A 56,180-nucleotide genomic window follows, 5' to 3' on the forward strand; every position below is an offset into this window, starting at 1 on the left:
CCCTTGTAACTCGTTGAATCTTAAGGCTTTTTCGTTTCCGTCTGCGCCGGAAGTGGGGCGAATTATAGACACCTCAACGAGCGCGTCAACCGTTATTTTGAACTTTCTTCAGAAACCAGGGTTACACGCCCGAAAGCCTTCTTGCCGGCCTGGCAGACATGAGTCGCACCCAGCTTAAAGACAAACCCGCGATCCACGACCTCTCCATCTATACGCACACCACCGGAAGCGAGCAGATCACGAGCCACCGCAGCGTTCTTTACCAGGCCCGCCTTATTAAGGACGGCCGAGATAGGCATGTCTTCAGCAGCGCCAACCGAGATTTCTGGAAGATCGTCTGGCAGCTCGCCTTCCTTCATACGGTTACCCGCTGAACGGTGCGCATTGGCGGCAGCCTCTTCGCCATGAAAGCGGGCAACCAACTCTTCTGCCAGTTTGATCTTGATGTCCCGCGGATTGGCACCCGCTTCGCAATCAGCCTTGAAGCCTTCGATCTCCTCCATGCTGCGGAAGCTCAGCAGCTCGAAGTAGCGCCACATCAGGGAATCAGGCATCGAGACAAGCTTGCTGTACATGATGCCCGGCGCTTCCTGGATACCTACATAGTTACCCAGCGACTTGGACATCTTCTTGACGCCATCCAGCCCTTCCAGCAGCGGCATGGTCAGAATGCATTGCGGCTCCTGCCCATAGGCACGCTGAAGCTCACGCCCCATCAACAGGTTGAATTTCTGATCCGTGCCACCCAGCTCGACATCGGCGCGCAATGCAACCGAGTCATAGCCCTGGACCAGCGGGTAAAGAAACTCGTGGATGGCGATCGGCTGACTGCCTTTATAGCGCTTGTCGAAATCGTCACGCTCCAGCATACGCGCTACGGTGTACTGCGAGGACAGCCGAATGAAGTCGGCCGGGCTGAGCTTGTCCATCCAGGTAGAGTTGAAGGCCACTTCTGTCTTGGCAGGATCCAGAATCTTGAACACCTGAGCCTTATAGGTTTCGGCGTACTCGAGAACCTGCTCACGGGTCAGTGGCGGACGCGTGGCGCTCTTGCCGCTGGGATCACCGATCATGCCGGTGAAGTCACCTATAAGGAAGATGACCTGGTGGCCCAGGTCCTGGAACTGGCGCAGCTTGTTAATAAGGACGGTATGACCAAGGTGCAGATCGGGTGCCGTCGGGTCGAACCCTGCCTTGATACGCAGCGGCTGACCGCGCTTGATTTTCGCGACCAGTTCGGCCTCGACCAAAAGTTCATCCGCGCCGCGCTTGATCAGCGCCAGCTGCTCTTCAACCGACTTCATATCAGCCCCCATTTTAAAGGGAACCAACCATACAAGATCAGAGCCCAATTACAAGTTTTTGCCCAGCACAGACCGACGAATCAGAAAGCGATTCGCGGGAAGGGTTGCTTCGAGCAGGTTTTGGTTATATTTTATACAGTTATTTCATCTTCATCATGTCATTCATCTTTTCCATTTCACCTTTTTCAAAGTCAAAATTACCTATGATAGACACACCGCCTAAAGCGCCCCCGCTTTATCCGAAGAGTCACCTGCTCGCTGCAAGCGGCATTGCCGCCCTGCTGAGCCTGGCTCTTCTGGTTTTCCCTTCAAGCGAAGTTGAAGCTAAACGAACCAACCTGGCACTCGATCTGGAAATGCCTGCAGATCAGAACGCACAAGACCAAGACGCTCCGGAACCCGCTCAAGCCACACCTGAAAGCGCTGAATCGCCATTTGCGCAGATCGACAATGGCCAAGACCAGCCTGCCGAAACAGCCAGCACCCAGCCAGAACCAAAGAAACAGCCGCCTGAAGCCGCCAAAAACCCAAATCATCGGGAAGTCGTGGTCGCCAAAGGCGATACGCTATCTACCCTCTTCGAAAAGGTGGGGCTTCCCGCAGCCACCGTTCATGAGGTTCTGGCCAGCGACAAGCAAGCCAAACAATTCAGCAAACTGCAGAACGGTCAGGTACTGCAGTTTGAGCTCACGCCCGATGGCCAGCTCAAGCAACTGCATACCAAGCTCAGCGAGCTCGAAACCATTAGCTTGTCCAAGACGGATGCAGGCTTTACGTTCAATCGTGAAGTCAGCAAACCCAACGTGCGCAATGCTTACGTACATGGCGTGATCAACAGCTCGCTCTCGCAATCTGCGCAGCGTGCAGGCCTCAGCCATAGCATGACGATGGACATGGCCAATATCTTCGGCTACGACGTCGACTTCGCCCAAGACATCCGCAAGGGAGACGAATTCGACGTGGTGTACGAGCAGAAGGTGGTCAACGGCAAGCCCGTCGGCACCGGCAACATCCTGTCAGCGCGATTCACCAACCGCGGCAAAACCTACACAGCGGTTCGTTACACCAACAAGCAGGGCAACACCAATTACTACACCGCCGATGGCAACAGCATGCGCAAGGCGTTCATCCGTACGCCGGTGGACTTCGCACGCATAAGCTCGCTGTTCTCCTCAGGCCGCAAGCATCCTATCCTCAACAAGATCCGAGCCCACAATGGCGTGGACTACGCGGCGCCGCGTGGAACGCCTATCAAAGCGACGGGCGACGGCAAAGTCCTATTGGCGGGTCGTCGCGGTGGCTACGGCAATACCGTGATCATCCAGCACGGCGACACTTACCGCACGCTGTACGGCCATATGCAGGGTTTCGCAAAAGGCGTGCAAACCGGTACATCGGTCAAACAAGGCCAGGTGATCGGCTATATTGGAACAACCGGTCTGTCGACGGGCCCCCACTTGCATTATGAATTCCAGGTCAACGGCGTTCACGTCGATCCGCTGGGCCAGAAACTTCCGATGGCGGATCCGATCGCCAAGTCCGAAAAACAGCGATTCATGCAGCAAAGCAAGCCATTGATGGCGCGCATGGATCAGGAAAAGGCCACCACGCTGGCCTCGAATAAAAGGTAAATCATGGCCTTCTTCTACATAGGTGTGATGTCCGGCAGCAGCCTCGATGGGATTGATATCGCCCTATTGGAGCAAGATGACCGTCCAAGACTTCTGGCAACCCACTACATTCCGATGCCGGAAGATTTGCATGGGGAATTGCTCGGGCTGTGCTCAAGCGGTCCGGATGAACTCACGCGTGCGGCGATTGCCGAGCAGAAGTGGTGCCATCTGGTAGCCAAAGGCGTTCTGAAGCTGCTGGAAGAGCAAAATATGGTCGCCGGCCAGATCCGCGCCATCGGCAGCCACGGTCAGACGATCCGTCACGAACCGGCCCGTGGGTTCAGTATTCAGATTGGTAACCCTGCCCTCCTGGCAGAGTTGACCGAAATCACGGTAGTGAGCGACTTCCGCCGTCGCGACATCGCAGCAGGTGGACAGGGCGCACCCTTGGTGCCCGCCTTCCACGAAGCGCTGTTCGACGACAACAAAGAGCACCGCGCGGTGCTCAATATCGGTGGGTTCAGCAACCTGAGCCTGATCGAATCGGACCGTCCAGTGACAGGCTTTGACTGCGGCCCCGGCAACGTATTGCTGGATGCCTGGATCCAGTCGCAGCGCAATCAGAGCTATGACAAGGATGGCGCTTGGGCCGCAAGCGGTCAGGTTGATCAAGCGCTGCTGAAGACACTGCTGAGCGATCAATTCTTCCTGACCAAGGGCCCTAAAAGTACCGGCCGGGAAGTGTTCAACCTCGGATGGCTGCATCACCACCTCTTCCAGCTGCCAACGCTGGCACCGGAAAATGTGCAAGCCACGCTTCTTGAGCTGACTGCCCAGACTATCGTCGAATCGTTGCAGTCCGCTCAGGCAAGCACGATGGAGTTGCTGGTATGTGGCGGCGGAGCTCACAACATCGCGCTGATGAATCGGCTGGCCGAGCTTCTCCCGGCAACCCGCGTTAGCAGTACCGCAAAATTTGGTGTGGACCCTGACTGGGTAGAAGCGATGGCCTTTGCCTGGCTGGCCCATTGCTGCCTGGAAAGCGTTCCGGCCAACCGACCTACGGTCACGGGTGCCAAAGGCCTGAGAGTGCTGGGTGCGATCTACCCTGCCTGATGCCAGACGCTCCAACGAAAAACGCCGCTCAATGAGCGGCGTTTTTGTCACTGTAACAACGTACGATCAGATCGAGAACGACGAGCCGCAACCGCAGGTCGTGGAGGCATTCGGGTTCTTGATGACGAAGCGCGAGCCCTCAAGACCTTCCTGATAGTCCACTTCGGCACCCGCCAGATACTGGAAGCTCATGGGATCAACAACCAGACTCACGCCTTCGCGCTCGACGATGGTGTCATCATCTGCAACGTCTTCATCGAACGTGAAGCCGTACTGGAAGCCGGAGCAACCGCCGCCGGTCACGAAGACTCGTAGTTTAAGGCGATCATTGCCCTCTTCATCGACCAGGGATTTCACCTTGTGCGCTGCACCAGGGGTGAATTCCAAAGCCGTCGGAGTGAAGGATTCGACACTCATGTCAGATATCTCCCGGCGATAAGCCGTCGTAATGCGTAATGACGGGCATTATCCGCTTCTCCTAGAAAATCGGTCAACTATTTGCGGAGCAGCGGCAATGCAAGGATATCTCCCGCTTGCCGCTCGATCCCGAACTTAAGGCATCAGTCCGGCATGGGACAGGCCCAGACGCTCGTCAAGCCCGAACAGGATATTCATGTTCTGAACCGCCTGACCCGAAGCGCCCTTCACCAGGTTGTCGATAACCGACAACACCACGACCAGATCGCCACCCTGTGGACGATGCACGGCAATCCGGCAAACGTTGGCACCGCGAACGCTGCGGGTTTCCGGATGGCTACCGGCAGGCATCACGTCCACGAACGGCTCGTCTGCATAACGCTTCTCGAACAGCGCCTGAAGGTCGATGGACCGATCGGTGACCGTCGCATAGAGCGTGGAGTGAATGCCGCGAATCATTGGCGTCAGGTGAGGAACGAACGTCAGCCCCACATCGCCACCGGCTGCGCGACGCAGCCCTTGGGTGATCTCAGGAAGGTGACGGTGACCGGCCACGCCGTAAGCCTTGAAACTTTCATTGGCTTCCGAGAACAGGGAACCAATGCTCAGGCCGCGCCCGGCACCGCTCACACCGGACTTGCAGTCGGCAATCAGGCGCGTGTTGTCGGCAATGCCAGCTTCAAGCAATGGGAGGAAACCCAACTGAGTGGCGGTTGGATAGCAACCTGGGACAGCAATCAGACGTGCAGTCCTGATCTGCTCCCGATTGACTTCCGGCAGACCGTACACGGCGTCTTTAAGCAACTCTGGCGCGCCATGAGGCTGCTTGTACCACTTGGCCCACTCGACCGGGTCCTGCAGACGGAAGTCCGCGGACAGGTCGATCACCTTGGTGCCCGCTGCCAGCAGTTCACCCGCCAATGCATGAGCGACGCCATGTGGGGTGGCAAAGAACACGACATCACAGGCGCCCAGCGTCTGGACGTCAGGCACGCTGAACGCCAGACCATCGTAGTGCCCTCGCAGGTTAGGGTACATGTCAGCGACAGGAAGACCCGCCTCCGAGCGAGAAGTAATCACCACCACTTCAGCTTGCGGATGCTGTGCCAACAGACGCAGCAACTCGACTCCGGTGTAACCCGTGCCGCCGACGATACCGACCTTGACCATAACGTGCCCTCAACGAAACAACTGGAAAGCGGTCGATAATATGGGCCTACGGCCTCTGCGACAACCGACAACGTGACGTAAGGACACTCAAGCCTCTACTATTCGGCCACCGTGAACCTGGGAATAACTCAAAATGCTCTATCTATGGATCAAAGCGCTGCACATCATTTCGATGGTCTGCTGGTTTGCAGGGCTGTTCTACCTGCCTAGGCTGTTCGTTTACCACTCGATGAGCGAGGACGCCGTCAGCCGTGATCGCTTCGGTGTCATGGAGCGCAAGCTTTACCGAGGGATCATGGGTCCTGCGATGATCGCGACGCTGATCTTCGGTGGCTGGCTCATCAGCTTCAACCCGGCCGGCTACTTCAGCCAGGGCTGGATGCACGTGAAGCTGACCCTGGTCGTCCTGTTGATCGGCTATCACCACATCTGTGGCGCTCAGATCAAACGCTTCGCGCGCGGCGAAAATGGCCGTAGCCATGTGTTCTACCGCTGGTTCAACGAAATCCCGGTCCTGATTCTGATTGCCGTCGTCATTCTGGTGATCGTCAAACCGTTCTGATCCACGGCACACTATATAATCTTCGGCCTCATTCAATGACAGGTGCCCAGCCCGTGCTGGTGCGCCTGACTCGCTCTCACTTCAAGACAAGGAAGCCCTGTATGGCCGATACCCACTTCAAGATCGTGTTTGAAGGACAGGTGCGTGATGGCGTTGACACCGAGGAGGCGAAAGCCAATCTTGCCCGGCTTTTCAAGAGCGAAACCGCTGCCGTACAGAAACTGTTCAATGGACAACCCGTTTCGCTGAAGCGCGGCTTGCCCTACGAGGAGGCCGAACATTACATAAAGGCACTCCATGAGGCCGGGGTCGAGGCGCGAATTGAACCGGACCCAGCCATCAGCCTGAGCATGGACGAAGTGAACGCACAGCAGCGCACTTCAGATCCGGCGCCTCTTCAAGCCGCATCGCCTTACGCGCCCCCCCGATCCGATGTTGCAACAGAAGTCTTCGGCCATTCGACGCTCAAGGTATTCAGTATTCAAGGTCGTATTGGCCGTCTGCGCTATCTGGCGTGGAGCCTGGTCCTGAGTGCCGCTGCACTGGCTGCGCTGTCCGTTGGGATCATAGTCATGAGCCAGTCGCTGGTCGGCGGAGGGTTGCTGATCGCAATCATCGTGTTGGCCTTCGCCGTGATTGGCACACAAATGGGTGTTCAGCGATTGCACGACATTGGCTGGTCAGGCTGGCTCCTGCTGCTGAATCTCGTCCCCTTTGTCGGCAGTATCTTCCCGTTCCTGATGACGGTCATTCCAGGAAACCAGGGACCTAATCAGTACGGCGCGCCACAGCCACCGAATTCACGTGCGGTCAAGGTACTGGCCAGCCTCTGGCTTTTAATGATGCCGATCATTTTCATTGCAGCCATCTCTGGCGGCATGGACACCCTCAAGGAGGAGCTGGAAGTCCAGACCGACGAGTACGAACAGTCCTTGCCTTATGACGATGATTCGCAGCGCAACGGCGTCCAGACCGAATCGGCGGATACCGAAAAAGCGCTCGACGAAGACAACGACTCGCAATAAGGCGTCGATGGCCGGGTAGACTGCCGACCGCAATACGCTCAATGGAGAACTGCATGACCCGTTATGCCCTGATCACCGGCGCATCCAGCGGCATAGGCCTGGCAATGGCCGAAGCACTGGCGCGCCGAGGTCGAAGCCTTATTCTGGTCGCTCGTCAGCGTGATCAGTTGGAAACCATCGCGCTGGAGCTGACCCAACGCTTTGGCGTGGAAGTGCTGTTTCGTGCCTGCGATCTGGGCGAGCCGCTGCGACTTTCCGGGTTTCTGCTTGAGCTTGAAGACGGCGCCCATCACATCGACCTGCTGGTTAACGCTGCCGGGATTGGTACATGCGGCCCTTTTCTCGCGCAAGACTGGGGCGTCGAACAGGACCTGATCGATCTGAACATTCTGGCGCTCACCCGCCTTTGCCACACCGTCGGCAATCTGATGGCGATACAAGGTGGCGGGCAGATTCTGAATGTCGCATCGGTGGCGGCCTTCCAGCCAGGCCCGTGGATGAGCACCTACTACGCGAGCAAGGCTTACGTGCTGCACTTTTCCGAAGGTTTGCGCGAGGAGGTCAAGAAAACCGGAGTCAAGGTTTCGGTGCTGTGCCCGGGCCCGACCCGCACCGCGTTTTTTCGCACCGCCCAGCTCAAGGTCAACACCGAAACGATGATGACGCCTGAGGAAGTCGCGCTTTACACCGTGCGGGCCTTGGCAACGAACCGCGCCGTGATCATTCCAGGCTGGCGCAACAGACTCTGGACATTTAGCCCGCGCCTTGTTTCACGCTGGCTGGCAAGGCAGATCAGTGGGTATATCAACAAGTCCTGCTGCCCACGCTGAATGACAAAGGGCTGGGCGGGACTTGCCTCGCTCAGTACACTCGGTCGCGCTGATAACCGCACACCCATCAACCGAAAAAGGAGCATACGGCTGTGGACACTTTGTTTACCAAGATCATCAATCGGGAAATTCCGGCGAAGATCATCTATGAAGACGAACAGGTGCTGGCGTTTCACGATATCGCCCCTCAGGCCCCGGTGCATTTTCTGGTCATCCCGAAGAAGCCGATTCGCACGCTGAACGACCTGACCGAAGAAGACAAAGGTCTGGCCGGGCATATCCTGTTCACCGCGCAGCGCCTGGCGAAAGAGTTGGGGTGTGAAGAAGGATTTCGCGTGGTCATGAACTGTAACGAGCTAGGTGGTCAGACCGTTTATCACATTCATATGCACGTGCTGGGTCAGCGTCAGATGAACTGGCCGCCGGGCTGAGTCAAGCTTTCGGCGACCTTCGCCCTTGCCAGCTTCAGCCCGTGAGCCTGGCAAGGCGAGACAACCTCAGGCCATGTGCCGCCGATTCGGGTAAACTGGCCTCATGGACTTAACCGGAGGTGCTCATGGCTACCGAACGTCACTATTCCCCTATTGACCGTCTATTACTGCAAGCCGATAGCGCGATGCGCACGCTGTTGCCATCGAGCGGTCATTCGCAGCGACCGTCACCTGCCATCACGCAACCCGATCACAAGATGAACGATGTCGACGCCCGTCACGTCGCAGGCTTGATGCGCATCAACCACACCGGCGAAGTGTGTGCACAGGCGCTGTATCAAGGTCAGGCGCTGACCGCCAAATTGCCCAAGGTCCGCAAGGCGATGGAACACGCTGCCGAAGAAGAGATTGACCATCTTGTGTGGTGCGAACAGCGTATTCGTCAGCTCGGCAGCCACACCAGTGTGCTCAATCCACTGTTCTACAGTCTGTCCTTCGGAATGGGGGCGGCGGCAGGTCTGATCAGTGACAAAGTCAGCCTGGGGTTTGTCGCGGCAACGGAAGATCAGGTGTGCAAACACTTGAGCGAACATCTGGAACAATTGCCGGTTGAGGACGATAAGTCCCGTGCCATTCTTGAGCAGATGCTGAGCGATGAAGAGCACCATGCCGAATCCGCACGGGAAGCGGGAGGATTCCGCTTTCCGATGCCCGTCAAATTCGGCATGGGCCTGCTGGCCAAGGTGATGACTAAAAGTACCTACCGCATCTGACCAAATGGCACGCACAAAAAAGGCGCCCTTTTACGGGCGCCTTTTTCATGGCTGGAATGCCGGTCAACGCAATCGCCGTCAGACCGCTACGTTACGACCGTAGAAGATTTCCAGCATTTCGTGTTTGACCTTGGCCGTGACCTGCTCACGCTGTTCAACGGACAAGTTGCTGGTCGCGTCGCCGAACAGGTAGTTGTCCAGTTCGAACTCCTTGAGCAGCATTTTGGTGTGGAACAGGTTTTCCTGATACACGTTCACGTCGGTCATCTGGTAACCGTTGCGGGTGTCTTCGGACAGGTAATTCTGGATCGAGTTGATCTCGTGGTCGATGAAGTGCTTCTTGCCTTCCACGTCACGGGTGAAACCGCGTACGCGATAATCGACAGTCACGATGTCCGACTCGAACTTGTGAATGAGGTAGTTCAACGCCTTGAGCGGTGAAATGACGCCACAGGTCGATACGTCGATGTCCACGCGGAACGTGGCAATGCCGTCTACCGGGTGGATCTCCGGGTAGGTGTGAACTGTGATGTGGCTCTTGTCCAAGTGGGCCAGAATGGTTTCCGGCAATGGACCTGGGGACTCTTCGATCTGGCTTTCGGTAGGCGTCACCGGCTGCTCAGAAATCAGAATGGTCACACTGGCGCCCTGAGGATCGTAATCCTGACGGGCAATGTTCAGGATGTTGGCACCAATGATATCGACAACATCGGTCAGAATCCGCGTCAGGCGCTCTGCGTCATACACACTGTTGATGTACTCGACGTAAGCCTGCTGGTCTTGCGGAGTTTCCGCATAGCAGATGTCATAAATGTTGAAGCTCAAGGTCTTGGTCAGGTTATTGAACCCGTGGAGCTTGAGTTTGCTTTTCACCGTTAAAAACTCTCTATATGTGTGCGGCGCCGGCCGCGTGATCAAGCATGCCCGTCAGATGAGCCCGGCTCAGCTGCGTAGGACGGTTAACACCTCTTCGCGTTGGCGATTTTGGTTGTCTGTTCGGGCGCGGCAGCAGAAAACCAATACATGCAGCGCCCTGAAAAAGTGGCGCATTATGCAGACGTCCGAAGCCGTCTGCCAGAGTGTGCGCCGTTTTTATGATCGTTGGATGTCTGGACGTCAGCCCAGTTCGACGATTTCATAATCGTGGGTGATCTTCACACCCGCATTGCCAAGCATGATCGAGGCCGAGCAATACTTTTCTGCGGACAGCTCGATGGCACGTTTGACCTGGGCTTCTTTCAGCCCGCGTCCCTTGACCACAAAGTGCAGGTGGATTTTGGTAAAGACCTTGGGGTCTTCGTCTGCACGTTCGGCGTCAAGAAACGCTTCACAGCTCTCGACCGGCTGACGGGACTTCTTGAGGATGCTGACCACGTCATAGTTGCTGCAGCCACCCAGGCCGATCAGCACCATCTCCATCGGGCGAACACCCAGATTGCGGCCTCCGCTTTCAGGCGGGCCGTCCATGACCACTACATGACCGCTGCCGGATTCGCCGAGGAACATGGCTTCGCCAGCCCATTGGATGCGTGCCTTCATCACCAAGACTCCACTCTTTAAAAAGGGTCGCCAGCTTAGCATAGGCCCACTCTATCGCCCGGATGCATTATGAAATATGCCCCTGGCAGCCAACGTGTAGGAAGATTCGCAAATTGGGCCCGCCGTTCGTCGAAAAGCTGGCGAGAACGCAGGTGCAGCCGATACCTACAGGTATGCCATTTGGCGAAGGTCCTTTTTCGGAAAATCACGCATGGTCGCGATCACACTGACATCAAAAACAAAAAGCCTGGACAGGCTTCTTCCTCACGCACAACGTCGTCGCTGCGCCGCTAAAAGCAACATCATCAACGCCGGCGACCGCTCTGACTCGTTGTTTCTCATCATCAAAGGCTCTGTCACGATTTTGATCGAGGACGATGAAGGGCGTGAGATGATCATCGCCTACCTCAACAGCGGCGATTTCTTTGGCGAGCTCGGTCTTTTCGAGCAGCCGGGGCACGAGTCGGTGCGCAGCGCATGGGTGCGCGCCAAGACCGAGTGCGAAGTCGCTGAGATTCCCTATGACAAGTTTCGCGAACTGGCGCATCAGGAGCCGGAGATCCTCTACGCGCTGGGCAGCCAGATGGCAGATCGTCTGCGCAATACCACGCGCAAGGTTGGAGACCTGGCTTTTCTGGATGTCACGGGCCGCGTGGCACGCACGCTGCTGGACCTGTGCAAGCAGCCCGACGCCATGACGCACCCGGATGGGATGCAGATCAAGATTACCCGTCAGGAAATCGGGCGAATCGTGGGGTGTTCCAGGGAAATGGTGGGGCGTGTGCTCAAGGCGCTGGAGGAGCAAAGCCTGATTGATGTCAAAGGCAAAACGATGGTGGTGTACGGCACGCGTTGAACATCAGGCCAATCACAAGTCAGCGAGCAACTGCCGATACGACTGCATAAGGCGTTCGACTACATTCGCGTTCGGGAAGGCTTCGTGCAGAGCGATATGGCTCTGCGCCTGAACGCGCGCATCAAGCTCGCACAGCGTGTTGAAGCGATTGACTGCCGCTACCATCGGTACCCGCTCGTCTTCCAGCAATAAGGCCGCATGGGCCAGCACGACGGGACGCTTACCGCCCTGGCTTTGACGCCATCGCTGGGCGGTGCCAACCATTTTGCGACCGTCGAGATTGACGTTGAAACGACCGTCGCAGAAAGCACCGTCGACTTCACCCAGCGAAGCCTGACCGCCCAGCGCAATCAGCGTATCCAGAATGGGCTGACACAGACGGCGGTATGCGGTCTCGATACGATCACGATCGAGATCGGTGGACGGCTGTGCGTAGACCAGCGCGATGTTCACCGTGGCAGAGGATTGTGGCACCGGCTCACCACCGGTTTCCCGCAACAGGATGGGCCATCCATTGTCGGCCAGCGTTTCGCTGGCTTCGACAAAGCCGGGCAGCCGGCTCATGCGCCGTGGCATGACCAACGCCTGATCATTGGGTCGCCAGAACAGCAACCCATGATCAGCGTCGCCCGCGGCCACGCGAGCCAGAAGATCCTGCTCGGCCTGCAGGCCTTTTTCGACGCAGATATCGATAATCGAGTCGGGCATGCAAAAATCTCTGGCTCGTACGGGTGAGAAAAGCGATCAGTCGAGCGTCGAGCCGCCCACCGCCACGCCAAGTTCGGGGAAGAACAGACGTTGCAGTTCGGTTCCTGGATGTTCGGCACGCATGAATGCCTCGCCCACCAGGAACGCATACACCTCGCTGATTTCCATCAGCTCAACATCGGCACGGTTGAGGATGCCACTCTCGGTGACCACCAGACGGTCCCGAGGAATGCGCGGCAACAGGTCAAGCGTGGTTTCCAGGCTGACGTTGAATGTGTGCAGGTTGCGGTTATTGACGCCTACCAGCGGGGTGTCGAGGGTTTTGAGCGCACGGTCCAGCTCATCGCCGTCGTGTACTTCAACCAGCACATCCAGACCTACGCCCTTGGCGACTGACGCCAGCTCGGCCATTTGCACATCATCCAGCGCCGAGACAATGAGCAGGACACAGTCGGCACCCAAGGCGCGAGCTTCAACGATCTGGTAAGGATCGATCATGAAGTCTTTGCGGATCACGGGCAGATTGCACGCCGCTCGAGCCTCTCGCAGATACGCATCCGAACCCTGAAAAAAGTCGACGTCGGTCAGGACCGACAGGCAGGTCGCACCGCCCGCCTGATAGCTTCTGGCGATTTCGGCAGGCAGGAAGTTCTCCCGGATAACGCCCTTACTGGGCGAAGCCTTCTTGATCTCGGCAATAACCGCTGGCTGCTTTTTCCTCGCCTGTTCGATCAGTGCGTTGGCGAAACCACGCGTTGCATCGGCGGCCGCGGCTTGTTGCTCAAGCTCGGCCAGGCTGACCACAGCACGGCGGGCTGCGATTTCCTCAACCTTACGTTTGAGGATCTTTTCCAATACCGTTGGTACGCTCATTCTTCGTTCTCCTGCTTGAACACTGCCGTAAAGGCGCCCAATTCTTCCAGTTTTTCCCGCGCAAGGCCGGTATGAAGCGCGTCATGCGCCAATGCAACACCTTCCTTGAGACTGGTGGCGTGGTCTGCGGCATAAAGCGCAGCGCCCGCATTGAGTACGATCATTTCAGCTGCTTTCTGACCGTTTTCGGTCTTGCGACGCCCCAGCGCGTCACGAATCAGTTCAAGCGAAGCCGCCGGGCTTTCCACCGCCAGGCCATACAAGCTCTGGCTCTTTATACCCAAATCTTCAGGTTGCACCCAGTACTCATTCACTTCACCGTTCTTGAGTTCCGCAACGAACGTCGGCGCGGCGAGGCTGAATTCGTCCAGCCCGTCCTGCGAATGCACGACCAGCACATGTTTACTGCCCAGGCGCAGCAACACCTCGGCCAGCGGGCGGCACAGCGCCTGGTTGAACACGCCCACGACCTGATGACGTACGCCGGCCGGATTCGTAAGCGGGCCGAGCATATTAAACAGGGTACGCAGGCCCAGCTCGCGGCGAGGTCCTGCGGCGTGCTTCATGGCGCTGTGGTGAGACTGGGCGAACATGAAGCCGATGCCGACGCTGTCAATGCAGCGCGCAACCTGAACCGGCGTCAGGTTCAGATAAACACCTGCCGCTTCCAGCAGGTCGGCACTGCCGCTCTTGCCCGACACCGCACGGTTGCCGTGCTTGGCCACGGTGCAACCCGCCGCCGCAATCACGAAAGCGGAAGCCGTCGATACGTTGAAGATATTGGCCCCGTCGCCGCCGGTACCGACGATGTCGACGACACCTTCCAGAGTTTGCAGCTTGACGTGATCGGCCAGCTCGCGCATGACCGAAACCGCTCCGACGATCTCGTCGATGGTTTCGCTCTTCATGCGCATGCCCATCAGAAACGCGCCAACCTGCGCCTCGGTACACTGCCCGGTCATGATCTCGCGCATGACATCGCGCATCTCGTCAGTGGTCAGGTCCAGTTGATTGACCACACGGTTCAGCGCGCTTTTGATATTCATAGGGGTATTCATAACAAGTCCTTAACCCTGACGACTGCCGCCGCTCTGCTTGAGGAAATTGGCGAACAGCTCATGGCCCTGCTCGGTCAGGATCGACTCAGGGTGAAACTGCACCCCTTCGACATTCAGTGTCTTGTGACGCAGGCCCATGATTTCATCGACCGAGCCATCGTCATGGGATGTCCAGGCAGTCACTTCCAGGCAGTCGGGAAGCGTGTCCAGCCTAACCACCAGCGAGTGATAACGCGTGACCACCAGCGGGTGGTTCAGCCCCTGGAATACACCCTGATCGTCGTGAACGACCGGGCTGGTCTTGCCATGCATCACCTGACGCGCACGCACCACGTCACCGCCGAACGCCTGCCCGATGGACTGATGCCCGAGGCATACACCCAGAATCGGCAATTTGCCCGCGAAGTGAGTGATCACCTCAAGCGAGACACCGGCTTCATTGGGGGTGCAGGGACCGGGCGAAACGACGATGCGCTCGGGGTTCAGGGCTTCGATCTGCGCGATGGTCAGCTCGTCATTGCGGATGACCTTGACGTCGGCACCCAGCTCACCCAGGTACTGCACGACGTTATAGGTAAAGGAATCATAGTTATCGATCATCAGCAGCATTTTGCTATCAACCTTTTGAATTTACTGACTTCGTTTACGCCTTCAGATCGCGATTCGCTCAAGCATCCACCTCTTCAGCCACATCGAATGACGTGACAGTGGCGGGAGAACATGACGAATTGAAGACATACAGGTGCGGGTCCGGCAGGGCCGGCAAGGAAATAGTCAGGCGCGCCAACGCCAGCGGGCGTGGGCCTTGATAACGCGCATCAAGAGTTTGCTGACAATCGTCACGGAAGGGGTCTCATCGGTACGTTTCGGGACATTAGCGTACCGATGAGAGCGGTGCAATATGAATGTATCGAGCGAGACGATCGTTAACGTCGATGGGCAACCTGTAAAGGCTGCAAAAAGGCCGCGCCTCCTTAGGGAGGCGGGAAAGAGGCAGGGTGTTCAGAAAGTAAGCTCGCGCACGTAGGCCTGGCAAGCCTTGAGCGCGATCAGTCCGCGGTCGCCGTCGTCGGTGATGGCGACAATTCGTTGAGCAGCCGTTGGGTCAAGTTCGGCTCGCGTGCTTCCATGAACCACGCCGCCGGAGCCGGGGGCGGCTGGCAATCCATCACCTGTGCCCTTGACGGCGAGGAGGACTGACAGCCGCAAATCAGCGGTAGCCAGGCGATCACGCAGGCGGACCTGAGAAGTCTGTGCATCACTCAATTCCTTGTGAAGGGTTGTGTCGCTGTGTTGCAGGCGGACTTCCAGCGCACGTCGCCTGGACTGCTCGGCGGCTTGCCAGTCGATGGCAGCCCTGGACGCCAACTCGCGCTCCTGCAAACAAGCCATTGCCTGCTCGGAAAGTTGCTGCTCGTAACGCGTGGCCTGCCATTCCCAGGCAAGCCACGCGCCGAGACCCGAGCCGAACACGACCGCCAGAATCACCACGCGAACATCCAGAACACTCATGGCAGCACCTCCAGAGCGCGCCGATAGAGCGCCTGTCGATCGGCCAAGCCATTGGTGCCGCCGTTGATGCGCCGGGTGATCATCAGGAAATCTCCCTTGTCAGCCAACGCGTTCAAGTGGGCACGGTCCCAGAACCATGCCGCCGACATTGCGGCACAGTCAGGTCTTTCGAGCAGCTCGGGCTGGCGCAAAAGATCCAGCCCCAGCGCCTCCCCGCACGCTTCATAATTGGCCCGCCCCGTTACCTGAATCAGCCCACGACCCCGGTAAAGCTGGCCGTCGCCGTCTGCGTCTGGCGTATTGCCCAGACGCAGCGCCAACTGCCCCGTGTCGTACTTCGCCAGGTAACTTTCGCTGCCCAGTTCACGCACGTACCGCAACTGGCCGGACTCATGGCCGATTTGCGCGATGAACGCGGCCATACGCAGACGCGTATCGATGTTGTAGCGGGCCATTGCGATGTTTAGGGCAGGAACGAAAACGCCGGCTTTAGGGCCGGCGTTGGGGAGGATTTGTAGCAGTTGTTGCTGGTTGATAGGCATAGGCCCTCTCCTGCTGAGGTTGAGGCACTCGTACGTCTTCCGAATCGACAGCAACCTCCTTTTTTGAAGAGCAACGTGCATCGCGGCCTCTCTTCATTGCTGAGGTCCACGGCTTGGGCCGTTTGTGTTTACTCAGCCGATGGAGGACGTCTTCGATTCGGACAAACAGGCTTAAGCAAAGGGCGTTGCAGGCGCGACTGGCCACTCGAACGACAGCGGAAAGCCTGGGAGCGCATCGAGTTGAGCAAGCTGCACCCGGTAGAGCCAGTACGCATCACGCTCGGCTTGTAGCGCAGGCAAGGATTTCAATTGAGCCTCGATAGCACTTTGCAAGGTGTTCAGCGTGTTGTTCAACGCGTCGATTTTTGCAGTAGCCGCGGCTGCATAGCGGTCCCGCTGGACACGTCCATCTACGGGGACAGCCGACTCAAGCGGCTCAAGAACCGGGCCAAACTCGCTGAACGCTGCACGATCAAACAGTTTTCTGGCCTGTGGCCTCGGATCGTTGAAAGAAACGGTTATGGCCTCTTCACCACGCGTGTCTTTGGTTTTCTCAAAGACCACCAAAAGCACAATGGCGTTGTGAGTCTGATCGGCCCAGCGAGGGTTACGAATGCTTGTCATCACCCAGGGGAGCTCATCCTCACTGACGCCCGTTGGCGGCGTCGGCACTTCAGGCTGCTTTACGTACACGAACGGCGACGCAGGCGGAACCGGCCATACGAACGACATCGGGAAACCCGGGATGTCTTCGAGGTGGGCGAGGTCTGCCCGGTAAGCCATGTAGGCATCAAGCTCAGCCTGCAGCGCGGGCATGGCGTCAATTTGAGCTTGCGTGGCCGTCCCCGACGCTACAGCGTTTTGCACGATGGACAACTCATTGGCCAACAGGTCAATTTTTTTGGACGCGTTGGCCGAGTAGCCACCGCGCTGGATCATGACGGTCATCCGGACCATCTGCTCGGTCGGCTCGGCAATCTCTCCAAACTCCCCGGAGATTGCCCGATTAAGCAGCGCGACGACTTGCGGATCCGGGTCATTGGCAGAGATGGATATCCCTTGCTCACGTCCAGAATCCTTGTTTTCTTCAAAAATCACCCACAGGTTGAGGGTGGTGTGGGCCTGATCGGCCCAGCCAGGGTTGCGAGCGCTGAAAACTGTGTTCATGTGAATACCTTTAATATGTATTGAGTGGGACGGATTTAACAGGGGACGCTTATTAGTATCAGCGGCCCAAGGAGTGCTACTGAATTGCTCTAATGCTCAGGAACGCTCCCGCATTACGTTTTAAGTAGGGTGGGGCGCTCAGGTGAGTGCGGTGTGAGTGTTAGCCGAGTCAACAGGTCGTTGCGATAAAGAGAGTAGAAACAATAACGCCGGCTTTAGAGCCAGCGTCGGGTGCCATTCGTTTTCGCTTACGCCCTGCCAAATTGATAGCTACTCAGCGGCCGGCACATACACAAACGGCTGTGCTGGCGCTGCTGGCCAGTCAAACTTTCTGGGGTAACCTTCCAATGTATCGATTTGGGAAAGCCGTACGCGGTAGAGACGGAAAGCGTATAGCTCGGCTTTTATTGCGGGCACCGATTTCACTTGCTTTTCGGTCGCCAGGTTCATTGCAATGGCGTCTTGAAGCATATCAAGCTCGGTCACCAATGCATTGATTCGAGCAGTGGCTGAACCCGACAAGGCATCCCGCTGGCTCATCACCTGCCCCACAATCGTTTCCTCGGTAGGCTCAAGAACCGGGCCAAACTCACCCGCAACGGCACGGTTATACAGGTCTACTCCGTGAGGCTCAGGGTCTTTTGGAGAAGCTCCAAAAGGCACCTCACCGTAGGTATCTTTGAACTCTTCAAACAACACCCACATGCTGATGGCAGTGTGTGCCAGATCGGCCCAACGTGGATCGCGAACGCTTATAACTGTGTACATATGAATACCTTTAGTTTTTTATTGAGTGAAATGCATCCATGCGTGAATGACGCTTGCCGGCGCAATGGACCTCTCGTGTAACGTAAGTTGCAGGGAGCGCTCGGCAGCGGTTATTGCAGCAATAACCACCTGCAAGAATACAGTGGTGCTAATGGAATTATTGAAGGGTTACGGGGGTTATAAGAGCAGAAATAAAAACGCCTCTTCGTAGAGGGGCGTTTAAACAATTTCCTTTAGAAGCCAATCAGCTGATTGAGGCCGATGCACTATCGACGGAAAATATTCTGACTCCGGCCATTTGCGAAGCTCACGGCGGTAAGCTTGAAGCTCGATATACTGAGTGGACGTCAAGGTTGTCATCAACTCACCCTCCAATTCGTCACGATGACGACTGACCAAGCCATCGGTAGCGGCGAGGCAACCATCTCGCCAGAAACGTTCATTACCGATCAGTACGTTTTCTGGTAATGACAGCGGATCGGCCAGAATAGGAAGCCCGTTCTCACCAGCAATAATTCGCCGTCCTGACGTAGGCCCATCCAGTAATGCGGCATGCCGCTCGCTTGATATTTCCAGCGCATCCGCAGGTACATAAGTATTTTCAGACGAGTCGTAAAAACCGCCTGTTGTGGCCGAATAAAAAATCATGTGTATAGCGCCTCAGTAACCGATACCAATGATTGTGGTTCCTGCAACTGAACCAATTTTCAAAGATTGCCCAATGTTGGCAAGCTTCGCCCCCTGTTTATTTCTGTCGATAACCGACAGCGTCATGTAGCCGTATTCGGAAACTGTAAAATCGGGAGCAAAGGCAATGGCAAGGGCCGCGTTATCGAATGAGATAGGCCAATTGAAAGGTACCAGTGCCCCTTGCCCAAGCGGTATGGATACGTTTATCCATTGCAAAAGCAGTCCGCTCGGCAGTCTTTGACGTCCAGCCCCACCCATTACGACTGCAAAGGTATTGGAGTATTTGGAGGCGACACTGCCCCCCAACAAACGCCACTCACCGGCCACCCGAGACAGGAGCGCCGAATCACCCGCCCCTAGTACGATTGGGATGATTGCACCAGTCTGATTCGTCAGGTTGTCAGTACCCGAGGCCATCAGTGTGACCGCTCCAGCCCCGGCACTCACAATCATGATAGTTGCACCGGTAGGTACCTTCGCTGCCACGGGCATCGTTACAGTGATCGCTGTTGAAGACGCAGCGCTTATTACCCCACCGGTACTATCGGCCCCGAGTACGGTGCTTAACGCTATAGAGTTGAAATTTGACCATTCAAAGCCTGGGTTACTCCCCTCCTCAACCTGCCCATACCGATTGACCTTCACCCGGCTGTAGTTGCCCGCCGCCACACCGCTACGCCCCAGCGCACGCTCGAACACCAGCCCTGTCGTGCCCAGAACCGGAGCAGTCGTGTTGGTTAACTGCCAGACCGTACCGCCGTTTTTCGTACCCGCCTGCACCGGTACAAGGTGGCCCGGCGCGCATTCGTTGCTCTCGTTCGCATCCTGCGCACGGGTCCAGGCATCTGCCGCTGCGAGATAAATCCAGTTCTGCGCCGGGTTGTCCTGGTTCTTGACCAGTACCCGGTCGCCTGCCGTCAGCGTGACGTCATCAATGGTCTGCAGACCGCTCAGGCCGATGGCCATAGTCGTGGCGCAGCGTACGTTTTTTTTGTAGTCCGACGCGGCGAGGCCGAGGATGGCCCTGTGCAGTTGCGTGACGTCCGCTTCGCTGGGCACCAGACCTGCGCCCAGTATCACGTTCAGGATCTCCTGCGTCACCGAGTTGCCCCACTGCGCGGGAATCAGCGAGCCGGGGGTGCCGGTTGCCGGGTTTTCATCTACAAACTTGCCGCTGACCAGGCCTATGCCTGGCACACTCTTGGGATAGTCCATCTGTTGTTCCTCAGTTGAAATTAACGAATTCGATGCCGTGCGCCGGTGCTGCTCGACGAATCAGGCATTCGATTGCCGTTCCGGGGTTGACCCCGAAACGCTCTCCCCAATAACTGGCACCAAAGCGCCGTCCCAGCCGCTGGCGGCCACCGGTGTTCAGGGTCCACATGAATTGCGCGTTCCAGGTGCCGAAATGCGCCCGCCCAAAACGAGAACGCCCCATGCGGGGCGTTCGGAGTTCGGTGACAGAGGCGTCGGGGTAGCCCTGGCTGACGGCAATGCCGATATAGAACGCTGCGTTCTGCCCTCCTACGGCCACCAGCCGTTGACGTACCGACAGGCGCCGATCCTCGAACAGCGGCTTGAGCCCGAGACAGGGATCGGGCAGGTTCATCACCCGCTCCCAGTCCGGAACCAGTTCACTGACGGTGGCCGGGTCCATTTCGTTGAGCAGGTCGAAGGCGCGGCCGTCGATACGGGCGAACTCATGGGACAGACCGGCGATCAGTTGCTGCACCTCCGGCACCCGCTCCGGATCCCAGGCGGGACCTAGCGGCAGCAGCGCGTGCAGTTGCTCGGCGTAGTGCTCGGCGGTTCTTATGACGACCATAAAATCCCCCCAAACGTGAGCAACTGATTGGCAGCTGCCGTGACATTGGCCTTGGGCGCAATCAGCACATGGTCGGTTTCCCCGGTTGCCCGGCTGATGGCTTCAGCGATATGCGTCAGCAACAGGGTTTCGCCCAGACCGGCTTCACGATTGTGCAGATCGGCCAGTTGAGCCTGTACGGCGGCGCGCACCGCCGAGGTGTCCGGCGTCAGGCTGATGGTGTAGGTCACCGGTTTCTGAACCGGCGCCAGCACGTACAGCTCGGCGGTGACCGGGCGCAACGGTTCGATGTACGCAGCCACCTGAGCCAGTTGCTCCGCATCCGGCGTCGGGGTCGCATCATCGTCACGCATGAAAAACACCGCGACAGTGCCCGGCCCCATATAGCGACGCACGCACCAGGCACGTGTCACGCCCGGCACGTCCAGCGCCCAGGTGACGTAATCGTCCTGATTCCCGCCATGAGGAATAACCCGATAAGAACGTACGACACGAGCGCGCAGCGACTCGGTACTCTCTCGGGCGATGCCGCCTGTCAGGCCGTCCGCGATCACGGTAAAGCTGCTGTCGATGCCTTCAACAGGTTGCACGACGGTCATGACCTGCCCGGCGTCGGCATTGCCCAACGCACCTGCATCCACCGCCTCGACCGTGGTCGTGTTGTTGCCCGCCACAGTGGTCAAACCCTGAGTCACTCGATAGAAACGTCCATCGCTGAACTGCAGGATCGTATCGGCATCCAGCACTGCACCCGCTGCGGCCACAAAACGCACCGAGCCGGTGGCCGCCTGCGCAGGTTTGCGCGGCTGCCGGAGACGCAGAATGGCCTGCCGCTCAAGGGTGTCCTCATCGGCGGTGTCCGGCAGAATCTGGTCGGCGATCCAGTCCTGATAGCCGTACAACCCATAGGCCGCGCCACTGTGGGCGCGAGACAGCACGCGGGCATCGGACTGACGAAGCGCGTCGCCCGCCAGGTCAACCTGTGTGCGGTTGACGAGTGCGGGTAACGTGGGGGTTTCAAACGGCATAGATCACCTGCCACTGTTCTGAAGGGTTGAAGCGCACGACCTGGCCGTCCGGGACGACCAGCTCGACGCCCAGGTTCAAGCGGTTGCTCTGAACCTGTTCGGTGAAGATGTTGATGCGCTGGACGTGACCGTCGTCGATCAGCCAGCTCAACGCTTCGCGGGCATAGAACTCGGCGTCGCGCTGCGTCTGAGCGGTGAGCTTGACCCTGCGCAGCAGCCAGAGCCTGGAGCCGATCCGGTCATTGGTCACAGCCGGGTACGTATCGCCCCACCAGCCAAAGCGCTCGGCATCGTCGAACGGATCGTCCGCCTCGGCGCGACGCCAGGTGAACAGGCTGATGATCACCGAGCGCAGCAATGAAGCCTGCAAGGAACCTTCGTTCATCATCAGCCACCTCCCACGGGAGGCCCGCTCTGGTCGGGGCCGGAGCGCACGCTGGCGTGCAGGTGAGTGATCTGGCTGATGCCACCGGCAATCTGGTCACCCTGGGAAACGATCTTTCCTGTCTGGGTGATCTGCGGCGTATCGAAATTCACGGCAGTAGCCGCCTTGATGTTCAAGGTGTTGGTTTGAATGTCGATGACCTTGCCGCGTTTGAAGTGAACCTTGTCACCTTCATCGGTGTAGATCGCCACCTCGCCCGACTCCAGTCCCTGGAGACGATAACGGCGGTCGGCGACCACCAGCAGCAGACCGTGAGAACGATCCCCCCCGATGAAGGCCGCGATGCCTTCGGCACCGGCCAGGGGATTGCTGGTAAAGCCGTAGGGTTCGAAGTGTTCCATGTCGTCCTTGACCTCCCCTGCGGTCAGGCGCATTTGCAACGCTTGCATCTTGCTGCTGGCCCTTGCGAGCACGACCGTGCCGCGCACCAGCATGCGATTGAGCAGGTTCATGTGGCTTTTTCCTTATCGACAGGCAGCAAATAGGCGTAAGCGTCATTGTTGACCTGCGCCTTGCTGCGCTTGTTGGGGTCACCGGGCTCGGCCTCGAAACCCTCTTGCGGGCCAACGACCAGCGTGGCGGTGGTCCCCTGTTCACTGAGCGAATACGTCACGGATGAAATCAGCATGTGCCGATCAAAGCCGATGATGGGATCGATGACGCGCACCACGGTGTTATGCCGCCAAAGCGCGCCGTTGGACTGTCGCCAGCCTTGCACTTTGTAGGTGGTGAGCAGCGCCTTGCCCACCCGATGACCGCGCTCCCAGTTGGCGCGACTTAGCGCAAGTTCGGGCGTAATCGGCGCGCTCTCCTGAATCAGCAGCACGCGATGACGCTCGGTCCTTGCGTCAGTCACTGAAGCATTAACTTCCGACGCAGCCTTGCCGGACGTCTTGTCGTCGCCCGTCTGCTGACCGATGACCCGGTACTCGGAAAAAAGCCCGGAAAAGTCCAGCGTCGCGCTGGCAGTCAGCAGGTTCTTGCCCAATTCCAGCGCGTCCACCGCATCTCCCCCGCTGCCAGGCTTGGCCAATACGACGTTGCCATGCTCGTCATCGGTGGAGAAAATCCGAAACAGGGTCAACAGTCGGTCGATGGACTTGAACACGCTTTCAGCCGGTTCAATGGTGTGTCTGGACAGCTTCGAGGTTTCCGGTATTTCGCTGATGACCTTCAACCCATAAGGTGCAGCCAGTGCCGTGACGATGGCCAGCACGCTGACGCCTTTCCACTCGTTCGGTCTGTTGATCGCCGCGCAGTCGATCAGGTCAGCCGTCAGGGAGCGGCCAGATACTTTCAACGTGATCTGCTTGCCGTCGTAGCTGACCGGCGTGGCAAACACCCAACCGGTCAATATCAGCTCGCCACCGATGCGCACCTCACAGCGCTCACCCGCCCTGATCGGCCGTACCACATCATTTCCGGGCCACTTCCAGGTAATGCCGACGTCAAAGCTGCGCGCCTGACGATCGAATCCGGCAGAGATTTCCACGGTTTTCCAGCCGCCATAGTCCTGATTGCCAACCGTCAGGGTGACAACATTAGGGTCGATCATGGGTTACTCCTGAGCGATCTTGAGCGTGCCGGGCGGCACGAAGCCTGGGTGCGGAATACGGTTGCGCTGAACCACTTCGCCCGAGCGACTGGCGTCACCGAATCGGCGGTAGGCCAGCACCAAAGCCGGCAAAGGCTCGGCAACCTTCATGTCCAAAAGACGCACACCGGAAGCCGCCACTGCGTTGAGATGACTGATCAGCGCATGCCGCAGCGTGTTGAGCGCCAGGTAATGCTCGGGATCGGCTTTCAGAGAGGCTTCCCAGATGGCCGAGCTAAGTGTGTCGCGCAGTTCGATGACATCGTCGGCCACCGGCACATCGGCGCGTTGCAGCGGTTGAACCCGTTGCTGATCCAGAGACGGCACTACGAGAATCGGCTGCGTGTTGACCGCCACCGGCATGCTGGCCACGACCCTCGCCACCTTGACGAGCAACGCGTCCTGCACCAGATCCGCCGTGGCCTGAGCCGTCACCCCTGTATCGAGACCACCGCCCTGGTTAACCTGATTGATGCTGGAAACGGCCTGCGCCTGTTGAGTGGCTTCTGAAATGATCGCGCGATACGGCACAGCCTCGGCACCAGAGGCGTTTCTTACGCCTGAAGCGCTCGATGCGACGCCGCCAGAGGTGCCAGACGTGCCTGCGCTACCGGAACCTGAACCTGAACCTGAACCACCATTACTACCGCCCATGCTCCCGTTGCCAGCACTGCCGCTTCCACTGCCCGCACTGCCGCCGCCGGAACCAGCAGATCCGCTACCGGAATTGCCCGAGCCACTTCCAGCAAAACCTGCGCTGCCACTTCCCCTTCCGACCCGGCGACTGTCACCGTCAAAACTGGTAAAGAACGTGGAAACCATCGTGCTCAGTGTGTAAGGCGCATTGACCAGCGAATGCACCAGCGCGGTGACATCCGAATAGATCGCCATGAACGATGAGAACTGTCGTTGCACGGTGGCGAATACCCCCGACAACGTGCTGCGCAGCGCCTGAATGTTGATACGGACTGCATCCACCGTTGCCATGACCGCCCTATAGCGCCTGAGCGCCGACTCCAGCAGTCCCTCGGACGCCTGCATCAGCTGGCGTCGAGTGTTGAGCGTGGACGTCGGAAACTTGAGCGGTTGGTCCGGGTAAAACTTGAGATCCAGCCGGACGATCCCGCCTTCGGCCAGGGCGTGCGTCATACTGCATTCGCCGACCTGTACCTGCATGCGGCCCAGCCAGGGATGCACCAACTCCCCCGCCCCCTGCGCTTCCAGCGCTTGAAGCAGCTTGTCCCTTTGCTTGAAACAGTCGGGTCCGACGATGAACGCCGTGACCGTATGGATCTGCGATTGCTTGCCCAAGGTTTCGAAGTAAGGCTCGTCGCGCTGCGGAAACTCATGCAACTGCCCCTTGCGCCCGATCGGGACACTGGCCTTTTCAATGAAAAAGCCGATGCCCCTGAAAGACGCCGGCAACAGGCTGTCACGCCATGTACTCATGCTGCGGCTCCTGCGCCGAGGGTTCGATAGCCCACGCTTGGCGATATCGTCAAGCCAGGTTGATTGGTCTGAATCTGCTGGGTACGCATGCCCGCTGGCGCGTTCTCAAAACGAATGTTGAGCTCGCCTTCAAGCCGTGAACCTGTGCCCGCACCTTGTTGCAATAACAGACTGCCGGGTGCTGGCATGTTCGGCGCACCCAGCAGTTGGCTGGTCGCCGGTATTCCCATCGCCTGATTGATCTGCTGCTGCTTGAGCTGACTGGCCTGAACTGTATCAGCCGTCAGGAAAGCCCCTTTCCCGCCACCGGGACCTGCGTTATCCGCACGCTGTCCTTCCGCGAACTCACTGAGTTTCTGGGTGGCTTTTTGCAGCAGAGACTGATCCCCGGAGCCACCACCAAACCAGCTCATGATCGGTTCGAGGAATGGCTTGATGTCTGAGAAAAGCCCCGAAAAGAAGGTTTTGATCGGCTCCCATTTCTCGCTGATCATCCCCAACGGGGACCAGTCGAACATCAGCATGAGCATGTCTGTGAAGGGTGCTGCTTCGGCCTTGATGGTTTCCCAAAGGCCGGAGAAGAAGCCGCTCAACGGTTGCCACACCGCCGAGAGCACTTCCATTGGCGACACGCTGAACAGAGCGGCCAGTGCATCTGTCACAGGTGCCGCCTCAGCCTTGATGGTTTCCCAGAGACCTGTGAAGAAGCCGCTCACCGGTTGCCACACCGCCGAAATCAGGTCCATTGGCGACCAGTCGAACAGCGTCTGAAAGTAACCCAGTACCGGCGAAGCCAGCGCTCTGATAACGTCCCAGAGCGCGCTGAAAAATTCGGACAATGGCTGCCAGTTCGAAATGATCATGCCGATCGGTGTCCAGCCGAACAGCGTTTTCATCGCGTCGAAAACAGGCGCTGCCAACGCCTTGATGCCGTCCCACAGTCCGACAAAAAACGCAGACAGTGGCTGCCAGTTCGACACAATCATGCCCACCGGCGACCAGGCGAACAGCGCTTTTATGAAATCGAACACCGGCGCTGCTAGCGCCTTGATGCCGTCCCACAGTCCGACAAAAAACGCAGACAGTGGCTGCCAGTTCGACACAATCATGCCCACCGGCGACCAGGCGAACAGTGTCTTGAGTACGCCCCACACTGCCATGACAGGCTCACGAATCGCAGCCCACAGAGCCTGGAAGTACGGGGCGACGGTCGACCAGTTGGCAATCAGAAAACCTGCGGCAAGCGCCAGAGCACGAACGATCATGCCCACTGGCGACAGACCGATGACCATGCTCAACACTTTGCTGGCATTGGCCGCCGCCAGCACCGCCATTTGCAGTACACCAAAAGCAATCGCAGCGCCCACCACACCCTTGATCACGCCTGGGTGTTCGGCGGCCAGCGCGGCGACCTGAGAAATCATCGGCCCGATCACGGCCATTACTTCGTTCATCGCCGGCAGAAACATACTGCCGATATTGATGCTCAGGCGATCAACCCGATTGTTCATTTGCTCCAACGCGTTAGCCGTCAGCTCCGAGTTGGCCTGGAACTCTTGCTCGACGGTTCCTGCCGACTGCACCCCCTCCCCGACTTTCGCCAGGTTGGAGCGCAGCACATCCAGGTTCTTGAGCAGTGGCGTAATGGCACCCAGCGATTCCTCGCCAAACAGTTGCGTAATGACCGCCGACTGTGTGCCCGGATCGACCGTCGAGATGGCATTGAGCACCTTCTCGATGGTCCCGGACGGGTTTTGCTGCATACCTTGGGTCAGCTGGTTGATGTCCAGCTGCAAGGCCTGAAACGCCCCGGCCTTGGCTGCACCGCCCTCGGTAATCGACTGCATGAAGTTCTTGATGCCCTTGGCGGCGACGTCGGTCGGGACATCCACCCCGGCCAGCGTAGCGCCCATAGCAGCAATCTCGCCCGACGCACGACCTGCCACAGGCCCGAGCGGGCCCATCGCAGTCACCATCGTTGCAATCTGCTTTTCCAGGTTGTTGTTGCCGAGCACGTTAATCTTCTCGGACAGCGCTGCAACTTGAGGCTGAGTCAGCTCGAATGAGGAACGCCACTTGCCCATCATTTCGCCGGACTCAGCCGCCGTCTGATCGAATGCGATGCCCATTTTCACGGCATCGGTGGCAAACCCGGTCAGCTCCTCACGCGGCACATTGGCCTTGGCCCCTTCGCTGACAATCGCGGCAATGCCACTGGCGCTAGCCGGAAGCCGCTCACTCAAGTCAAGAATGTCGCGGCTCATCGCCTGGAATTGCTGCGGGGTATCGAACTTCACCGACCGTTTCACACCGGCCATGCTTGTCTCAAAGCCCATCGCTGCCTTTACGGCTTTGATCAACGGTTCCGTCAAGGCGTTGTCTGCGCTTCCAAGGTCAGCGTTTTCAAGTCCTTCCCGGAATCCATTGACGTTTTTGCGGACAGTCGCCAGCGTTGGAGACAGTTGGTCGACACCGGTAATCATCGTCCTGATAGCGTTTGCCATCACTCCCCCTGCAAAATCTGGTTGATGCGTTGTGCCTGCAAGATCGACTCGGTGATGACGTCCAGCTCCCTGGACATCATCAGTGCGGGGTCGGTCTTCCAGAAGTACGCGAGGTCGTAAACGACGGCTATCAGGCCTTCAAGGTCGCTGATGCCGCTGCCATGAAAAAACTCGCGACCTTCCAGCTCAACGTGTTGATGTCACACAGATCCATCTGATTGACAGACGACGGCGGAATGCCGGCGCAGACAGCGATGTACTTCGCCGCCACGTCCAGATCCAGGGACACGTCCTCGTTTTTGTCGATCCGGTAAGGCAGAGCCTTGATGGCGCGTGCTTCCTGTGCGGTGGGACGACGAAACGTCAGTTGCGAAACGGTTTCGCCATGAGCCTCGATAGGGCTTGCCAGCTCGATGACTTCACTCATTGCCAAATCCCCTGGTTGCCGTCGAATTTCAGTTCGAAGGTGCCGTCATCGGCCTTGCTGCTTGGCTCGTCAACCAGATACGCGCCAGACAGCACGTAGGTCTTGCCGTTGTTGAACTCGCAGGTGATGGTCATATCCACACCCGTGGTGAGCAACTTGAGCGGCAGATCCGGTGTATGCACAGCTGTGAATTTCAGCCAGGCCGCCTTGTCCGTTTCCTTGTAATAGCCCGGGACCACTGTCTCGCGCTTCACGTTCATCAACGGGGCTTCGCCGCCACCGGTAATGGTCAATTGGGTGCCATCCACTTTGATGTAGCAGGTACCCGCAACTTTCTGACCCATGTTGTTTATCTCCAGAATGAAAAAACCCGCACGAGGCGGGTTTGAAAATGATGTTGGTGGAGCGACTTACGCCGCTTCGTCGTACTGCAGGCGGAACTGGTTGAGCAGCGCAAACACGCGCAGGCCGTTGATGTAATCCGGCGGGAACATCACGTTCACGCGGCTTGGATCGTTGCCGTCACGCTCGACGATCAGGTGCTGGGCGAACACTTCAGCGTTCTCCACATGACCTTCTTCTTCAAGACGGGCGTACTGCGCAATCAACTCGCCGCGAATGGTACTCGGTGTGATGATTGGCTGGCCTGCGCCGAAACGCGTGCCGTCGCTGGCCAGCTTGTGGCGGCCGTACTTGCTGGTGATCACACCTTGCAGGCGGCGAATGATGAACGCCGACTGGTGCATGGTTTCACTGTCCAGGTACGAGTTATCGGCCTGGCCGTATGCGTTCTTCTGGTAGGTGGTGATCGAGCGCTGAATGCGCACGTAACCGCCCTCGTAATACGCCGTGGCAATGCCATAACGCAGCAGCGACTCACGCTCGGTCAGGGTGAAGCGCTGACTGGCAGGGGCCGGATCCAGGCCCGGCATGGTGCCGCTCTGGGTCGGACGGCTGGCATCGGCGGAAATGAACACCGCGGTGCGCGCAGCCAGTGCAGCCGCTTGCAGCCAGACCGGTTGCGGCGCAGCCATTTCGACGGCCTGAATGGTGATGTGCTGATCGTTGCGCAGTTGACCTGCGGCGACCAGCGTACCCACCGTGCCACGCTTGGCGCTGTAGACATGGCCGTACAGTTGACGCGCCCAGCTCCAGCGACCGGTGCTGTCGTCCATCGCCGACTTCCACGCATCCAGCGTGGTGGTGTCGGTCCACGGCAGGCACAGGAACTCGAAGGGCTCGTCGCCCAATGCTGCAAGCGCCTGAACCTGATCGGGTGTACCGACGCCGCCCGTCATGGCAATGACGTCTGCGGTCAGACCCGCCGGGATCGCCTCGCCATTGGTTTTACCCAGGCGATTGAATTCCAGGCGAATGTCGTTACCGCTCACACCGCTCCACTTGCAGGAAAGGGTCAGCACACCGGCCTCGACAACCGACCTGACCGGCAGGTCCGGCGTGGCGTTGATTTTCACCGACAGCGCGCTGGCAGCCTGGGCCGCTGTCGCCCCGTTGACGATAGTGGCCTGGACACGCACGCCACCGACGTACAGGTTCAGTAGACCGGATTCGGTCGCGGCCCCCGCCACAGTGATGGTCGCGCCAGCCTTGGCGCCTTCGGTGTTGAGCAACGGCAGGCACCAGACTTCGCCGGTCGGGTCAGCCTTGCGCCAGGTTTCGTACATGGCAGCGAGCATGGAGCCCTGACCGCCAAGGTTCTTGGCCAGTGCCACGCTCGGCACCAGCACCAGCGAGCCGATTTCCGGGCCGGTGACATCGTCGTTGACCTGAGCCACGATCAGACGGCGCATGCCGGCCGACGCGCTGTTGGCGGCCGAGTTGTCCATTTCCGCATAAAACAGCGGAACGCGAACGTCGGATGGAATGTTGTTAAAGCTGATAGCCATTGTTTGGCTTCCTCTTGGTTAAGCCGTTTCGGCGGATTGAGTGGGGGATTGCTCGGTGTGAACGGTGATATCGCCGTCGTTATAGCGGCGCTGCCACCAGGCGTTGAACGTCACTGCCCGCCCTTCGGCAGGCAGCAGATCGCCTGCTTCCGGGTCGGGCACGGTGCGGCCTTCGGCCGGTAGAACGGTGATGCGAGGGGTCATGGTTTTACATCTCCTGAGAATTTCACTTCGATGCGTCCGTCGGGGCCGGGGTATTTCAGGTTGGGGTCTGCCGGGTCGATGCTGTCCATCTCGAACGTGGCACCGCTGAAGCCTGGCAAGCCGTCCAGATACGCTTCATGCCAGGTTTCCGCAGGCTGGCTTTCAAGGGTGCGACCCAGCTGAAACTGCGCGGCAAAGCCGAAGCGATACGTCACACGGTCACCACTGATCTGCACCAGCGCACCGCCCTGGTATTGCACCGGCTCGTAATCGCGCTCCGGGCTCCAGCCCACCAATGCACGCCACAGCTCGGCGCGAATGGTGTGCAACTGATCGCAGGCTTCCTGTCCGCGCTTGTCGCCGCCATCAAGCACCACCACGATGTCCAGCCGGTCAGTGATGTTCTGGCGAACGACGTTTTGCAGGTCGTTGGCCGTGGCCTGATCGCCCGTGGCAATCACGTAGGCGGAGGGATGCGCAAGCTGATCGCCAAGGGCAACCGCCGCCCAGTCGATGCCGGCACTGATTCGCCGGGCAAAGGTCGGGCAGGTCGCCTGCAGATGGGCAACAATCGGGGTTATCTTCATGAGTAAATCCGCGTGTAAGAGGTGTCTGTGCGGCACGGCAACGGTGGCTGCCAGCCTGAACGGTGTGTGCGGGTAAACGCTTGGCGCTACTGCGTCGCTTTATCCAGAACCCGGTTGGCCTTGTCAGCGGCGCGACTGGCCGTATGCGCCGCCTCACTGGCGACCGTGGCGGCGCTTTCCACCCTGCCGGCGGCTTCGGTCGTGCTCTCGGCCAGGCGATCCAGACGAAGATCGCGCCGCCCCAACGCGGCGTCATATGCTTTGCGCACTTCGGCCAGTTGTTGAGTGTGCTCGGCGTTGGCCGACCATTGCCCCGCCTGGAAACCCAGCATCAGGCAGCCGACGATCAACAACGTGGCGATCACCCAGACTTCGATCTGACGCCAGGCGCGGCGAGCAATGAAATCAATTACGCATCTGTGCATCGTTGACTCCTCCGAGTTGAGAACGCAGCCGGGCTATCTCGGCGCTTTGCGTAGTCACCTTGTCGGTGAGTTGCACAATGTGGCTGGTCAGCGCTTCGATCTTGCCTTCCATGCGCCCGACCGCAGCAGCCAGTTCGTTGCGCTCCCTGGCAAACTGATCCGCCCGCGCTTCAGCCTCCTTGCGGGCTTCGCGTTCAGAGTCGAGCAGTTCGTTGAGCCGTCGGACCGTGCCGATGTCGGCGTTGTCCATCGCCCGGTCGGCGGCATCTCTTGAAATAAACTTGCGCAGCCATAAAAAGCCGCCAAGTAGAATAGTGCCCGTACCGCTCAGCCAGGTGGCTGTGCCTGGGCCGAGGTCAGTTGGGTCCATCTTTGCTCCGCGCATAAAAAAGGCCACACAGTGGCGGCCGGGGAAATCTATAAAGGTGGTCCGCCTGAGCGGGCTTCGAAGCGAGTCATCAGCGACCCGTTCAAGCTGTTGCGCGGTCCGCCCTGTTGGGCAGTTCCGAGGCGCAAATCGCATATCGTGGGACCTTTTTACCCCCCTCCGGAAAGGCTGGAAAGGGGCAATTTGGGGGTGGGTCGAGTTTGGCCGCAGTTCAACATGAGTTCGACCACAGCTGGGCCAGCGGCCCGGATGAGCGGTGCAAAACACCGCGTGTGCCTGAGCGAATTCAAGCGCTGCGAGCAGCCTTTTTGTTGTGGCTTCGTGATGCGCTGCGTGCGGCTAACGCAGCCAGTACGTTCTGGTGGAGCTTGTCGACCCAGTTGCGGTAGGTCCGATCGGCGCCTTCATTAATGCCCAGCAACCGCATCTGCTCGCGCACCGGCAATAGCTCCACGTAACGCAGGTTGGCGAGCTGTGCCAGCTCCGGCCCTCGGCCCTTGACCGGACCACGCGCCATCTCGGCAACAGCCGCTTCGACTTCGCTGCTTATATAGTCCATGCCGCTGCCGTTGCCGACCAGGGATCGCGAACCCGGCGTGCTGCGGGGGATGTAAGCGCCCCATTCCATGATGCCGGCCATCGGGCTGCTCAAACCGCCACTCAACCCGATGCGCATCCGTTGTTCGCCCCAATGCACCATCACCGCTTCGACTTCTTCAATCATTGTGCTTCTCCTGCCTGGCTTGTTTCAGGGGCACGATGTTGCGCCTCTGGAAAAGCCAGACAATACAATCTGTATTTTTTATGCACAACAAGACATTACAGTGTGTATATTGAAGATCACCCTACAGCCTGTATGATTCGACGCATGAATAAATGGTATGAAGTCGCAAGGCAGGTCATGGACACCCAGCAGATCAGCCAGGAAGAGATGGCCGAACGCATGGGGGTTACGCCCGGCGCGGTCGGGCATTGGCTCAATGGCAAGCGCGAGCCCAAGATCGAAGTCATCAACCGATTGCTGGCCGAACTGGGCCTGCCGATCCTTACCACCTCGATTCCGGGGAAAGAGCCCGGGCAGCAAAACGTGGCGCCCACGGAGCAGCCTTCGCGCTTCTACCGTTACCCGGTGATCAGTTGGGTGGAGGCTGGCGGCTGGAACGAGGCGGTCGAGCCTTATCCGGTCGGCTATTGCGACACCTTCGAGCTGAGCGATTACAAAGCCAAGGGCCGCGCCTTCTGGCTGGTGGTGCGCGGCGACTCAATGACGGCACCCACAGGCCAGAGCATCCCGGAAGGTATGTTGATCCTGGTGGACACCGGCCTTGAGCCCACTCCAGGAAAACTGGTCATCGCCAAGCTCCCCGAAAGCAACGAAGCGACGTTCAAGAAGCTGGTCGAGGACGCAGGGCGCTACTTCCTGAAGCCGTTGAACCCTGCCTACCCGACGATTGCGGTCAGCGAAGAGTGCAAACTGATCGGTGTTATCCGGCAGATGACCATGCGCCTCTGATCACCGCGGTGATCCCCAAGCCTCGCCCAGCGAGGCTTTTTTATGTCCGGCGTTCAGGGTCATGACTTCGGGATAGGAAAGGTTTGCCGCTTGCGTGGGAAATATTACTCAACTACTGTATGCGCATACAGTAAAAAGGAGTTCACGCATGCCTAGCCCACTATCTGAAACCTCTCCACACGATGCCTACCTGGCCCTCGCCCAGCGTATTCAGGACCTCATCACCAGCCCCAAGGCTCAGATCGAACACCAGGTGCTGCTGATCCGAGAGCCCGGAGAATCGCCTGTTCACTGGGAACGAATTGTGGAGCAGATCAGCGAGGCCGAAGGCATCAACGTGAAGCGCAATGTCGAAAATGGCTCGGTGCATGTGTCGTGGTACGTCGAGTCGGCGGACGCCTACTAATACAAAATGTATTTTTAACTACAAACTGTATTGCACCATTTCACTACATATCGTATTGTTTGTTCGCACCTCGTCATGGAGTACGAACATGCAAACCACACGACAAAGAGCGCGCTGCCCGGTGTACCTGCACCCCGCAGCGTGCCAAAGACATCTCATCGAGATGATCCAGCGTCAGACCGGGCAGCTCCTGGTACTGACACCCCAACGTATTAAGGCCACACCCGTCTCCGATTCGCACTCGGCCCCTTGGGGCGGAGATGCGGCGTGACGCTGCGCTTTTTACCCGTACAGACCAAAGGGAGTCATGGAATGAACGACATACTCGACCAGCTTCGCAAGGAATTCGCCACGCCGTGCCCATCGTTGAGCGCGGTGCGGGAACGCTACTTCTCACACCTGTCCAACGACCGCAATCTGTTGCGCAAAATCAACGCCGGCCGTATCGCCCTGAAGGTCAGTCGCACCGGTGGTACACGTCAGGGCCACCCCTTCGTCTACCTGCATGACCTGGCCAATTACCTTAACGATATCGTCACAGACAGGGCTGCATGATTTATGTCAATGATATGCCAACCACTGGGCGGTAACTTTCGATAGCGCTGGCGGTCATGAAGAGGCTTGCTACGTTTCCTAAACACAATAAAAACACAGGAAAGGATCTTTACTCATGATCATGACATCAAGGCGATGGCCATTTGCGGCCTGTCTACTTTCGCTGGCCTGTAGCTCGGCCGTGGCCGCGCCTTACTCGACGATGGTGGTCTTTGGCGACAGCCTCGCAGACGCTGGCCAATTCCCGGATACCGACGGGCCTGCTGGTGCCACACTGCGCTTTACCAATCGCGTCGGTCCCACTTATCAGGACGGCAGCGGCGAGGTCTACAACCTGAACTCGTCCACGCTCATCGGCCGGATGCTCCATGTGCCTGCCGGTGATCTTGCAGCTTCGACGTCGCCCGTTAACGCAGCCCTCGGGCTGCCGGATGGTAATAACTGGGCAGTGGGTGGCTACCGAACCGACCAGGTCCTGGACTCGATCACCACGCAGTCTGATGCCATAACCCCCATCACCAGCGGTTCGCAAACCGTCTTGCGCAGCCGACCGGGGTATTTGCCAGCCAATGGGTTTCGTGCCGACCCGAATGCGCTCTACTACCTGACCGGAGGCGGTAACGACTTCCTTCAGGGGCGCGTGCTGAGCGCGGGTAATGCCGAAGACGCCGCCAACCGCCTCGCCGACAGCGCGCAGGTGCTGCAACAAGCCGGCGCGCGCCACATCATGGTCTGGCTGCTGCCGGATATCGGCAAGACACCGGCCTTGAGCGGGACGATTCTTGAGTCCGCGACTTCCAGACTCAGCGCCCGCTTCAACGAGCAACTGGTGAGCCGCCTGGCGCAGATCGATGCGCAAATCATCCCGCTCAACGTACCGCTACTGATCAGCGAAACCCTGGCGGAGCCTGCGCGGTTCGGCTTTGACCCCACCGAGAACCTGGTGCGTACCTGCTTCAGTGGTGACAGCTGCAACGAAAGCGCCACCTTCGGACGCTCGGGCACAGCGCCTGATCCGACCAAACTGTTCTTCAACGACCGCGTCCACCCGACCGAAGCGGGTCAGCGCTTACTGGCCGACTACGCCTATTCATTGCTGTCAGCACCGTGGGAAATAACACTGCTGCCGGAAATGGCCAACACCACTCTGCGCGCTCACCAGGACGAACTGCACGCCCAATGGCTCAGCGATTTCGGCAACTGGCAGGCCGTCGGGCAGTGGCAAGGCATCCTCTCGGCGGGCGGTCAGAAACTGGACATCGACGCTCAAGACGCTTCGGCCGACGCTGACGGCAATGGCTATAACCTGACGATCGGCACCAGCTACCGCTTCGCCGATCACTGGCGCACGGGTGTGGTAGCTGGCGCTTACCGGCAGAACCTTGAGGCAGGCCCCAAGGATTCGGATTACAAGCTCAATAGCTACATCGCGACCGCCTTTCTGCAATATCAGGCCAACCACTGGTGGGGCGACCTGGCCGCGTCAGGCGGCAAGCTGGATTACGAGAACGCCGAGCGCAAGTTCGCTCTGGGCGTGAGCGAGGGTCAGGAAAAAGGCGATACCGATGGCCAAATGTGGGCAGTGAGTGCGCGGGTCGGTTTCGACATCGCGGGCACGGCCAGCCGCTGGCACCTGTCACCTTTCATCAGCGCTGACTATGCGCACATCGACGTGGACGGCTACTCCGAGGAGGGCGCCCGCTCGACAGCACTGACCTTCGATGACCAGACGCGCAAGTCCAAGCGAGCAGGCGTTGGTTTGCAGGGCAAGTTTCAGGTCACGTCATCGACGCAGGTCTGGGGAGAAGTGGCACGTGAGCGGGAGTTTGAAACCGATCAGCAAAACGTGACCATGTCGCTCAACAGCGTGCCCTCCATCGACTTCACGCTGGACGGCTACACCCCACAACGCAACCTGAACCGCGCCACGCTGGGCGTGAGCCAGAAACTCACTCAGGACCTCACGCTGCGCGCCAACTACAACTGGCGCAAGAATGATGACGTAACGCAGCAAGGGGCCAATGTCGCGCTAAGCCTGAATTTCTGACTCAGAAAATGGGGCACGGGAAGATGATCATGCCCACCCGGAGCGGTGGGCATGATCAGCGTGAGGCTGTTTAAGCAACCTCCTCACTCCGCCGCGGTCTGCTCCGCCAATGCCACGGCACGGAACATCGCACGACGTTTGTTCAAGGTTTCTTCCCACTCCAGCGCAGGCACCGAGTCCGCCACAATCCCGCCGCCCGCCTGTACATGCAGCTCGCCGTTCTTGATCACCGCAGTACGAATCGCGATGGCGGTGTCCATGTTGCCGTTCCAGGCAAAGTACCCCACTGCCCCGCCATACACGCCGCGCTTGACCGGCTCCAGCTCGTCGATGATTTCCATCGCACGAATTTTCGGCGCGCCGGACAAGGTGCCCGCCGGCAGAATTGCCCGCAGCGCGTCCATCGCCGTCAGGCCATCTTTCAACTGCCCGGTGACGTTGGAAACAATGTGCATCACGTTGGAATAACGCTCGATGACCATCTTCTCGGTCAGCTTCACGGAGCCGATTTCTGATACGCGGCCCGTGTCGTTGCGGCCCAGATCGATCAGCATCAGGTGCTCGGCGATTTCCTTGTCATCGGACAGCAGGTCCTTTTCCAGCGCCAGGTCGGCCTCTTCGGTGGCACCGCGAGGACGGGTGCCCGCAATGGGACGGACGGTGATCAGGTTGTCCTCGACGCGTACCAGCACTTCCGGCGAACTGCCAACGACGTGAAAATCGCCGAAGTTGAAAAAGTACATGTAAGGCGTCGGATTGAAGCAGCGCAACGCCCGGTACAAATCGATGGGCGCGGCCTTGAAGTCGATGGACATGCGTTGCGACGGCACCACCTGCATCACATCGCCCGCCAGGATGTACTGCTTGATGGTATCGACTGCGGCTTCGTAATCGCCCTGCGTAAAGCTTGAACGAAACACCGGATCGGGCGCAGGCGGGCGATCCAGGTCCAAACCACGGCGCGGCGTGATCGGCTGACGCAGCTTGTCCATCAACTCATCGAGCTGCTTGCGCCCCTGCTCGTAGGCGTCCTGCTGCGCCGGATCGACCAGCACGATGGCGTGCATCTTGCCCGCCAGGTTATCGAACACCACGACCGCGTCGGACACCATCAGCAAGATGTCAGGCACGCCCAGCGGATCCGGGTTCGGGCAGTTCGCCAGGCGCTTCTCGACATAGCGCACACAGTCATAACCGAAATAACCGACCAGACCGCCGTTGAAGCGCGGCAGGCCGGCGATGGTCGGCACGTTGTAGCGCGCCTTGAAGGCCTCGACGAACGCCAGCGGGTCTTCGGACTCGTGGCTTTCGATCTCGACGCCATCATGGGTAATGCTGATGCGATGGCCATGCACACGCATGACGGTGCGGCACGGCAGGCCGATGATCGAATACCGGCCCCACTTCTCCCCGCCCTGAACCGACTCCAGCAAATAGGAATTGGGCTGGTCGGCCAGCTTCAGGTAGATCGACAGCGGTGTGTCGAAGTCGGCCAGGGTTTCACGGGCAAGCGGGATGCGGTTGTAGCCGTCAGCGGCCAAACGCAGGAATTCTTCACGGTTCATGAGCAACCTCGTGGTTTGAGGATAAAACGGTCAGTAAGGCAAACGTACCGGCAGGCCGGCCAGGATCAAGTCAGGCGCGCCAACGCCAGCGGGCCAGAGCCTTCATGACTTTCATCCAGAGTTTGCGAGTGACCACCACGATGGAATCTCTACAGGAGGGACGTTCGATGTCGGGCAACAGTATCTCAGCGTCCTGATCCAGGCAACCGGGAATCAGCTTGCGCAGATCATCGATCACCATCGCCGGAGATTCCTCGGCAATCGGGCGACCGTGGTTATAGCCATAACTCAACGCGACACAGGCCACTCCTGCCGCTTTGGCCGCTTGCACGTCGGTACGCGAATCGCCAACGAACAGGGATTGCGAAGCAGGAACACCGGCCATTTTCATGACGAAAAACAGCGCGGCGGGGTCTGGTTTCTTTTGCGGCATGGTGTCGCCACCCACGATCCAGCGAAAGAACCGGCCCAGCTTCATTTCATCGAGCAACGGCGCAACGAAACGCTCCGGCTTGTTGGTGATGAGCGCCATCTGCACGCCCATTTTCTGAAGCCATTTCAGGGTTTCGCGAACGCCTGGGTAGACCACGGTGAACTCGTGCTTTTCCGCATAGGCTTCCATGAAGATCTCAAGCCCCTGCTCGGCGAGCGCGTCGTCGACACCGCTGTGATCGATGTCGTTGGCCAATGCCCGGCGCACCAGCACTGGCGCACCGTTGCCAACCCAGGCGCGTACCGACTCAAGCCCGGCCGCAGGGCGGCCCAGCTCAAGCAGCATTTTGTCCACGGCGACGGCCAGATCCGGAACGGAGTCCACCAGGGTTCCGTCCAGATCGAACATGATCAGCTTGGGCAGTTGACCTGCAAACAGCTGCTCGAAGCCGCTCATGCGCGGGCAGACGCCAGTTCGGCACGCATTTTCTCGATCACTTCGCGGTAATCGGGCGCGTTGAAAATGGCAGAGCCTGCCACGAAAGTATCGGCGCCAGCGGCCGCGATCTCACGGATGTTGTTGACGTTGACGCCGCCGTCGATCTCGAGGCGAATGTCACGACCCGATGCGTCGATCAGCGCCCGCGCTTCACGCAATTTGTTGAGCGTACCGGGGATGAACTTCTGGCCACCGAAACCTGGATTGACGCTCATGAGCAGGATCATGTCGACCTTGTCCATGACGTACTCCAGCAGGTTCAACGGCGTGGCCGGGTTGAACACCAGACCCGACTTGCAACCGCTTTCACGGATCAGTTGCAGCGAGCGGTCGATGTGCTGGGTGGCTTCGGGGTGGAAGGTGATGTAGGTGGCGCCGGCTTCAACGAAGTCGCCAATGATGCGGTCCACCGGGCTGACCATGAGGTGGACATCGATAGGCGCTGTAACGCCGTATTTACGCAGCGCGCTGCACACCATCGGACCAATGGTCAGGTTCGGGACGTAGTGGTTGTCCATGACATCGAAATGCACGAAGTCCGCACCTGCGGCCAGCACATTGTCGACTTCCTCACCCAGGCGGGCGAAGTCAGCGGAAAGAATCGAGGGGGCAATAACGAAGGGCTGCATGGCGCACCTGTTTGAGCAGAATCACGATGGCGCGCATTGTACTCCAACGTTTCTGGATATGTCGCAGGTGCACTCTTGATGTTTTGTAAGCCATTCAGCGGCTAAATGCAGGAAATCGCTTCATGCCTGACACAACGCAGCAGACAGGGAAATCTCTGCCGCGCCTCCGACACTGCGCTCCCACAAAAAACCACATCGGCGGCAAACTGCCCCCGGCATTGAATAGCCCAACAGCATCACGCCGCCTGCGTCCTCAACTTCTCGCTACGCCCACGCAGCCATTCCAGCACCAGCAGCAACAGGACCGAAAAACCGATCAGCAAGGTGGCGGCAGCGGCAATGGTCGGGCTGAGGTTTTCGCGAATGCCGCTAAACATCTGGCGCGGCAACGTCGCCTGCTCAGGTCCGGCCAGAAACAGGGTGACCACTACTTCATCAAATGAGGTGGCGAACGCGAACAGCGCGCCGCTGATAACGCCCGGTGCAATCAACGGCAAGGTCACCCGGCGAAACGCGGTCAGTGGCGAGGCACCCAGGCTTGCCGCCGCACGCACCAGGTTGTGGTTGAAGCCCTGCAACGTCGCCGACACGGTGATGATCACGAACGGCACACCCAATACCGCATGCACCAGGATCAGCGAGGTGTAGCTGTTGCCCAGGCCCAGCGGGGCGAAGAACAGGTAACTGGCCACACCGACGATGACCACGGGCACCACCATCGGCGAAATCACCAGCGCCATGACCAGCGCCTTGCCGGGAAAATTGCCACGCGTCAGGCCAATCGCCGCCAGCGTGCCGAATATCATGGCCAGCAAGGTCGCAGCCGGGGCGACGATCATGCTGTTCTTCAGCGCGCGCATCCACTCGGCGGAGTTGAAGAAGTCCTGATACCACTGCAAAGAAAAGCCCTGCAGCGGATAGACCAGAAAGCTGCCGGAGTTGAACGACAGCGGCACGATGACCAGCACCGGCAGCACGAGGAACAGCAGCACCAGCGCACAGATGATGCGCAGCGCGTAATACCAGATGCGCTCGATCGGCGATGTGTAGGGATTCAGCATGGTGACGCTCCTCAGCTCAGACGCAGGCGGCTGGCGCCGACCAGCCAGCTATAAATCAGGTACAGCACGATGGTTGCCAACAGCAGCAGACCGCCCAGCGCGGTGGCCATGCCCCAGTTAATGCTGGTGTTGGTGTAGAACGCGACGAAATAGCTAACCATCTGGTCGTTCGGGCTGCCCAGCAAGGCCGGGGTGATGTAGTAGCCAATCGACAGAATGAACACCAGCAGGCAGCCAGCACCGATCCCCGCGTAGGTCTGCGGAAAGTACACACGCCAGAAGCTGGTGAACGGATGGCAGCCCAGGGAAATGGCTGCACGCATGTACGTCGGGGAGATGTTCTTCATCACGCTGTAGATCGGCAGGATCATGAACGGCAGCATGATGTGTACCATCGAGATGTACACGCCGACCCGGTTGAAAACCAGTTCCAGCGGCTTGTCGATGATGCCCATCGCCAGCAATGCACTGTTGATCAGTCCACTCGATTGCAACAGCACAATCCAGGCCGCGACACGCACCAGAATTGACGTCCAGAACGGCAGCAACACCAGAATCATCAGCAAGTTGCTCTGGCGTGACGGCAGGCTGGCCAGCAGATAAGCCAATGGATAGGCCAGCACCAGACAGATCACGGTAATGACCAGCCCCATCCAGAACGTGCGGGCAAAGATGTCCACGTAGATCGCCTGATCGGGGGTCGCAGGCGCTATTTCGCCAAGGTCGTCGATGCGATGGTCAACGGCGGCCAGTACGTAATACGGGGTGAGGCTGCTGGTGTTGCGGCGAACGGCCTGCCAATAGGCGGGGTCGCCCCAACGCTCATCCAGCGCTTCGAGTGCATCTTTATAAGAGGCAGGCTCAGTCTTGAATGGCAGCGCCCGGGCGGTTTTGCTCAGCAGGCTGCGGTAACCGGCCAGCTCCATATTGAGGCGCTTGGACAAATCGCCCAGCGTCGAATTCTTGCGCGTTTCAGCCAGGTCCAGGCTCAACGCTTTGTACACCGACTCGGGCGGCAGCCCTTTCCCGTCCCATTTCTGAACTTCGATCACGGTGCTCGGCAAGGCAGTAACCACTTCCGGATTACTGACGCTCTTGTAGAGCAGTGCGGCGATAGGCACCAGAAACACCAGCAACAGGAAGATCACCAGCGGAGCGATCAGTGCCTGAGCCTTCCAGCGGTTGACTCGCTCTGCACGTGCAAGGCGTTGCTTCAAAGTGGGGCTGGCGCCTTCAGTCAGGGGCACGGCGATGGCCATAGCGAACTCCGGAATCTTTCAACGAAGAGGGTGTTCCCTGACGCAGGGAACACCCGGATCTAACTCAACGTAACGCGATTACTTGGCAGCCCAGGCAGTGAAACGCTGCTCCAGGGATTCACCGTTGTCGGTCCAGAACGACACATCCATCTGCACCTGATCCTTGATGTTCTCAGGGGTCGTCGGCATGTTCTGCAGGGTTTCCTTGTCCAGCAGCGTTACCGCCTGGGTGTTGGCCGGGCCGTAGGCGATGTTCTGCGAGTAGGTCTTCTGCTGTTCCGGGCTCAGGCTGTAGGCGATGAATTTCTTCGCGGCTTCAGCGTTTTTCGACCCCTTCGGAATGGCCCATGCGTCGAAGTCGTAGACGCCACCGGTCCACACCACTTTCAGGTTGCTTTCTTTCTGCACGGCGGCAATTCGGCCGTTGTAGGCAGAGCTCATCACCACATCACCAGAAGCGAGGTACTGAGGCGGCTGTGCACCCGCTTCCCACCATTGAATGTTCGGCTTGAGCTCATCGAGTTTCTTGAAGGCGCGGTCCTGGCCGTCTTTGCTGGCCAGCACTTTGTAGACATCTTTCGGCGCAACGCCGTCGGCCATCAGGGCGAATTCCAATGTGTATTTGGCGCCTTTGCGCAGGCCCCGCTTGCCCGGGAATTTCTTGGTATCCCAGAAATCCGCCCAACCGCTCGGCGCACTGGCAACCTTGTCGGCGTTGTAGGCCAGCACGGTGGACCAGACGAAGAAACCGGCACCGCACGTGGTGATGGCGCCCGGCACGTAGTCGGAAGCCTTGCCCAGCATGGCCGGATCGAGCTCTTCGAACATGTCTTCGTCACAACCACGCGCCAGTTCCGGCGACTCGACCTCTACCAAATCCCAGGACACGCTCTTGGTGTCGACCATCGTTTTGACCTTGGCCATTTCGCCGTTGTATTCGCCAGCGATGATCTTGCCGTTACCGGCCTTTTCCCACGGCGCATAGAAGGCTTTTTCCTGAGCGGCCTTGTTGGCGCCACCGAAGGAGATGACGGTCAGGTCAGTGGCTGCCATCGTTTGTGCTGCGCACATCATGCCCAAGGTGATGGCGGTGAACTTCAATGATTTCAGCATGTATTCTTTTCTCCACGAGCAGTGTTGGTAAGCGATTGGGGTGGGCGATCGATTCGCCTCTGTTGTGGCTGTTACCGATAAATCAATGCACTTGCTGCAAGGGGTCGAGCGCACGCACATGCTCGACTTGCCATCCAATGGGCACGACGTCGCCGACGCTCAGTGCCGGATCCAGCTCGGCGATGGGCTGCTTGACGAAGAAATCAGTCTTGCCCGCCACTTCCAGACGCACCCGCACGTGGTCGCCCAGATAGATGAACTCGGCCACACGGCCAGAGAAACGGTTCACACAGCTTTCGCTGCGGCCATTGAGGTTGATGCGCTCGGGGCGAATGGACAGGGTGACAGGGCCGCCCGGCTGGCCGACGTTCACCGCCAGCGCATGCACTTTCTCGCCGCGTTCCAGTTCCACCACGCAACGGTCGCCGTCCTGACTGACCAGACGGCCATTGAGGCGGTTGTTCTCACCGATGAAGTTGGCCACAAAGGTATTCTTCGGCTCTTCGTACAGGCTGCGCGGGGGCGCGATCTGCTGGATCTCGCCTTGGTGGAACACCGCCACACGGTCGGACATGGTCAGCGCTTCGCCCTGGTCGTGCGTCACGTAAACCACGGTCACGCCGAGGCGCTGGTGCAGGTGTTTGATCTCCATCTGCATGTGTTCGCGCAGTTGTTTGTCGAGCGCGCCGAGGGGTTCGTCCATCAGCACCAGTTGCGGCTCGAACACCAGCGCACGGGCCAGCGCGACACGCTGTTGCTGACCACCTGACAACTGGGCCGGGTAACGATGCGCGAAGGTGTCCAGTTGGACCATACCCAGCGCACGCTTCACTTTCTCGCCGACGTCCGTCTTGCTCATGCCGCGCACCGACAAGGGGAACGCCAGGTTCTCGGCCACTGTCATGTGCGGGAACAGCGCGTAATTCTGGAACACCATGCCGATGTCACGCTTGTGCGGTGGCACATTGTTGATGGCGCGGCCACCGAGCAGGATTTCACCGGCAGTCGGGGTTTCGAAACCGGCGAGCATCATCAGGCTGGTGGTCTTGCCGGAGCCGGACGGTCCGAGCAGGGTCAGGAACTCGCCTTTGCGGATATCCAGGTTGAGGTCTTTGACGATCAGTGCTTCGCCGTCGTAGCTCTTCTGCACACCACGAAAGCTGACCAGAACATCGCTTGCTCCAGCGCTTGTATCGACGTCGCTCATTACCCACACCTTTGTTTTGTCTGCGTGGCATCAAGACTAGAACAGCCTCAAGGCCCCGGAAATCGGGGGTGATGAGAGATTAGCCTAGGCAAGCTGGAAGGCCAGGGGTAGGGATTGCCCTACAAGGATGGCGGGGATGGATATGCCTTAGAAGTTGCAAAGCATCCGGTAGGAGCGGACTTGTCCGCGAAAGAACGCCAACCCTGCATATCTGCGTAGTCTGGCCCACTTTTCGCGGACAAGTCCGCTCCCACAGGTCGATGTCCGGAACTCGTGGGCATGTCGTTTTCAGACTCAGAACAGCTTATGCTCCATCGCGTATTTCACCAGGTCGGCCAGCGAGTTGAGCTTCATTTTCTGCATCAGACGCGCCTTGTGGGTGCTGATGGTCTTGCTGCTCAGCGCCAGTTGCTGAGCGATGTCATTGACGTTCGCGCCTTGGGCCAGCCGCTCGAACACCGAGAATTCGCGCTCAGACAGCAGCGAGTGCAACGGGCGGTTGTCGGTAAGGCCCACTTCGAACACCATGCGGTCGGCCAGCTCGGGATCGATGTAACGCCCTCCCGCCGCCACCCGGCGAATCGCCGTCAGCAACAGTGCAGGGTCGCTGTCCTTGGTGGCATAACCTGCTGCGCCGACTTTCAAGGCACGCGCGGCCATTTGCGCCTCGTCATGCATCGACAGCACCAGAATGGCGGGTGGATTGTTCAGGGCACGGATCCTCGGAATGGCCTCCAGCCCATTGACGCCCGGCATGGAGATGTCCAGTAGCACCACCTCGCAGGCCACGTGGCGCAGCGTCTCGAGCAACTGTTCGCCATTGCTCGCCTCGCCCACCACATGCAGGTCTTTGGCCAGGCCGATCAGTTGCTTGATCCCCTCACGCACGATGGCATGGTCTTCGGCTACCAGTACACGAATCACTGTTCTCGCTCCTGTCCAGCGGGATCCAACGGAATATAGGCGCGCAAGGTTGTGCCCTCACCCAGCTCGCTGTCCAGCTCCAATCGACCGCCCAGCATCAAGACCCGCTCGCGCATCCCGACTACACCGAACGACACTGGCTTGCCGGACTCGACAAAGCCCTGGCCGTCGTCGGCGATGGTCATGCACATCATGCCCCGCTCCAGCGTCAGGCTGATCTCGACGGTGTGCGCCTGTGCATGGCGCATCACGTTAGTCAGCGCCTCCTGAAGAATCCTGAACATACCCGTCGCCTTCGCATCGCTTAGCGTCGGCAGACTGTCGGGGACCTGTACCAGACACGGAATCTGCGTACGCGCCTCGAAGCGGCGGGCCTGCCATTCGATGGCCGAGGCGATGCCCGCATCCAGAATCGGCGGCCGCAGCGCAGTGGCCACATCGCGCACCAACTGGAACAACTGCGCGATCAGTTTTTTCATGTTGCCCAGCCGCTCACCCAAGCCGGGGTCAAGGTCAGCGTAGGCCAGCTCGCACATGGAAGTTTCCAGCTTGAGTACCGTCAACATCTGCCCCAGTTCGTCGTGAACCTCACGGGCAATTCTGGCTTTCTCTTCCTCACGCACGCTTTCCAGATGAGCCGAAAGTTCACGTAATTGGTCGTGGGCGCGACGTCGCTCGCTGACGTCACTGAGGAACACCACCAAGTACTCGGCCTCACGAAAGCGCAGGAAGCTCAGCGACACATCGACCGGCAACACACTGCCGTCGGCGCAGACGCAACTCGTTTCGAACAACTGCGGACTGTCGTCGGTGGAGCGCGCGTTTTTCCACAGATTAAGCCAGCGATCCATGTGCAGGCCGGGGTCAAAGTCGATCAGCGGACGCTCGACCACCTGGCCTGGCGCATAACCGAGCATGGTTTCTGCTGCCCGATTGGCGTAGCGCACACGACTGTCCCAATTGACCCACAAAATGCCGACCGTGCTCTGGTCGATGGAGAACTGCGCCAGCCGCAACGACGCCTCCCCTTCCTCGCGGCGGGCGATGTCCTCGCGGGCAGTGAGCAATTCCTGTTCAAGCGCCTGCTGCTGACGCCGCTGCCAGATCACGATGGCGAAACAGGCCAGCAGCATCACCAGCAGCAGAATGCAGAGGTTCTGCCAGAGCCCCGGCGACTCGCTGAAACGGGAAGGCGTCAGCGGCATCCAGCGAGTGTGCAGTTGATCGAGCTCTCTGGCCGGAATGGCGTGCAGCCCTTCGCCGATGATCGCGGCCAATTCCGGTGCATCCCGGCGTGACGCCACCCTCAGCAACAACGGCAGACCGATATCGCCGACCACCGTCAGACCGGAAAACTCGGGCTCTCGCAGCAGCCGGCTGAGCTGAGCTTCGTCGGCCACCGCATAGCGCGCTTGCTGGCTGAGCAGCAGTTGCAAAGCCTGGCGCTCAAGCGGCACGCCTTGCAGATTCAGATGCGGGTAATTGCTGCGCAGGTAGTCGGCCGTGGCGCTGGGCATGCGTACCGCGACACGCGAACGACTGTCGAGCTTGTCCAGGTCCACAGTGGTGCCGCCGTCACGCTCGCCTATCAACAGCTGAGAAACACGCAGATACGGATCGGAAAACAGCCAGAGTTTCAGGCCGGCAGGCGTTTGCGTGAGGCCGGGCGCGACATCTACTTCGCCATTGGCCAGCGCTTTTTCCAACGCGGCCTGATCGGGAAAGTTTCGCCACAACAATTCCACGGACAACGTGGCGGCCAGCGCATTCATGAACTCGACGTTGGCACCCGACAACTGCTGCAGGCGCTGATCGAACTGCGCATACGGCGCACGCAATACAAGCCCGACGCGCAACGGGCCGTGTTGCTTCAGCCAGTCGCGCTGCGCCGGATTCAACTGATCACGCGCAGCAATGTCAGGCGCATCGAACTGTGCATTTGCCGCCTGCGCCATCAAGAGCACAGCCAGGCAGCCGATAAAACCGATGCGCCGAAGACGAGTTAGCAACGTGTCGTTCTCATGTAGGTGTACTGCGCCCAGGCTCACGCCTGACAAAAGCCGATCAACCCATTAGGCTGCCGGTATAGTTTCTGGCTTGGAATATCCGATGTCCCACACCATTCGCGCAATGTTTCCCACATTGTTTTTGTCGCTGATCGTACCTTGCGCCCTGCCCGTGATGGCGGCCGAGCCTGCCAAAGACGCCGTCGAGGCTCCCGTCGAGCGTGCGCCATTGCCAAGCCGCGGGCAGGAAGATGCCATCGCCCTTGAGCGTCAATTGCCCAAGCAAGATCAGCAACAGCTGCAGGCGGGCGACGAAAGCTTTCTCGCCCTCTGGAAACCGGCCAATAGCGACGAGCCCCAAGGCACCGTGATTATTCTGCCGGGGGCCGGTGAGTCCCCGGACTGGCCTGACGTGGTGGGCCCGCTGCGCTATAAGTTTCCGAATGTCGGTTGGTCAAGCTTGAGCGTCACCCTGCCGGATGCGCAGGACAATGCGCTGATGCCACGCGAGCCTGACACGGCGAGCGGCGATGCCGGTGCCGAAAAATCCAAGGAAGCGCCGAAGGATGCCGCCGCCAAGGACACTGCAGTGACCGCCGACGCAGAAGCTCAGGCCACTGCTGACGCCGCCAAAGCGGCTGCCGATGAAGAACGCAACAAGGCGCAGGCCGAGCGGGTCTTTGCCCGCATTGACAGCGCGATTGCGTTCGCACAGCAGAACAAAGCCCACAGCATCGTGTTGCTCGGACACAGCAGCGGCGCTTACTGGGCAACGCGCTACATGAGCGAGCGTGCATCACCTCTGGTCCAAAAGCTGGTGATGGTCGCTGCACGCGAGCCGCTCGACATGTCGCCTTCCTTGCTGGACATGGTGCCGACGCTCAAGGTCAACACAGCCGACTTCATTTATAAAAACCCACCCCAGCCAGCTGCAACCGCACGGCTGCAAGCCAGCAAACGTGCCAAAGGACCGGGCTTCACGCAAGTCGGCCTGATCAACAGCGCGGGCAACGCAGAAACCGAGCAGGAACAAATCTTCCGACGGGTTCGCGGCTGGATCGAGGCTAAATAGGTCGGGATATCTTTATCGTTTGAAACGCGCTGTCGCGCAACAAACACCGACCATTGTGGGAGCGGACTTGTCCGCGAATATGGCACTTCGGCCGCTGCATCTTCGTCAGATGTACCGGCCTTTTCGCGGGCAAGTCCGCTCCCACGAAAACCGTTCTTATTCAGCACACACCCAGGCGCAGCACAGTCACTTGAAACCGCGACGCGCCTTGATCAGTCGATAGGCATTGTGCAACTCGCTGGTTTTGTCGGTCGCCACTCGCACCTGCAACGAGCTGGCACCCGAGCCTGCGATTTTGTCCGGGTGATGACGGCTGAGCAAACGTCGATACGCCCGCTTGATGGTCACCGGATCCGTGTCGGCCTGCACGCCCAGCAACAGCATTGCGCCTTTATAGGCGTCAGCACTGCTGATGGGCGGCCGTTTCATCGGATCGTGCTCGGCAGCCAGCGCCTCGACCTGCGGCTCGGTCCAGCCCAGCCACATCCCCCACACGCCAATAAGCTCGCGCTCGGACCGTGACGCCCTGCCGTCGGCCCATGCCATTCGCCAACAAGCACGCAACAAACCTTCCGTCCTGTCAGGGTCACCGCGTAGACGACGCAGATAACTGCGCAAGCCATCCGAGCCATCCTTGCCGCGATTGAACGCGTTGATGGCACGAAGCTGATGCGACTTGTCCATGTTCAGGCGCTGCATCTCGGTGCGTGCCTGATGGATATGGCTGGCCGCAACCCGCCCGTCGCACTTGGCCAGACGCCCTAGCATCACGAACAACAATTCGTCGTCATGAATGGCCGCACGCCCGCCCAGACGCTCACGCAGGTGCGCCCAGCTGTACAGTTTCAGGTGGCGATCCAGCGCCTGCCCCAGCAATGCACCCAGTAGCGCGCCAGGAATGCTGGCAATCAAATAACCGATCCCGGCACCCGCCAGCGTACCCGGCCAAATCATTCCGTGCGCCCCGACAGCAAACGCTCGACCTCAGCCAGCCGCTCGTGAGTGCCCACATCGACCCAACGCCCGTTGAAATGCTCGCCCGTCACCAATCCCTGTCGCATAGCGTCACGCAGCAAGGGTGCCAGCTTGAACGCACCGGCCTCACACCCTGCGAACAACTGCGGATGCAGCACCGCGATGCCGCTGTAGGTCAGGCGCAGCCCCGCAGCAGCATCGTCACTCACCCGACCATCGACCAGGGAGAAATCACCCGTCGGGTGATGCGCCGGGTTGTCGATCAGCACCAGATGCGCCAGACCGGACAACGGTGCGCGCAGTGCGGCGAAGTCGTAATCGGTCCAGATGTCGCCATTGACTACCGCAAACGGCTCCTCGCCCAGCAATGGCAATGCGCGAAAAATGCCGCCACCGGTTTCCAAAGGCTCGCCTTCGGGGGAATACCGGATATCCAGGCCCAACCGCTGCCCGTCCCCCAAGTAGTCCTCGATCTGCTGGCCCAGCCAGGCATGGTTGATGACCAGGTCGTGAAACCCGGCCTCGCGCAGGGCGTTGAGGTGATACTCGATCAGGGGCACACCGCCTGCACGCACCAGCGGTTTTGGCGTGTGCAGGGTTATCGGACGCATCCGCTCGCCTTTCCCGGCGGCGAGAATCATCGCTTTCATGCAGTCCTCTTCAACACAATCGATACCTTTTCAAAATGAGTCAAACGGCGGTCTCGGCCGGCTGCTGCAGGCTGGTCAGCAACTGACCCAACTGCGCCAGCTCCGGACGTCGTGAAAGAACGGCTTCTATATAGGCGAAAAAGCGCGGAACGTCGCCCAGATAACGCGGTTTGCCATCGCGGTGACAAATGCGTGCGAAGATCCCAATGACCTTCAGATGACGCTGCACACCCATCAGGTCGCTGGCACGTTCGAACGCTGCAAAATCGTCATGAACCGGAATGCCCAACACACGGGCCTTGTCCCAATATGTCTGCAACCATTCGGTGACACGCTCCTGAGGCCAGCTCAAGAACGCGTCCTTGAACAGACAGGTAATGTCATAAGTGACCGGTCCGTACACGGCGTCCTGAAAGTCCAGAACCCCCGGATTGGGCTCACTGATCATCAGGTTACGGGGCATGTAGTCGCGGTGCACCAGCACTTTGGGCTGGATCAGCGCGCTTTCGATCAACAGTTCGCTGGCCTGCTGCCAATCCGCCCGTTGGGCCTCGTCCATCTCGATGCCCAGGTGACGCTTCACATACCACTCGGGAAACAGCTCAAGCTCACGGCGCAGCAACGCCACGTCATAACTGGGCAGCGGCGCGTCCATCGGCAGTTGCTGATACGCCAGCAATGCGTCGATGGCGTTGGCAAACAGCGCCTCTGCGTTATCGGCATCGATCACGTCCAGATAAGTCTGACGACCCAGATCATTGAGCAGCAAAAAGCCTTGCGTGAGGTCTTCGGCATAAATTTTAGGAACATTTATGCCGGACTTTTCCAATAAATGAGCGATATCCACAAACGGTTTGCAGTTTTCCTGGGGTGGAGGTGCATCCATCACAATAAAAGTTCGCCCCTCGCCTTCCCAACGGAAATAACGACGAAAACTGGCATCGCTACTGGCCGCAGTCAACGTGGCCGGGGGTACGGCGCCCCAATTTTGCGCCGTGAACAGCGCTGGCAACTGCTCATCGAGCCAAAGTTTCAGGGATTGCAGGCGTATATCTTGATCTGGCATTACAAGGGTCTCCGACGGCGCTAGCCGTCAAGCGGGTCATGCTTTATTATCCGGAATCTTTTTCAGCCCATCGAGAGGCGTGCGGCCCCCCCGCGGGCAGATGGCGCGCAGGAAGCCCGGACTAATAAGATGGCATTGAAATCCCCCGCGTTTCGTAAAAAATTTCCGTTGCTCGTAACCGGCAGTCTGCTGGCGATGCAACCTCTGGCCACTCAGTTCGTGGTTGCCGCGGAACAGTATGACTGCTCAGTCTCTGCTTCGGGTGCCTGGAACTGTGCGCCGAAATCCGGCACCGCTGCCGTTGAACTGCCTCCGCGCCCCGTGCATAGCACGACGTCGGTCAGTTCCAACGGCACTGTGACCTCGGAAAGCACTTCCGCCGGCGAACCGGTTGCGACGACGCAACTGGTGACCGAGGCCAAGGGCAAAGGCCTGAAGTCGCGTAGTGCTGACTACAGTCACCTCGATTGGGTTCCTCGTGAAAAGCTCACCGCAGCACAACTGGCCGAAACCGGCCCGTATTGCTCGGGTGCCTACGTAGAGCCGATTCGCCCGGGCATGGACGACAAGACGAAAATGAGCGATGCACCGATGTTTGTCGGTGCAAAAGCCTCGCGTTACGAGCAGGAAGCACAAGTTGCGACCCTGGCTGGTGACGTCGTGTTGCGTCAAGGCAGCATGCAGGTTCAGGCTCAGGAAGCCGCCCTGCATCAGGCCGAAAACCGTGGCGAGCTGAACGGTGACGTGCGTCTGCGTGACAACGGCGCGCTGATCGTCGGCGACAAGGCAGAACTGCAACTCGACACCGGTGAAGCCCGTGTCGATAACGCCGAATACGTCCTGCACAAGTCGAACATTCGCGGTAACGCGCTGTACGCCAAGCGTGCCGAGAACGCGATCATTCGTCTCAAGGACGGCACGTACACCACGTGCGAGCCGAACAGCAACGCCTGGACGCTCAAAGGCAACAACATCACGCTGAACCCGGCGACCGGTTTCGGCACCGCGACCAACGTGACGCTGCGGGTCAAGGACGTACCGGTTCTCTACACGCCGTACATCTACTTCCCGATCGACGACCGTCGTCAGTCCGGCTTCCTGCCACCTAGCTTCTCTACCAGCACCGACACCGGCTTCATGCTGGTCACGCCGTACTATTTCAACCTGGCACCGAACTACGACGCCACCTTGTACCCGCGTTACATGGCCAAGCGCGGCATGCTGATGGAGGGCGAGTTCCGCTACCTGACCAAAAGCAGCGAAGGCCAGTTCGGCGGTGCTTACCTGAACGACGAAGACGACGAGCGCAAGCTGCAGTCCGATTACGACAAGACGCGCTGGATGATCAACTGGCAGCACACAGGCGGGCTTGATTCGCGCTGGCTGACCAAGGTCGATTACACCGACATCAGCGATCCTTATTATTTCCAGGATCTGGAAACGGATCAGATTGGCGTAGCCAGAACTGACTTCATCAACCAGCAGGGCTCCCTGACCTATCGTGGCGATAACTACAGGGCAGTGTTCAACGCTCAGGCCTACAAGCTGGCAACCGTCGCGAGCATCACGCCTTATAACAGTCTTCCGCAGATCACCTTTGACGGTACGCTGCCTTTCAATCCGGGCGGCTTAAAGTTCGACTACAAAACCGAAGCGGTTCGGTTCGAACGTGACTTGCGTGATGGTAATTTTCTTGATGAGAACGGTGGACCGTTCAATGCCGATGGCACCATCGGCACGCCTAGACTGGACAGAAACGTGGCAGGCCTGGCCCGCGCCAATGGCGACCGCCTGAATCTGGCTCCATCCGTGAGCCTACCGATGAACTGGACCTACGGGTTCCTGACGCCAAAGCTCAAGTACGTTTATACCCAGTACGATCTGGATCTGGACAGTCAAGGCAAAAATACCTTGCTGGCTGGCGAAGAGTACAACAGCAGCCAAAGCCGCAGCGTACCAATCTTCAGCGTCGACAGCGGCCTGTACTTCGACCGCAACACGCAATGGTTCGGTAAAGATTATCGTCAGACGCTGGAACCGCGCCTGTTCTATCTCTACGTTCCTGAAAAAGATCAGAGCGATATCCCGGTATTCGACACAGGTGAAAGTACGTTCAACTTCGCGTCTCTGTTCCGTGATAACCGCTTCAGCGGCTCGGACCGTATTGGTGATGAGAACAAGCTGTCGCTGGGTATCACCAACCGCTGGATCGAAGACAACGGTTTCGAACGTCAGCGCTTCAGCATCGGTCAGGCGCTGTACTTCAAGGACCGCAAGGTGCAACTCCCAGGCATCGTGTTCGCAGACCGCGACGACGCCAAAGCCAATGTTTCACCTTACGCGCTTGAATACGAATACCACTACAACCGTGACTGGCGCTTCTCATCGGATTTCAACTGGGATCCGGACAGCAAGAGCACCCGCTCGGGCAGCGCAATGTTCCACTACCAGCCTGAAGACAACCCGAACAAGGTCGTCAACTTCGGCTACCGCTATCGTAACGACCAGGTCCGCTTCGACCAGACAACTGGCCGCTGGACCGTGGGCGGTGGTGATTACGGCTCGCCAGGTGATCGGAACTACGTGAAGGACTACTACAAGATCCAGCAGCATGATTTCTCGGTCATCTGGCCGGTCATCCCGCAGTGGAACCTCATCAGCCGCTGGCAGTATGACTACAACCGTGACCGTACCATCGAGGCCTTTGGTGGCTTCGAATACGACAACTGCTGCTGGAAACTGCGTTTGATCAACCGCTACTGGATTGATTACGACGAGTTCAGCCAGGAAGCGCCTCAGAACGAAAAAGGCGACCACGGCATATTCCTACAAATCGTGTTGAAGGGACTCGGCGGCGTGACCGGCGCCAAAGTAGAGAGCTTCCTCGACAAAGGCATCCAAGGTTATCGTGAACGTGAAGACCAAGCTTTCTGATTGTCTGCGCCCGCTGATGCTGGGCGCGTTACTCCTGAGCGGCGCCGTGCATGCGGCGGTTCAACCTCTGGACAGTGTCGTGGCCATCGTCGACAACGACGTGATCATGAAAAGCCAGATGGACCAGCGTGTGCGTGAAGTTCAGCAAACCATCGCCAAGCGCGGGTCGGGTGTACCGCCAGCCGAAGCACTGCAACAGCAGGTCCTGGAACGTCTGATTCTGGAAAACCTGCAGTTGCAAATCGGCGAGCGTTCCGGCATTCGCGTCACTGACGAAGAACTGAACCAGGCCATCGGCACCATCGCTCAGCGCAACAACATGAGCGTTGATCAGTTCCGGGCTGCACTGGCCCACGACGGTCTGTCGTACAACGATGCACGCGAGCAGGTTCGTCGCGAGATGATCATCAGCCGTGTTCGCCAGCGTCGTGTGGCCGAGCGTATCCAGGTCTCCGAACAGGAAGTGAAAAACTTCCTGGCCTCCGACCTGGGCAAGGCTCAGTTGTCCGAAGAGTTTCACCTGGCCAATATCCTGATCGCCACGCCTGACAGTGCATCGTCCGATGCCATCCAGGCCGCAGCGCGCAGGGCCAAAGACATCTACGACCAGTTGAAGAAAGGCGCCGACTTCGCACAGATGGCAATTGCCAAATCGTCGAGCGAAAGCGCGCTGGAAGGCGGCGACATGGGCTGGCGCAAGGCAGCTCAATTGCCACCTCCATTCGGCGACATGCTCAGCTCGATGCCTGTGGGTGACGTGACGCCTCCAGCGCGCACACCGGGCGGCTTCATTATCCTCAAGCTGCTGGAAAAGCGCGGCGGCCAGGGTCAGGCTCAGATGCGCGATGAAGTGCATGTGCGCCACATCCTGATCAAGCCAAGCGAAATCCGCAGCGAAGAAGAAACCAAGCGTCTGGCAGCCAAGCTGTATGACCGCATCGAAAACGGCGAAGACTTCGGCGAACTGGCCAAAAGCTTCTCGGAAGATCCTGGCTCAGCGCTTAACGGCGGCGACCTGAACTGGGTTGACCCCAATTCGCTGGTTCCCGAGTTCCGCGAAGTCATGGCAGAAACGCCTCAGGGCGTGGTGTCCAAACCGTTCAAGACCGCTTACGGCTGGCACGTACTGGAAGTCCTGGGCCGTCGCGCCACGGACGCCACCAGCCAGGCCCGTGATCAGCAAGCTCTGAACGTATTGCGTAACCGCAAATACGACGAAGAGCTGCAAACGTGGTTGCGTCAGATCCGTGACGAAGCCTACGTCGAAATCAAGCTTCCTGGCGCAGCCCAGGCTGCTCAGTGAAACCAAAGCGCTTCGCACTGACACCCGGCGAGCCGGCCGGCATAGGTCCTGACCTTTGCCTGCTGCTCGCCACGCAACCTCAGCCACACCCCCTGATTGCCATTACCAGCCGTGACCTGCTCCTTGAGCGGGCCGCGCAGCTGGGTGTGGCCGTCAACCTGATCGACGTATCTCCTGATGCCCTCCCCGACGTACCCGCGCCCGCTGGCGGCCTGTATGTCTGGGATACGCCGCTGGGGGCGCCAGTGGTCACCGGCCAACTGAACACGGCCAACGCCGGGTTTGTGCTGCAGACCCTGACCCGCGCCGGACAGGGCTGCCTCGACGGCCTGTTCAGCGGCATGATCACCGCCCCGGTACACAAAGGTGTGATCAATGAAAGAGGCTTTGCCTTCTCCGGTCATACCGAATTTCTCGCTGAACTGACCCACACCGAACAAGTGGTGATGATGCTGGCAACCGGTGACCTGCGTGTCGCGCTGGTGACCACTCACCTGCCGCTGCGCGACGTGGCCGATGCCATCACATCGGATCGTCTGGAGCGCGTCACACGCATTCTGCACGCCGACCTCGTGAACAAGTTTGGCATCCCTCACCCGCGCATCCTGGTGTGCGGCCTCAACCCTCATGCTGGCGAAAGCGGGCATCTGGGCCGTGAGGAAATCGACATCATCGAACCGACTCTGGAGCGTCTGCGCAGCGAAGGGCTGGATTTACGCGGCCCGCTGCCTGCCGACACTCTGTTTACCCCCAAATATCTGGAGCACTGCGATGCGGTGCTGGCGATGTACCACGACCAAGGCCTGCCTGTACTCAAGTACAAAGGCTTTGGTGCCGCCGTCAATGTGACGCTTGGCCTGCCGATCATCCGCACGTCTGTCGATCACGGCACCGCGCTGGACCTGGCAGGCAGCGGCAAAATCGACACCGGCAGCCTGCATGTGGCACTGCAAACCGCCTACCAGATGGCCGAGACCCCTTCATGACCGAGCTATACCAACACCGGGCGCGCAAGCGCTTCGGGCAGAACTTCCTGCACGACGCAGGCGTTATCGACAAGATCCTGCGCGCCATCCGCGCAAAGCCGGAAGACCACCTGCTGGAAATCGGTCCGGGTCAGGGCGCATTGACGGAAGGCCTGCTCAACAGTGAAGCCCGTCTGGATGTCGTGGAACTGGACAAGGACCTGATCCCGATCCTCAACAGCCAGTTCGCCGGCAAGCCGAA

At 58.9% G+C, this 56,180-nt stretch carries 58 protein-coding genes and 1 pseudogene (1 of these 59 running past the window's edge); 17 read left to right on the forward strand and 42 right to left on the reverse strand.

What is annotated here, in order from left to right; all coding sequences use genetic code 11:
- Window positions 1-92: 92 nt before the first annotated feature.
- Entirely contained in the window at window positions 93-1,304 is a 1,212-nt protein-coding gene (gene tyrS, locus ALP40_RS09525) for a tyrosine--tRNA ligase (RefSeq protein WP_122208041.1), read from the reverse strand.
- Window positions 1,305-1,507: 203 nt separating this feature from the next.
- Between tyrS and ALP40_RS09530 the strand changes: the two genes are divergently transcribed.
- On the forward strand, window positions 1,508-2,935 hold the full coding sequence (locus tag ALP40_RS09530) for a peptidoglycan DD-metalloendopeptidase family protein (RefSeq protein WP_122208042.1): 1,428 nt from the start codon (window positions 1,508-1,510) through the stop codon (window positions 2,933-2,935).
- A 3-nt stretch (window positions 2,936-2,938) separates the two neighbouring features.
- On the forward strand, window positions 2,939-4,033 hold the full coding sequence (locus tag ALP40_RS09535) for an anhydro-N-acetylmuramic acid kinase (RefSeq protein ID WP_122208043.1): 1,095 nt from the start codon (window positions 2,939-2,941) through the stop codon (window positions 4,031-4,033).
- 66 nt (window positions 4,034-4,099) lie between these two features.
- Here the strand turns inward: ALP40_RS09535 and erpA are convergent, their stop codons facing one another.
- Both erpA and argC read right to left on the reverse strand, forming a co-directional pair.
- Window positions 4,100-4,450 carry an iron-sulfur cluster insertion protein ErpA gene (gene erpA, locus ALP40_RS09540; RefSeq protein WP_004885454.1) on the reverse strand — a complete coding sequence of 117 codons (351 nt, stop codon included), beginning with the start codon at window positions 4,448-4,450 and terminating at the stop codon, window positions 4,100-4,102.
- Window positions 4,451-4,585: 135 nt separating this feature from the next.
- Window positions 4,586-5,620 (reverse strand): N-acetyl-gamma-glutamyl-phosphate reductase, encoded by a 1,035-nt coding sequence (gene argC / locus ALP40_RS09545; protein WP_122208044.1) that lies wholly within the window; start codon window positions 5,618-5,620, stop codon window positions 4,586-4,588.
- Window positions 5,621-5,753: 133 nt separating this feature from the next.
- Here argC and hemJ point away from each other — a divergent pair, with 133 nt between their 5' ends.
- The 5 genes from hemJ to coq7 all read left to right on the forward strand — a co-directional run bounded on the left by hemJ (window position 5,754) and on the right by coq7 (window position 9,241).
- Complete coding sequence (gene hemJ, locus ALP40_RS09550) at window positions 5,754-6,182, forward strand: protoporphyrinogen oxidase HemJ (protein WP_122208045.1); 429 nt, start codon at window positions 5,754-5,756, stop codon at window positions 6,180-6,182.
- Between the two features lie 101 nt (window positions 6,183-6,283).
- Entirely contained in the window at window positions 6,284-7,207 is a 924-nt protein-coding gene (locus ALP40_RS09555) for a DUF805 domain-containing protein (protein ID WP_122208046.1), read from the forward strand.
- Window positions 7,208-7,260: 53 nt separating this feature from the next.
- On the forward strand, window positions 7,261-8,037 hold the full coding sequence (locus ALP40_RS09560) for an SDR family oxidoreductase (RefSeq protein ID WP_122208047.1): 777 nt from the start codon (window positions 7,261-7,263) through the stop codon (window positions 8,035-8,037).
- A 92-nt stretch (window positions 8,038-8,129) separates the two neighbouring features.
- The gene (locus ALP40_RS09565; protein WP_122208048.1) at window positions 8,130-8,468 is read left to right on the forward strand and encodes a histidine triad nucleotide-binding protein; all 339 of its coding nucleotides are present in this window, start codon (window positions 8,130-8,132) and stop codon (window positions 8,466-8,468) included.
- 125 nt (window positions 8,469-8,593) lie between these two features.
- Window positions 8,594-9,241 carry a 2-polyprenyl-3-methyl-6-methoxy-1,4-benzoquinone monooxygenase gene (coq7, locus tag ALP40_RS09570; protein ID WP_122208049.1) on the forward strand — a complete coding sequence of 216 codons (648 nt, stop codon included), beginning with the start codon at window positions 8,594-8,596 and terminating at the stop codon, window positions 9,239-9,241.
- A 78-nt stretch (window positions 9,242-9,319) separates the two neighbouring features.
- On the opposite strand, the gene speD is transcribed toward coq7, so the two are convergent.
- Both speD and ALP40_RS09580 read right to left on the reverse strand, forming a co-directional pair.
- Complete coding sequence (speD, locus tag ALP40_RS09575) at window positions 9,320-10,114, reverse strand: adenosylmethionine decarboxylase (RefSeq protein WP_122208050.1); 795 nt, start codon at window positions 10,112-10,114, stop codon at window positions 9,320-9,322.
- Window positions 10,115-10,357: 243 nt separating this feature from the next.
- Window positions 10,358-10,780 (reverse strand): OsmC family protein, encoded by a 423-nt coding sequence (locus ALP40_RS09580; RefSeq protein ID WP_084920676.1) that lies wholly within the window; start codon window positions 10,778-10,780, stop codon window positions 10,358-10,360.
- A gap of 211 nt (window positions 10,781-10,991) precedes the next feature.
- Between ALP40_RS09580 and crp the strand changes: the two genes are divergently transcribed.
- Complete coding sequence (crp, locus tag ALP40_RS09585) at window positions 10,992-11,636, forward strand: cAMP-activated global transcriptional regulator CRP (RefSeq protein ID WP_122208051.1); 645 nt, start codon at window positions 10,992-10,994, stop codon at window positions 11,634-11,636.
- A gap of 12 nt (window positions 11,637-11,648) precedes the next feature.
- Here the strand turns inward: crp and ALP40_RS09590 are convergent, their stop codons facing one another.
- The 25 genes and pseudogenes from ALP40_RS09590 to ALP40_RS09710 form a co-directional block, all read right to left on the reverse strand.
- Complete coding sequence (locus tag ALP40_RS09590; RefSeq protein WP_122208052.1) at window positions 11,649-12,344, reverse strand: lipoyl protein ligase domain-containing protein; 696 nt, start codon at window positions 12,342-12,344, stop codon at window positions 11,649-11,651.
- A gap of 36 nt (window positions 12,345-12,380) precedes the next feature.
- Entirely contained in the window at window positions 12,381-13,217 is an 837-nt protein-coding gene (trpC, locus tag ALP40_RS09595) for an indole-3-glycerol phosphate synthase TrpC (RefSeq protein WP_122208053.1), read from the reverse strand.
- Window positions 13,214-14,263 carry an anthranilate phosphoribosyltransferase gene (trpD, locus tag ALP40_RS09600; RefSeq protein WP_122208054.1) on the reverse strand — a complete coding sequence of 350 codons (1,050 nt, stop codon included), beginning with the start codon at window positions 14,261-14,263 and terminating at the stop codon, window positions 13,214-13,216. Before trpD ends, trpC begins: the two co-directional genes overlap by 4 nt.
- 21 nt (window positions 14,264-14,284) lie before the next feature.
- The gene (locus ALP40_RS09605; protein ID WP_122208055.1) at window positions 14,285-14,884 is read right to left on the reverse strand and encodes an aminodeoxychorismate/anthranilate synthase component II; all 600 of its coding nucleotides are present in this window, start codon (window positions 14,882-14,884) and stop codon (window positions 14,285-14,287) included.
- 393 nt (window positions 14,885-15,277) lie between these two features.
- Complete coding sequence (locus ALP40_RS09610) at window positions 15,278-15,787, reverse strand: lysis system i-spanin subunit Rz (RefSeq protein ID WP_122208056.1); 510 nt, start codon at window positions 15,785-15,787, stop codon at window positions 15,278-15,280.
- Entirely contained in the window at window positions 15,784-16,329 is a 546-nt protein-coding gene (locus ALP40_RS09615; RefSeq protein WP_122208057.1) for a glycoside hydrolase family 19 protein, read from the reverse strand. The genes ALP40_RS09610 and ALP40_RS09615 overlap by 4 nt, the downstream gene beginning before the upstream one ends.
- Before the next feature lie 171 nt (window positions 16,330-16,500).
- The gene (locus tag ALP40_RS09620) at window positions 16,501-17,427 is read right to left on the reverse strand and encodes a phage tail protein (protein WP_259640693.1); all 927 of its coding nucleotides are present in this window, start codon (window positions 17,425-17,427) and stop codon (window positions 16,501-16,503) included.
- 339 nt (window positions 17,428-17,766) lie between these two features.
- Window positions 17,767-18,264, reverse strand: coding sequence for a phage tail protein (locus tag ALP40_RS09625; protein WP_122208059.1), 498 nt, complete (start codon window positions 18,262-18,264; stop codon window positions 17,767-17,769).
- A 219-nt stretch (window positions 18,265-18,483) separates the two neighbouring features.
- Entirely contained in the window at window positions 18,484-18,912 is a 429-nt protein-coding gene (locus tag ALP40_RS09630; protein WP_122208060.1) for a phage tail assembly chaperone, read from the reverse strand.
- 642 nt (window positions 18,913-19,554) lie between these two features.
- Window positions 19,555-20,169: pseudogene (locus ALP40_RS09635) on the reverse strand (phage tail protein); the annotation flags it as partial.
- A 10-nt stretch (window positions 20,170-20,179) separates the two neighbouring features.
- Window positions 20,180-20,779 (reverse strand): YmfQ family protein, encoded by a 600-nt coding sequence (locus tag ALP40_RS09640; protein WP_122208061.1) that lies wholly within the window; start codon window positions 20,777-20,779, stop codon window positions 20,180-20,182.
- Window positions 20,767-21,807 (reverse strand): baseplate J/gp47 family protein, encoded by a 1,041-nt coding sequence (locus ALP40_RS09645; RefSeq protein WP_122208062.1) that lies wholly within the window; start codon window positions 21,805-21,807, stop codon window positions 20,767-20,769. Before ALP40_RS09645 ends, ALP40_RS09640 begins: the two co-directional genes overlap by 13 nt.
- The gene (locus ALP40_RS09650) at window positions 21,797-22,195 is read right to left on the reverse strand and encodes a phage GP46 family protein (protein WP_122208063.1); all 399 of its coding nucleotides are present in this window, start codon (window positions 22,193-22,195) and stop codon (window positions 21,797-21,799) included. The genes ALP40_RS09645 and ALP40_RS09650 overlap by 11 nt, the downstream gene beginning before the upstream one ends.
- On the reverse strand, window positions 22,195-22,704 hold the full coding sequence (locus ALP40_RS09655; RefSeq protein ID WP_122208064.1) for a phage baseplate assembly protein V: 510 nt from the start codon (window positions 22,702-22,704) through the stop codon (window positions 22,195-22,197). The genes ALP40_RS09650 and ALP40_RS09655 overlap by 1 nt, the downstream gene beginning before the upstream one ends.
- Entirely contained in the window at window positions 22,701-23,807 is a 1,107-nt protein-coding gene (locus tag ALP40_RS09660; protein WP_122208065.1) for a phage baseplate assembly protein, read from the reverse strand. Before ALP40_RS09660 ends, ALP40_RS09655 begins: the two co-directional genes overlap by 4 nt.
- Window positions 23,808-23,810: 3 nt before the next feature.
- Complete coding sequence (locus tag ALP40_RS09665) at window positions 23,811-25,295, reverse strand: DNA circularization protein (protein WP_122208066.1); 1,485 nt, start codon at window positions 25,293-25,295, stop codon at window positions 23,811-23,813.
- Window positions 25,292-27,799, reverse strand: a complete 2,508-nt coding sequence (locus tag ALP40_RS09670; protein ID WP_122208067.1) for a phage tail tape measure protein — start codon at window positions 27,797-27,799, stop codon at window positions 25,292-25,294. The genes ALP40_RS09665 and ALP40_RS09670 overlap by 4 nt, the downstream gene beginning before the upstream one ends.
- Before the next feature lie 130 nt (window positions 27,800-27,929).
- Window positions 27,930-28,226: a phage tail assembly protein gene (locus tag ALP40_RS09675; RefSeq protein ID WP_122208068.1), complete on the reverse strand. Its 297-nt coding sequence runs from the start codon at window positions 28,224-28,226 to the stop codon at window positions 27,930-27,932.
- Complete coding sequence (locus ALP40_RS09680) at window positions 28,223-28,570, reverse strand: phage tail tube protein (protein ID WP_122208069.1); 348 nt, start codon at window positions 28,568-28,570, stop codon at window positions 28,223-28,225. The genes ALP40_RS09675 and ALP40_RS09680 overlap by 4 nt, the downstream gene beginning before the upstream one ends.
- Window positions 28,571-28,636: 66 nt before the next feature.
- Window positions 28,637-30,133: a phage tail sheath subtilisin-like domain-containing protein gene (locus ALP40_RS09685; RefSeq protein ID WP_122208070.1), complete on the reverse strand. Its 1,497-nt coding sequence runs from the start codon at window positions 30,131-30,133 to the stop codon at window positions 28,637-28,639.
- An 18-nt stretch (window positions 30,134-30,151) separates the two neighbouring features.
- On the reverse strand, window positions 30,152-30,337 hold the full coding sequence (locus tag ALP40_RS09690; protein ID WP_122208071.1) for a DUF2635 domain-containing protein: 186 nt from the start codon (window positions 30,335-30,337) through the stop codon (window positions 30,152-30,154).
- Window positions 30,334-30,924, reverse strand: a complete 591-nt coding sequence (locus ALP40_RS09695; protein ID WP_122208072.1) for a hypothetical protein — start codon at window positions 30,922-30,924, stop codon at window positions 30,334-30,336. The genes ALP40_RS09690 and ALP40_RS09695 overlap by 4 nt, the downstream gene beginning before the upstream one ends.
- A gap of 86 nt (window positions 30,925-31,010) precedes the next feature.
- Window positions 31,011-31,349 (reverse strand): hypothetical protein, encoded by a 339-nt coding sequence (locus ALP40_RS09700; protein WP_122208073.1) that lies wholly within the window; start codon window positions 31,347-31,349, stop codon window positions 31,011-31,013.
- Window positions 31,330-31,719 (reverse strand): chemotaxis protein, encoded by a 390-nt coding sequence (locus ALP40_RS09705; protein WP_122208074.1) that lies wholly within the window; start codon window positions 31,717-31,719, stop codon window positions 31,330-31,332. Before ALP40_RS09705 ends, ALP40_RS09700 begins: the two co-directional genes overlap by 20 nt.
- A 304-nt stretch (window positions 31,720-32,023) precedes the next feature.
- Window positions 32,024-32,461, reverse strand: coding sequence for a hypothetical protein (locus tag ALP40_RS09710; RefSeq protein ID WP_122208075.1), 438 nt, complete (start codon window positions 32,459-32,461; stop codon window positions 32,024-32,026).
- 177 nt (window positions 32,462-32,638) lie between these two features.
- Between ALP40_RS09710 and ALP40_RS09715 the strand changes: the two genes are divergently transcribed.
- The 4 genes from ALP40_RS09715 to estP all read left to right on the forward strand — a co-directional run bounded on the left by ALP40_RS09715 (window position 32,639) and on the right by estP (window position 36,258).
- A complete protein-coding gene (locus ALP40_RS09715) occupies window positions 32,639-33,250 on the forward strand; it encodes a LexA family transcriptional regulator (RefSeq protein ID WP_181115141.1) in 612 nt (203 codons plus the stop codon).
- Between the two features lie 148 nt (window positions 33,251-33,398).
- Window positions 33,399-33,656 carry a DUF1654 domain-containing protein gene (locus ALP40_RS09720; RefSeq protein WP_122208077.1) on the forward strand — a complete coding sequence of 86 codons (258 nt, stop codon included), beginning with the start codon at window positions 33,399-33,401 and terminating at the stop codon, window positions 33,654-33,656.
- A 312-nt stretch (window positions 33,657-33,968) separates the two neighbouring features.
- Entirely contained in the window at window positions 33,969-34,211 is a 243-nt protein-coding gene (locus ALP40_RS09730) for a pyocin activator PrtN family protein (RefSeq protein WP_004885381.1), read from the forward strand.
- 115 nt (window positions 34,212-34,326) lie between these two features.
- On the forward strand, window positions 34,327-36,258 hold the full coding sequence (gene estP / locus ALP40_RS09735) for an esterase EstP (RefSeq protein ID WP_122208079.1): 1,932 nt from the start codon (window positions 34,327-34,329) through the stop codon (window positions 36,256-36,258).
- Window positions 36,259-36,341: 83 nt separating this feature from the next.
- On the opposite strand, the gene trpE is transcribed toward estP, so the two are convergent.
- From trpE to ALP40_RS09780, 9 genes are all read right to left on the reverse strand, one after another.
- Entirely contained in the window at window positions 36,342-37,823 is a 1,482-nt protein-coding gene (trpE, locus tag ALP40_RS09740; protein WP_122208080.1) for an anthranilate synthase component I, read from the reverse strand.
- 70 nt (window positions 37,824-37,893) lie between these two features.
- On the reverse strand, window positions 37,894-38,712 hold the full coding sequence (locus ALP40_RS09745) for a phosphoglycolate phosphatase (protein ID WP_122208081.1): 819 nt from the start codon (window positions 38,710-38,712) through the stop codon (window positions 37,894-37,896).
- Window positions 38,709-39,383 carry a ribulose-phosphate 3-epimerase gene (gene rpe / locus ALP40_RS09750; RefSeq protein WP_122208082.1) on the reverse strand — a complete coding sequence of 225 codons (675 nt, stop codon included), beginning with the start codon at window positions 39,381-39,383 and terminating at the stop codon, window positions 38,709-38,711. Before rpe ends, ALP40_RS09745 begins: the two co-directional genes overlap by 4 nt.
- Window positions 39,384-39,619: 236 nt before the next feature.
- On the reverse strand, window positions 39,620-40,444 hold the full coding sequence (locus ALP40_RS09755; protein ID WP_122208083.1) for an ABC transporter permease: 825 nt from the start codon (window positions 40,442-40,444) through the stop codon (window positions 39,620-39,622).
- 11 nt (window positions 40,445-40,455) lie between these two features.
- Window positions 40,456-41,703 carry an ABC transporter permease gene (locus tag ALP40_RS09760; protein ID WP_122208084.1) on the reverse strand — a complete coding sequence of 416 codons (1,248 nt, stop codon included), beginning with the start codon at window positions 41,701-41,703 and terminating at the stop codon, window positions 40,456-40,458.
- 78 nt (window positions 41,704-41,781) lie between these two features.
- Window positions 41,782-42,816: a polyamine ABC transporter substrate-binding protein gene (locus ALP40_RS09765; protein ID WP_122208085.1), complete on the reverse strand. Its 1,035-nt coding sequence runs from the start codon at window positions 42,814-42,816 to the stop codon at window positions 41,782-41,784.
- 82 nt (window positions 42,817-42,898) lie between these two features.
- Window positions 42,899-44,023 (reverse strand): ABC transporter ATP-binding protein, encoded by a 1,125-nt coding sequence (locus ALP40_RS09770; protein ID WP_122208086.1) that lies wholly within the window; start codon window positions 44,021-44,023, stop codon window positions 42,899-42,901.
- Between the two features lie 294 nt (window positions 44,024-44,317).
- A complete protein-coding gene (locus tag ALP40_RS09775) occupies window positions 44,318-44,947 on the reverse strand; it encodes a response regulator transcription factor (protein WP_122208087.1) in 630 nt (209 codons plus the stop codon).
- Window positions 44,944-46,902, reverse strand: a complete 1,959-nt coding sequence (locus tag ALP40_RS09780) for a histidine kinase (RefSeq protein ID WP_409077511.1) — start codon at window positions 46,900-46,902, stop codon at window positions 44,944-44,946. Before ALP40_RS09780 ends, ALP40_RS09775 begins: the two co-directional genes overlap by 4 nt.
- 154 nt (window positions 46,903-47,056) lie before the next feature.
- On the opposite strand from ALP40_RS09780, the gene ALP40_RS09785 reads away from it, so the two are divergent.
- Complete coding sequence (locus ALP40_RS09785) at window positions 47,057-48,025, forward strand: alpha/beta hydrolase family protein (RefSeq protein WP_181115092.1); 969 nt, start codon at window positions 47,057-47,059, stop codon at window positions 48,023-48,025.
- 186 nt (window positions 48,026-48,211) lie between these two features.
- Here ALP40_RS09785 and ALP40_RS09790 read toward each other — a convergent pair whose 3' ends face one another.
- The 3 genes from ALP40_RS09790 to ALP40_RS09800 are packed head-to-tail and all read right to left on the reverse strand — an operon-like array spanning window position 48,212 to window position 50,716.
- On the reverse strand, window positions 48,212-48,979 hold the full coding sequence (locus ALP40_RS09790; RefSeq protein WP_122208090.1) for a TerB family tellurite resistance protein: 768 nt from the start codon (window positions 48,977-48,979) through the stop codon (window positions 48,212-48,214).
- A complete protein-coding gene (murU, locus tag ALP40_RS09795; RefSeq protein WP_122208091.1) occupies window positions 48,976-49,650 on the reverse strand; it encodes an N-acetylmuramate alpha-1-phosphate uridylyltransferase MurU in 675 nt (224 codons plus the stop codon). Before murU ends, ALP40_RS09790 begins: the two co-directional genes overlap by 4 nt.
- Window positions 49,651-49,690: 40 nt before the next feature.
- On the reverse strand, window positions 49,691-50,716 hold the full coding sequence (locus ALP40_RS09800) for an aminoglycoside phosphotransferase family protein (RefSeq protein WP_122208092.1): 1,026 nt from the start codon (window positions 50,714-50,716) through the stop codon (window positions 49,691-49,693).
- 129 nt (window positions 50,717-50,845) lie between these two features.
- Here ALP40_RS09800 and ALP40_RS09805 point away from each other — a divergent pair, with 129 nt between their 5' ends.
- The 4 genes in view from ALP40_RS09805 to rsmA are tightly spaced (each overlapping or abutting the next) and all read left to right on the forward strand, a layout consistent with a single transcriptional unit that may run on beyond the window.
- Window positions 50,846-53,650: an LPS-assembly protein LptD gene (locus ALP40_RS09805; RefSeq protein WP_122208093.1), complete on the forward strand. Its 2,805-nt coding sequence runs from the start codon at window positions 50,846-50,848 to the stop codon at window positions 53,648-53,650.
- On the forward strand, window positions 53,631-54,953 hold the full coding sequence (locus ALP40_RS09810; protein WP_181115087.1) for a peptidylprolyl isomerase: 1,323 nt from the start codon (window positions 53,631-53,633) through the stop codon (window positions 54,951-54,953). Before ALP40_RS09805 ends, ALP40_RS09810 begins: the two co-directional genes overlap by 20 nt.
- Window positions 54,950-55,939 carry a 4-hydroxythreonine-4-phosphate dehydrogenase PdxA gene (gene pdxA / locus ALP40_RS09815; RefSeq protein WP_122208094.1) on the forward strand — a complete coding sequence of 330 codons (990 nt, stop codon included), beginning with the start codon at window positions 54,950-54,952 and terminating at the stop codon, window positions 55,937-55,939. Before ALP40_RS09810 ends, pdxA begins: the two co-directional genes overlap by 4 nt.
- Window positions 55,936-56,180, forward strand: the beginning of a protein-coding gene (gene rsmA / locus ALP40_RS09820) for a 16S rRNA (adenine(1518)-N(6)/adenine(1519)-N(6))-dimethyltransferase RsmA (RefSeq protein WP_122208095.1). Its footprint extends 562 nt past the window's final position; 245 of the gene's 807 nt are visible here — the first part of the coding sequence; its start codon is at window positions 55,936-55,938; its stop codon lies off the right edge, out of view. Before pdxA ends, rsmA begins: the two co-directional genes overlap by 4 nt.

The organism is Pseudomonas viridiflava (genome assembly GCF_003702045.1).
GTDB lineage: Bacteria > Pseudomonadota > Gammaproteobacteria > Pseudomonadales > Pseudomonadaceae > Aquipseudomonas > Aquipseudomonas viridiflava_C.

Bases quoted from the DNA above. Each gene is read 5' to 3' on its own strand.
- ALP40_RS09625 (WP_122208059.1), bottom strand. From the start codon at position 18,264: ATGTACACAGTTATAAGCGTTCGCGATCCACGTTGGGCCGATCTGGCA.
- ALP40_RS09640 (WP_122208061.1), bottom strand. From the start codon at position 20,779: ATGGTCGTCATAAGAACCGCCGAGCACTACGCCGAGCAACTGCACGCG.
- ALP40_RS09660 (WP_122208065.1), bottom strand. From the start codon at position 23,807: ATGATCGACCCTAATGTTGTCACCCTGACGGTTGGCAATCAGGACTAT.
- ALP40_RS09650 (WP_122208063.1), bottom strand. From the start codon at position 22,195: ATGATGAACGAAGGTTCCTTGCAGGCTTCATTGCTGCGCTCGGTGATC.
- ALP40_RS09630 (WP_122208060.1), bottom strand. From the start codon at position 18,912: ATGATTTTTTATTCGGCCACAACAGGCGGTTTTTACGACTCGTCTGAA.
- crp (WP_122208051.1), top strand. From the start codon at position 10,992: ATGGTCGCGATCACACTGACATCAAAAACAAAAAGCCTGGACAGGCTT.
- argC (WP_122208044.1), bottom strand. From the start codon at position 5,620: ATGGTCAAGGTCGGTATCGTCGGCGGCACGGGTTACACCGGAGTCGAG.
- ALP40_RS09715 (WP_181115141.1), top strand. From the start codon at position 32,639: ATGGACACCCAGCAGATCAGCCAGGAAGAGATGGCCGAACGCATGGGG.
- ALP40_RS09535 (WP_122208043.1), top strand. From the start codon at position 2,939: ATGGCCTTCTTCTACATAGGTGTGATGTCCGGCAGCAGCCTCGATGGG.
- ALP40_RS09690 (WP_122208071.1), bottom strand. From the start codon at position 30,337: ATGACCCCTCGCATCACCGTTCTACCGGCCGAAGGCCGCACCGTGCCC.
- ALP40_RS09705 (WP_122208074.1), bottom strand. From the start codon at position 31,719: ATGGACCCAACTGACCTCGGCCCAGGCACAGCCACCTGGCTGAGCGGT.
- ALP40_RS09665 (WP_122208066.1), bottom strand. From the start codon at position 25,295: ATGAGTACATGGCGTGACAGCCTGTTGCCGGCGTCTTTCAGGGGCATC.
- ALP40_RS09645 (WP_122208062.1), bottom strand. From the start codon at position 21,807: ATGCCGTTTGAAACCCCCACGTTACCCGCACTCGTCAACCGCACACAG.
- ALP40_RS09790 (WP_122208090.1), bottom strand. From the start codon at position 48,979: ATGATTTGGCCGGGTACGCTGGCGGGTGCCGGGATCGGTTATTTGATT.
- ALP40_RS09560 (WP_122208047.1), top strand. From the start codon at position 7,261: ATGACCCGTTATGCCCTGATCACCGGCGCATCCAGCGGCATAGGCCTG.
- ALP40_RS09670 (WP_122208067.1), bottom strand. From the start codon at position 27,799: ATGGCAAACGCTATCAGGACGATGATTACCGGTGTCGACCAACTGTCT.
- ALP40_RS09770 (WP_122208086.1), bottom strand. From the start codon at position 44,023: ATGAGCGACGTCGATACAAGCGCTGGAGCAAGCGATGTTCTGGTCAGC.
- ALP40_RS09530 (WP_122208042.1), top strand. From the start codon at position 1,508: ATGATAGACACACCGCCTAAAGCGCCCCCGCTTTATCCGAAGAGTCAC.
- trpE (WP_122208080.1), bottom strand. From the start codon at position 37,823: ATGAACCGTGAAGAATTCCTGCGTTTGGCCGCTGACGGCTACAACCGC.
- ALP40_RS09590 (WP_122208052.1), bottom strand. From the start codon at position 12,344: ATGCCCGACTCGATTATCGATATCTGCGTCGAAAAAGGCCTGCAGGCC.
- ALP40_RS09605 (WP_122208055.1), bottom strand. From the start codon at position 14,884: ATGCTGCTGATGATCGATAACTATGATTCCTTTACCTATAACGTCGTG.
- ALP40_RS09765 (WP_122208085.1), bottom strand. From the start codon at position 42,816: ATGCTGAAATCATTGAAGTTCACCGCCATCACCTTGGGCATGATGTGC.
- ALP40_RS09720 (WP_122208077.1), top strand. From the start codon at position 33,399: ATGCCTAGCCCACTATCTGAAACCTCTCCACACGATGCCTACCTGGCC.
- tyrS (WP_122208041.1), bottom strand. From the start codon at position 1,304: ATGAAGTCGGTTGAAGAGCAGCTGGCGCTGATCAAGCGCGGCGCGGAT.
- ALP40_RS09700 (WP_122208073.1), bottom strand. From the start codon at position 31,349: ATGCACAGATGCGTAATTGATTTCATTGCTCGCCGCGCCTGGCGTCAG.
- trpC (WP_122208053.1), bottom strand. From the start codon at position 13,217: ATGAGCGTACCAACGGTATTGGAAAAGATCCTCAAACGTAAGGTTGAG.
- ALP40_RS09655 (WP_122208064.1), bottom strand. From the start codon at position 22,704: ATGAACCTGCTCAATCGCATGCTGGTGCGCGGCACGGTCGTGCTCGCA.
- ALP40_RS09610 (WP_122208056.1), bottom strand. From the start codon at position 15,787: ATGAGTGTTCTGGATGTTCGCGTGGTGATTCTGGCGGTCGTGTTCGGC.
- ALP40_RS09675 (WP_122208068.1), bottom strand. From the start codon at position 28,226: ATGAGTGAAGTCATCGAGCTGGCAAGCCCTATCGAGGCTCATGGCGAA.
- rpe (WP_122208082.1), bottom strand. From the start codon at position 39,383: ATGCAGCCCTTCGTTATTGCCCCCTCGATTCTTTCCGCTGACTTCGCC.
- ALP40_RS09760 (WP_122208084.1), bottom strand. From the start codon at position 41,703: ATGGCCATCGCCGTGCCCCTGACTGAAGGCGCCAGCCCCACTTTGAAG.
- ALP40_RS09785 (WP_181115092.1), top strand. From the start codon at position 47,057: ATGTCCCACACCATTCGCGCAATGTTTCCCACATTGTTTTTGTCGCTG.
- trpD (WP_122208054.1), bottom strand. From the start codon at position 14,263: ATGAATATCAAAAGCGCGCTGAACCGTGTGGTCAATCAACTGGACCTG.
- ALP40_RS09580 (WP_084920676.1), bottom strand. From the start codon at position 10,780: ATGAAGGCACGCATCCAATGGGCTGGCGAAGCCATGTTCCTCGGCGAA.
- ALP40_RS09615 (WP_122208057.1), bottom strand. From the start codon at position 16,329: ATGCCTATCAACCAGCAACAACTGCTACAAATCCTCCCCAACGCCGGC.
- ALP40_RS09755 (WP_122208083.1), bottom strand. From the start codon at position 40,444: ATGCTGAATCCCTACACATCGCCGATCGAGCGCATCTGGTATTACGCG.
- ALP40_RS09730 (WP_004885381.1), top strand. From the start codon at position 33,969: ATGAACGACATACTCGACCAGCTTCGCAAGGAATTCGCCACGCCGTGC.
- murU (WP_122208091.1), bottom strand. From the start codon at position 49,650: ATGAAAGCGATGATTCTCGCCGCCGGGAAAGGCGAGCGGATGCGTCCG.
- ALP40_RS09805 (WP_122208093.1), top strand. From the start codon at position 50,846: ATGGCATTGAAATCCCCCGCGTTTCGTAAAAAATTTCCGTTGCTCGTA.
- ALP40_RS09800 (WP_122208092.1), bottom strand. From the start codon at position 50,716: ATGCCAGATCAAGATATACGCCTGCAATCCCTGAAACTTTGGCTCGAT.
- ALP40_RS09745 (WP_122208081.1), bottom strand. From the start codon at position 38,712: ATGAGCGGCTTCGAGCAGCTGTTTGCAGGTCAACTGCCCAAGCTGATC.
- erpA (WP_004885454.1), bottom strand. From the start codon at position 4,450: ATGAGTGTCGAATCCTTCACTCCGACGGCTTTGGAATTCACCCCTGGT.
- hemJ (WP_122208045.1), top strand. From the start codon at position 5,754: ATGCTCTATCTATGGATCAAAGCGCTGCACATCATTTCGATGGTCTGC.
- ALP40_RS09680 (WP_122208069.1), bottom strand. From the start codon at position 28,570: ATGGGTCAGAAAGTTGCGGGTACCTGCTACATCAAAGTGGATGGCACC.
- ALP40_RS09710 (WP_122208075.1), bottom strand. From the start codon at position 32,461: ATGATTGAAGAAGTCGAAGCGGTGATGGTGCATTGGGGCGAACAACGG.
- ALP40_RS09555 (WP_122208046.1), top strand. From the start codon at position 6,284: ATGGCCGATACCCACTTCAAGATCGTGTTTGAAGGACAGGTGCGTGAT.
- estP (WP_122208079.1), top strand. From the start codon at position 34,327: ATGATCATGACATCAAGGCGATGGCCATTTGCGGCCTGTCTACTTTCG.
- ALP40_RS09685 (WP_122208070.1), bottom strand. From the start codon at position 30,133: ATGGCTATCAGCTTTAACAACATTCCATCCGACGTTCGCGTTCCGCTG.
- ALP40_RS09780 (WP_409077511.1), bottom strand. From the start codon at position 46,902: ATGGCGCAGGCGGCAAATGCACAGTTCGATGCGCCTGACATTGCTGCG.
- coq7 (WP_122208049.1), top strand. From the start codon at position 8,594: ATGGCTACCGAACGTCACTATTCCCCTATTGACCGTCTATTACTGCAA.
- ALP40_RS09695 (WP_122208072.1), bottom strand. From the start codon at position 30,924: ATGAAGATAACCCCGATTGTTGCCCATCTGCAGGCGACCTGCCCGACC.